Source organism: Photobacterium sp. WH77, assembly GCF_022014395.1.
Taxonomy (GTDB): domain Bacteria; phylum Pseudomonadota; class Gammaproteobacteria; order Enterobacterales; family Vibrionaceae; genus Photobacterium; species Photobacterium arenosum.
Genome location: NZ_JAKLTE010000008.1, coordinates 1 through 57671 on the forward strand (window position 1 = coordinate 1; position 57671 = coordinate 57671).

Annotated in this window: 35 protein-coding genes (1 of these 35 running past the window's edge); 14 read left to right on the forward strand and 21 right to left on the reverse strand. The window is 45.5% G+C overall.

Annotated features, from left to right (window positions below; translation table 11 throughout):
* Positions 1-127 precede the first annotated feature (127 nt).
* Positions 128-1474 carry a PEP-CTERM-box response regulator transcription factor gene (gene prsR, locus L6J37_RS10265; protein WP_192016877.1) on the reverse strand — a complete coding sequence of 449 codons (1347 nt, stop codon included), beginning with the start codon at positions 1472-1474 and terminating at the stop codon, positions 128-130.
* 38 nt (positions 1475-1512) lie between these two features.
* Positions 1513-3552, reverse strand: a complete 2040-nt coding sequence (prsK, locus tag L6J37_RS10270) for an XrtA/PEP-CTERM system histidine kinase PrsK (protein WP_237794975.1) — start codon at positions 3550-3552, stop codon at positions 1513-1515.
* 629 nt (positions 3553-4181) lie between these two features.
* Here prsK and L6J37_RS10275 point away from each other — a divergent pair.
* Positions 4182-5981, forward strand: coding sequence for a lysophospholipid acyltransferase family protein (locus tag L6J37_RS10275; RefSeq protein ID WP_237794976.1), 1800 nt, complete (start codon positions 4182-4184; stop codon positions 5979-5981).
* Here the strand turns inward: L6J37_RS10275 and L6J37_RS10280 are convergent, their stop codons facing one another.
* The 11 genes from L6J37_RS10280 to L6J37_RS10330 form a co-directional block, all read right to left on the reverse strand.
* Positions 5982-6431, reverse strand: a complete 450-nt coding sequence (locus L6J37_RS10280; RefSeq protein WP_027251613.1) for an META domain-containing protein — start codon at positions 6429-6431, stop codon at positions 5982-5984.
* Positions 6432-6487: 56 nt separating this feature from the next.
* Complete coding sequence (locus L6J37_RS10285) at positions 6488-6778, reverse strand: cysteine-rich CWC family protein (protein ID WP_375713901.1); 291 nt, start codon at positions 6776-6778, stop codon at positions 6488-6490.
* Between the two features lie 116 nt (positions 6779-6894).
* The gene (gene ovoA / locus L6J37_RS10290) at positions 6895-9009 is read right to left on the reverse strand and encodes a 5-histidylcysteine sulfoxide synthase (RefSeq protein ID WP_237794977.1); all 2115 of its coding nucleotides are present in this window, start codon (positions 9007-9009) and stop codon (positions 6895-6897) included.
* A 168-nt stretch (positions 9010-9177) separates the two neighbouring features.
* Entirely contained in the window at positions 9178-9489 is a 312-nt protein-coding gene (locus tag L6J37_RS10295) for a hypothetical protein (protein WP_192016882.1), read from the reverse strand.
* 364 nt (positions 9490-9853) lie between these two features.
* Positions 9854-10396 carry a GNAT family N-acetyltransferase gene (locus L6J37_RS10300; RefSeq protein WP_237794978.1) on the reverse strand — a complete coding sequence of 181 codons (543 nt, stop codon included), beginning with the start codon at positions 10394-10396 and terminating at the stop codon, positions 9854-9856.
* 96 nt (positions 10397-10492) lie between these two features.
* Entirely contained in the window at positions 10493-11317 is an 825-nt protein-coding gene (locus L6J37_RS10305) for a sterol desaturase family protein (RefSeq protein ID WP_237794979.1), read from the reverse strand.
* Complete coding sequence (locus L6J37_RS10310; protein WP_192016885.1) at positions 11305-11748, reverse strand: SRPBCC family protein; 444 nt, start codon at positions 11746-11748, stop codon at positions 11305-11307. Before L6J37_RS10310 ends, L6J37_RS10305 begins: the two co-directional genes overlap by 13 nt.
* A gap of 907 nt (positions 11749-12655) precedes the next feature.
* Complete coding sequence (locus L6J37_RS10315; protein WP_237795083.1) at positions 12656-13219, reverse strand: hypothetical protein; 564 nt, start codon at positions 13217-13219, stop codon at positions 12656-12658.
* A gap of 165 nt (positions 13220-13384) precedes the next feature.
* Positions 13385-14257 (reverse strand): NAD(P)-dependent oxidoreductase, encoded by an 873-nt coding sequence (locus L6J37_RS10320; protein ID WP_237794980.1) that lies wholly within the window; start codon positions 14255-14257, stop codon positions 13385-13387.
* A gap of 135 nt (positions 14258-14392) precedes the next feature.
* Positions 14393-14692: a DUF406 family protein gene (locus L6J37_RS10325; protein WP_237794982.1), complete on the reverse strand. Its 300-nt coding sequence runs from the start codon at positions 14690-14692 to the stop codon at positions 14393-14395.
* A gap of 207 nt (positions 14693-14899) precedes the next feature.
* Positions 14900-16441, reverse strand: a complete 1542-nt coding sequence (locus L6J37_RS10330; RefSeq protein ID WP_237795085.1) for a methyl-accepting chemotaxis protein — start codon at positions 16439-16441, stop codon at positions 14900-14902.
* A 400-nt stretch (positions 16442-16841) separates the two neighbouring features.
* On the opposite strand from L6J37_RS10330, the gene L6J37_RS10335 reads away from it, so the two are divergent.
* The 3 genes from L6J37_RS10335 to L6J37_RS10345 all read left to right on the forward strand — a co-directional run bounded on the left by L6J37_RS10335 (position 16842) and on the right by L6J37_RS10345 (position 18681).
* Positions 16842-17060 (forward strand): hypothetical protein, encoded by a 219-nt coding sequence (locus L6J37_RS10335; protein WP_237794984.1) that lies wholly within the window; start codon positions 16842-16844, stop codon positions 17058-17060.
* A 94-nt stretch (positions 17061-17154) separates the two neighbouring features.
* Complete coding sequence (locus tag L6J37_RS10340; RefSeq protein ID WP_237794986.1) at positions 17155-17760, forward strand: TetR/AcrR family transcriptional regulator; 606 nt, start codon at positions 17155-17157, stop codon at positions 17758-17760.
* A 51-nt stretch (positions 17761-17811) separates the two neighbouring features.
* On the forward strand, positions 17812-18681 hold the full coding sequence (locus tag L6J37_RS10345; protein WP_237794988.1) for an alpha/beta fold hydrolase: 870 nt from the start codon (positions 17812-17814) through the stop codon (positions 18679-18681).
* Here L6J37_RS10345 and L6J37_RS10350 read toward each other — a convergent pair.
* The gene (locus L6J37_RS10350) at positions 18678-19433 is read right to left on the reverse strand and encodes a 1-acylglycerol-3-phosphate O-acyltransferase (protein WP_192016891.1); all 756 of its coding nucleotides are present in this window, start codon (positions 19431-19433) and stop codon (positions 18678-18680) included. The two genes, L6J37_RS10345 and L6J37_RS10350, sit on opposite strands and share 4 nt — an antisense overlap.
* A 381-nt stretch (positions 19434-19814) precedes the next feature.
* On the opposite strand from L6J37_RS10350, the gene L6J37_RS10355 reads away from it, so the two are divergent.
* The gene (locus tag L6J37_RS10355; protein WP_237795087.1) at positions 19815-20312 is read left to right on the forward strand and encodes an NlpC/P60 family protein; all 498 of its coding nucleotides are present in this window, start codon (positions 19815-19817) and stop codon (positions 20310-20312) included.
* A gap of 129 nt (positions 20313-20441) precedes the next feature.
* Positions 20442-20960 carry an aminoacyl-tRNA deacylase gene (locus tag L6J37_RS10360; protein ID WP_192016892.1) on the forward strand — a complete coding sequence of 173 codons (519 nt, stop codon included), beginning with the start codon at positions 20442-20444 and terminating at the stop codon, positions 20958-20960.
* 71 nt (positions 20961-21031) lie between these two features.
* Here L6J37_RS10360 and L6J37_RS10365 read toward each other — a convergent pair whose 3' ends face one another.
* From L6J37_RS10365 to maoP, 3 genes are all read right to left on the reverse strand, one after another.
* Positions 21032-23020, reverse strand: a complete 1989-nt coding sequence (locus L6J37_RS10365) for a flavohemoglobin expression-modulating QEGLA motif protein (protein WP_237794990.1) — start codon at positions 23018-23020, stop codon at positions 21032-21034.
* Complete coding sequence (gshB, locus tag L6J37_RS10370) at positions 23004-24032, reverse strand: glutathione synthase (RefSeq protein ID WP_192016894.1); 1029 nt, start codon at positions 24030-24032, stop codon at positions 23004-23006. The genes L6J37_RS10365 and gshB overlap by 17 nt, the downstream gene beginning before the upstream one ends.
* Positions 24033-24143: 111 nt before the next feature.
* Positions 24144-24512, reverse strand: a complete 369-nt coding sequence (maoP, locus tag L6J37_RS10375; RefSeq protein ID WP_375713902.1) for a DUF413 domain-containing protein — start codon at positions 24510-24512, stop codon at positions 24144-24146.
* Between the two features lie 161 nt (positions 24513-24673).
* Between maoP and hdfR the strand changes: the two genes are divergently transcribed.
* Together hdfR and L6J37_RS10385 are read left to right on the forward strand one after the other, a co-directional pair.
* Positions 24674-25534, forward strand: a complete 861-nt coding sequence (gene hdfR, locus L6J37_RS10380; RefSeq protein WP_237794993.1) for an HTH-type transcriptional regulator HdfR — start codon at positions 24674-24676, stop codon at positions 25532-25534.
* A 276-nt stretch (positions 25535-25810) separates the two neighbouring features.
* Positions 25811-25975 (forward strand): hypothetical protein, encoded by a 165-nt coding sequence (locus tag L6J37_RS10385; protein WP_162836569.1) that lies wholly within the window; start codon positions 25811-25813, stop codon positions 25973-25975.
* A gap of 138 nt (positions 25976-26113) precedes the next feature.
* On the opposite strand, the gene yjjG is transcribed toward L6J37_RS10385, so the two are convergent.
* From yjjG to L6J37_RS10400, 3 genes are all read right to left on the reverse strand, one after another.
* Positions 26114-26788, reverse strand: coding sequence for a pyrimidine 5'-nucleotidase (yjjG, locus tag L6J37_RS10390; protein ID WP_237794995.1), 675 nt, complete (start codon positions 26786-26788; stop codon positions 26114-26116).
* A 104-nt stretch (positions 26789-26892) separates the two neighbouring features.
* A complete protein-coding gene (locus L6J37_RS10395) occupies positions 26893-27198 on the reverse strand; it encodes a hypothetical protein (protein ID WP_192016896.1) in 306 nt (101 codons plus the stop codon).
* Positions 27199-27315: 117 nt separating this feature from the next.
* Positions 27316-28221, reverse strand: a complete 906-nt coding sequence (locus L6J37_RS10400) for a chemotaxis protein (protein WP_237794996.1) — start codon at positions 28219-28221, stop codon at positions 27316-27318.
* A 304-nt stretch (positions 28222-28525) separates the two neighbouring features.
* Here L6J37_RS10400 and L6J37_RS10405 point away from each other — a divergent pair, with 304 nt between their 5' ends.
* A complete protein-coding gene (locus L6J37_RS10405) occupies positions 28526-28702 on the forward strand; it encodes a hypothetical protein (RefSeq protein WP_192016898.1) in 177 nt (58 codons plus the stop codon).
* 85 nt (positions 28703-28787) lie between these two features.
* Here L6J37_RS10405 and L6J37_RS10410 read toward each other — a convergent pair whose 3' ends face one another.
* Complete coding sequence (locus L6J37_RS10410) at positions 28788-29774, reverse strand: TauD/TfdA family dioxygenase (protein ID WP_237794997.1); 987 nt, start codon at positions 29772-29774, stop codon at positions 28788-28790.
* A gap of 639 nt (positions 29775-30413) precedes the next feature.
* On the opposite strand from L6J37_RS10410, the gene L6J37_RS10415 reads away from it, so the two are divergent.
* The 5 genes from L6J37_RS10415 to L6J37_RS10435 all read left to right on the forward strand — a co-directional run.
* On the forward strand, positions 30414-31409 hold the full coding sequence (locus L6J37_RS10415; protein ID WP_237794998.1) for a class I SAM-dependent methyltransferase: 996 nt from the start codon (positions 30414-30416) through the stop codon (positions 31407-31409).
* Between the two features lie 3 nt (positions 31410-31412).
* The gene (locus tag L6J37_RS10420; protein ID WP_237794999.1) at positions 31413-32462 is read left to right on the forward strand and encodes a pyridoxal phosphate-dependent aminotransferase; all 1050 of its coding nucleotides are present in this window, start codon (positions 31413-31415) and stop codon (positions 32460-32462) included.
* A 114-nt stretch (positions 32463-32576) separates the two neighbouring features.
* Positions 32577-49427: a non-ribosomal peptide synthetase gene (locus tag L6J37_RS10425; RefSeq protein WP_237795000.1), complete on the forward strand. Its 16851-nt coding sequence runs from the start codon at positions 32577-32579 to the stop codon at positions 49425-49427.
* Positions 49428-49429: 2 nt separating this feature from the next.
* Complete coding sequence (locus L6J37_RS10430) at positions 49430-56059, forward strand: non-ribosomal peptide synthetase (protein ID WP_237795001.1); 6630 nt, start codon at positions 49430-49432, stop codon at positions 56057-56059.
* A 3-nt stretch (positions 56060-56062) separates the two neighbouring features.
* On the forward strand, positions 56063-57671 hold the 5' portion of the coding sequence (locus L6J37_RS10435) for a non-ribosomal peptide synthetase (RefSeq protein WP_237795002.1). Its footprint extends 9446 nt past the window's final position; 1609 of the gene's 11055 nt are visible here — the first part of the coding sequence; it begins with the start codon at positions 56063-56065; its stop codon lies beyond the right edge, outside the window.

Sequence of the window (57671 nt, forward strand, 5' to 3'; positions counted from 1 at the left end):
ATCAGACAGAGCCAAGTGAACCACCGGACTCAAGCGCGACATACTTCCCCAGTCTTAAAAATCGCACTCGTTTTGTGGTTTCTATCAAGCCCAGACATACCTTCACACAGAACAATGATGAAATGACCTACCCATTCTTCACCGTGTACTTATCCATCAGCGAGTACAGTGTTGGCCGCGTAATCCCCAGTATATTGGCGGTGTTAGACATATTACCGTTACTGAGTGACAGCGCTTTCGCTATTGCCTGTTTTTCAGCTGCTTCTCTGACCTGGCGTAAATTTAACGCCATGGGTTCGAGGTCATCTTCTGTAGGCTGAAGTGCCAAATCGAGCGAGCTGATGAATTTGTTGTCCGACATGATCACCGCCGATTTCACCTTGTTTTGCAGCTCGCGGATATTACCGGGCCAGTTGTGCTGCAGCATTGCGCGTATGGCGTCGTCGGTGAAACCGCTGATTTTTCGCGGTGATTGCTGATTGGCCTGCTGCAAAAAATAGCGGGCCAGAATGAGAATGTCCTGATCACGATCGCGCAGTGGCGGGTTCTGAATGGTAATTTCACTGATGCGGTAGAACAGATCTTCCCGAAACGTTTTATCTGTCATCATTTGTTCGAGATTCTGGTGGGTGGCGCAGATGATTTTTACATCCACCGGAATTTCCTGACGGCCACCAACACGCTCAATCACTTTCTCTTGCAGGAAGCGGAGTATTTTGGCTTGCAGCGGATAGGGCATGTCGCCGATTTCATCAAGGAACAGCGTGCCGCCGTCGGCACATTCGATTTTGCCGGCCGTGGTTTTGTGCGCGCCGGTAAATGCACCTTTTTCAAATCCGAACAGTTCACTTTCAAGCAGGTGTTCCGGAATAGAGGCGCAGTTTATGGCAATAAAAGGCTTATCCGCTCTTGGTCCTTTCGTGTGAATGGCGCGGGCGATCACTTCTTTACCTGTGCCGCTTTCACCAAGGATCAGGGTGGTGATCTCAGTAGGCGCGATGCGCTCTATCATTCGGCACACTTGCTGTATTTGCGGGCTGTTTCCGATGAACCCATTGGCTTCAAGTGAAGACTGGCGCAGGTTGATGTTTTCCGATTCCAGTTTAGCCACCACAAATGCCCGGTCGATAATCACGGCCAGGATGTCATCATCTATTGGTTTGTGATAAAAATCGTGCGCGCCCAGTTCAATGGCTTTCAGTGCATTGGCTTTGTCATCATTGCCGGTAATGACGATGATTTTAGTGTCAGGTGCCAGTGCCAGCATTTCCTGCAATATGATAAGCCCTTCTGACGCATTGGCTTCATCTGGCGGGAGTCCGAGGTCTAAGGTAATGACTTTTGGCTCGTAACGTCGCAACGCAGTAATGGCCGATTTTCGGTCAGCGGCCATTACGACCTCGTACTGCGGGAAGCACCATTTTAGCTGCTTTTGAATACCTGGATCATCTTCAATGACAAGTAATGTATCCATATCGCTTTCCTTTCTGGCAAATTCTTTGTCCCGGAGGATTAGGCTGGCACACTGACAGGCAGGTGAATATACAGGGTCGTCCCTTTGTCCGGTTCCGATTCCACGTCTATATATCCGCCTAATTGCTCAATCAGGTTTTTTGCGTCATAGGCACCAATCCCCATGCCTGCGTTGCCTTTGGTGGTATCAAAGGGCTTGAATAATCTGTGCTCGATAAAATCGCTGCTCATGCCGCTGCCGTTGTCAGAGATGGTGATCAGGTAGTAGTGATCTTTGCGTGTCGTCGACACATGCACAAAACCGTTTTCACTGGTGGATTCCTGTGCATTCTGAACCAGATGAGAGAGTATGTTGCTGAAGCGTTCTCTGTCTGTTTTAAGGGTAAACGGCAAGCTGGTTTGTTCAATAAATTGTGGTTCAGGCGCTCGGACGGCACGGGTGTCACAGACTTGTCGTATCAGATCTTCAATGTCTATCTCTTCTTCAGACTGACTTTCAACCCGTTTATTATTGAGCTGGTTCAGCACTTTCGTCAGCCGGTGAGCGGCCGAATCGACAGTATCAAAGGCATCACTGATAAAGTCGGGGTTATCCCGGTGTTTTGTCGCATTTTTACTGAGAAGCTGCAGTTGCGCTAACACGTTTTTCAGATCGTGTACCAGAAAGGCAGACATACGGTTGAAGGTATCGAATTGCTGGCTTTCAGCAAGTTTCTGATTGGTTTCAAAAACAGTGAGATAGACAGAAAGCTGACGGCTGATCGCCTTCATTAAATCACGGTCTTCCCAGTTCACTTTTTCTGTCGACGTGGGTCTGGAAAGCAGGCACACGCCCAGGGTTCCGCTGCTGCTCGACAAGGGCACGATATAAAACAGCTCTGCCACAGTGGAAAGAGCGGTGGCATCTAACCGGAAAGGTGCGGGCTCTTTGTCTTGCTTGGCAGCGTCTATGTCAACAATCCACTGATGTTCAATAGCCGGCAGTGCTGCTGAGCTGAGTAACAGCTGAATATCCCGATGCTGGCTGTCAATATTGTGGCAGGCCCGCACTTTCATGTTCGGGCCGTTTCTGGTCGCCAGTACACCGCTGTGACAGCCAAAAGGGTGAAGCATGGCACGCAGTGCTGTGTCGTATTGTGTGCCTTCCGGGTGTTCCAGCGCCGTGGCAAAACGCATCCATTCTTCACGGTATTCGTATTTGTTGGCAAAGAAATGTTTGGTGATAAAGACCATGATGTTTTTGCGAAACGTATCTGAGAGAAAGAGGCTGGCCAGCACCAGTGCGCTTAACGCAAAAAACAGGACCTGAACCGTATCGCTCCAGCTTTCACCCATGGATTTGATATAAAAACCCGCGAGCGCCATCACCAGCAAATACCCTGCTGCAACGAGTAACAGCGTACTGTGATAAATGATATCCCGCGAGACGTACACCCGGCTTTGCCAGTGCTTGATGCGCCGGGCTGTCAGCAGGATGAAAGGCAGCGACATCAGGGCTATCCAGCCTCTGCCAAGCCAGAAGCCAGAAGCCAGAATATTGGTGAGAAAGGCATCCGCATAAAGCGCAAAGTGGTACGCGAAATAGACTCCTAATCCCAGACAGATAGGCTTGATGGCCCAGCGTTCGTCTTTATGGGTTCGGCGAAAGCGCAGTTCGACAAACCACAGGCCTATGATTGCCTGACATAAGTGCAGAAAAAGGAAAGTACGCTGGCCGAATACTGGCCAGATGAAGCGTGCCAGCTCAAGCACTATGGTCGCGGCGATGAACAGGCAAAGCCAGCGGGGGGCTTTCTCCCGGAGAATGTCTTTCACCTGCCCGGTGTTGGTTAAACTGCTGGATACCAGCAGACACCAGCCCAGCGTCAGTAAACTCTCAGTCAGCAGCACAGGTAAAATAGAGAGCTGGTAGCGATATTGGATAAATGACGTGATGGCCCAGGCTGCGCCAAGGAGGCAGGTGAGCTGTAACAGCCTTTTGGGCATGCTTTTTTCTTTGGTTGTCAGCAACAGCAAAAAAATGAACAGAAAACCGGTTGCGGCTGACAAGTAGCCAATGTTTCCAAGCAAAGTATCCAAATATGCCTTCCTTTATTCAACGAGGAACCCCAGCGCAAGTAACCGCTGAGTAGTGGCTGAGTAATGCCTGTGTCACCGGGAGTGCAGCCTTTCGCTCAGTAGGACATTTTTGCGATTCCTATTGAGAGAATAGTTCAGAATTGTGCAAAGAGGAGGGGGTCAGTACCTGTTAACGTTATTGTTACTGGGTTGCGGTGGATAGCAGAGGGTGTGAAGGGAAACCTGCGGGGCATGATGCAGCCAGTTGATCCAGTCCGTCATGCTGATTGAACAGCGTACTGGCATGAAGGCCAACAGCAGAATGAATAATGGCACAAGGTTAAGTACCAGTATTAGCATGAGTTTTTTCACAACCGCTCATCCTCTTTCCCAGCCACCTCCGTCCTTTGGGGGTTAAATAATCTTTTGAGTTATACAGAGAAAGATAGCGTTATTCCCCTCGCTGCTTTGGCTTAATGTTAAGAACGCCGCTCGTTCAGATTTTTGCCCTGTTGCTTCAGAGCCTGTGAAGCCGGTGCCGGTTCATCAAACTGACGTATTTCTCTCATCATTTTGCCGCAGAACTGACACGTTTGAGTCACACATTCTTTTCATACTCGTATCGAACACCAACTTCGGATGGAGACAGTATGGAAACCGTAAGTCCTTTTCGTTTGCCACGGAAAACCCCGTTTGGGGTCGGTGAGAAACTGACTGAGTGGGCGACAGGGTTGCACAGGCTGAGTCGCTTTTATGCTGACAGACCTGTGGGACAGGATACCGAGTCGTTTCTTCGCTATTCCCTTGACGTGCTGGGAATAGATTTTCATGTTGTAAAAGGGAGTTACCAGAATATCCCCGCGCAGGAGGCTGTCGTGGTGGTGGCTAACCATCCTCTTGGTTGCGCAGAGGGCATTATTCTGGCCCAGATACTGCGAGGGATCCGGCCGGACGTAAAAATTCTGGCTAACCATTACCTCAAGACGGTCCCTGAACTGGACTCACTGTTTATTGGCGTTGATGTATTTGAAGGGGAAAGCGCGCTTCGGGCCAATGTTAAAGCCTTGCGTGAAGCCAACCGCCATTTAAGTGATGGGGGATTGTTGCTGGTATTTCCTGCCGGTGAAGTGTCGGCTTATGACAGGCAATCAAAGCAGCTTCGTGACAAAGAGTGGAGTAAATCGGTCAGCCGTTTAATTCACAAACATAAAGCCACCACAGTGCCTGTGTTTATCGGCGGGCGCAACAGCCGTCATTTCTACATGGCGGGGAAAATTCATCCCATGCTGCGCACCCTGATGCTGGGAAGAGAAATGCTGAATAAGCAGCAATCGCCGGTTCCGATTGCAATCGGCGACAGCATTCGGTTCAGCGAAGTGAAAAATATCAGTGACGACCAGCACTTAGTCAATTATCTGAAATTCAATACCTATTTGCTGGGCAGCCAGGCCGGTTTGATACCATCAAGTACCTCCGCTTCTGTCGTGGATACGTCAAAAATGGCCTTCTCAGGTGAACCCATTGATGCGCCTGTCCCCTTATCCTTACTGAAAAAGGATATCGCTAGCCTCGGCGATGACGAGTGGATGCTGAGCAGCGGCGAGTTTGATGTTTACTGTGCCCGGGCCAGTCAGATCCCGGCGATATTGCAAGAGTTGGGGCGCATCCGCGAAATCAATTTCAGGGCGGTGGGAGAAGGCACAGGAAAAGCGAGCGATCTGGATAGCTTCGATGAGAGCTATCTGCACCTGTTTGTCTGGGATCGTCAGGCTGAAAAAATTGTTGGCGCATACCGGTTGGGACTGACGGATGAACTGATTGCCAAACACGGCCTGGAAGGCCTCTATTCCCGTACGCTGTTCCGTTACGACGAGCGTTTTATCAGCCAGTATGGCGCTTCTATTGAGCTGGGGCGCTCAGTGGTGGCAGAAGAGTATCAGCGCAGTCTGAGTGCGTTATTGTTGTTGTGGAAAGGTATATCGGCATTTGTGTGCCGGCATCCGAAATACACGCATCTGTTCGGCCCGGTCAGCATCAGTGATGAGTACAGCCATGAGGCCAGACAGTTGCTCGCCGCCTGCATGTCTGTGCATCATGCCGATGAAAGCAGCGCACGTTTAGTAGCGCCGACACATCCCTTGTCCAGCAATAACCGGGTGTTCTGGCAGCCAGATATGTTATCGGCACTGGCGGATGTCCAGCTGCTTTCCAGGGTGATTTCACGGATGGATGCAGGAAAAAGCGTACCGGTATTATTGCGGCAGTATCTGGGTTTAAACGGTAAGCTGGTGTGCTTTAATGTCGACCCTGAGTTCAACGATGCGCTGGATGGATTGATCGTCGTGGATTTAACCCAGGTTCCGGAAAAGACCTTAGGTAAGTATATGACGCCCGAGAAAGCCTCTGCGTATCTTGCCCACCATGGCAAGGTTGCGGGCTTAACAGGCTAATCAGGGAGTGGCGGAATCAAGCGGCACGGACAAGTCTTTGGGAACAAAGGTCAGTACGTGCTGCTCTGTCGTCAGTGATAAGGTATCGCTTTCAAGTGCTGTGGTATTCCATTGCTGCAATGCGCTGACGATAACCGCCTCGACCGTGGCAACCTCATTCTGGATACAGGCCATCTTAGTGGATACGAGTGAGGTTATACGGAACTGGTTACCGTTTTTAAGCTCCGCCAGGCCCATGAACTGATTGCAGCCACTGAATCCTGTCGCTTTAAACTGGCTGTCCAGGCTCAGGCTGATGGGGGTGCGCGTTTCTATCTGAGTGATCTCTCTGCCATCAATTTTGGTTAATACCCAGTCTTGCTGCAAATCACTGGCAGTAAATCCTGCTTTTGGCGGAGGGTTGCAACCCAAAAGGCTCAATAAGACCATAAACAGTAGCCACTTTTTCATGTGAGCTTCACTCTCAGGTGTACGGCAATGTCACTCTAATAGTAGCAGTTAACCGTTTACAGCAGTGGCAGACTCGCGAGACAAGCACGGCAAACACACTTACCTTCAGGCAGGCTGCTGGTATCGCGTCTGGCCAGTTCAAAGCACCAGCACTGGCTGTTGCCATCCTCAATCGCGCAATAAGCCGGTTGACCACAACGTTCACAGCTATGTGTGGTTTCAGCCCCCTGGATTTGGGCGATAGTCTGGGTGTGCGCGTCATCGTTCATTAATCGCCACTCGCCGATTTCTTTCATGGTTCGCAGGCAACCACTGCAGATCCCTTCCTGATTTTTACACTTCGCCACGCACGGTGTCTTCACTTGCCAGTACTCACTTCAAAAAGCGGCTAGTTTACCCCAGACCAAGTGAAATGTATTGGTCCGGGGTTGGCAGGTGAACAGCAAGACACTCCCGCTTGTGGTTAGCGTTTACGCCAGATGGTCATCTCAGACACAGTATGCTGGAATTTCCGTTTCGTCTCGCGGATTACAAACGGAATTTCTTTGACTGCAATCAGTTCAAAATGCGGGATCAGCGTTTCAGTGAGACCGTCTAAGGTGGTGAAATTCTCGCCATTCACCTTGATTCCGCCCAGCCACATGTCTTTGGGCGTATAGTCTTCCAGCCAGGTGTAGGGCGAAGTAATGACCAGATATCCCCCCGGTACAATCCGTTTGGCAATACTGTTAAGAAAGGCCTTGGGATCGGCCAGCCGGTCAATGAGATTGGAGGCGTAGACCAGATCATAGTCGGTAAACTGCGGCTTGAGATTACAGGCATCGCCCTGGCTGAAGTGAATACTGCCTTTCAGGTTCTGGTAGCCTAGTTCGTCAAGGGTAATACTTTTGAACTCCACCAGATCGCCTTCGGTCGGAATGGTATAGCGTTTCTCCCCCTGCTCAAGCAGGGCGTACGCTTGCTGAATAAAGCGGGCGGAAAAGTCTATGCCGTCAACGTGGTCAAAGCGTTTTGCCAGTTCAAAGCTGGCTCTGCCGACGGAACAGCCGATATCCAGTGCCCGTTGTGTGCTGTGCAATGAGATTTCTTGCAGGCATTGCTTAACCCCGTTGACACAGAAATTAGGCACAGAGAAATACTCATTACCATAGTGGAATTCCAGATACTGCGCGATTAACTCATTGGTTTCATAAATATTCAGATTGGCCATGCTGGCTGGATCCTGTTCAGAGGCGACATACCGAAATCCCGCATGTTGATAGAAATGGCGACGAAAAGCGTAGCGCGATTCGGGGATAGTCTCATTACCGGTTGAAATCCATGAGCCGCCTTTGATCAGATTGTGCTGGCCGTCAAAGGTAGGGGTCGAAAAGTCATCGTACAACGGGTGAACGTTAAACCCTTGGAAGCCATCAATGGCGGATTCAGTCCATTGCCATACATTACCCACTATGTCGCACAGGCCATTATGTTCAAAGCGGTCAACCGGGCATGACGAGGCATAATAGGCCAGCTCGGTATTTCCCGGCGCTTCTCGCCAGGACGGGGAGGCAGTATCAAGGCATTGTCTCAGAATATACCATTCAGCTTCGGTGGGCAGCCGAATGGATTGCTGATTTTTGTCGGCTTTCCAGTTACAGAATGCTTTGGCTTCAAGTTGATTCACTTCTACCGGCCAGTTCAGTGGCAGCGGGATTTCCTGTGTCAGGTTACGCTGTAATAATTTGCCGTCGCGCTCAAGCCAGAATCTGGGCATGGTGGCTTTTGTGTAGGCCAGCCAGGCCAGACCTTCGTCCGTCCAGTATCTTTGCTGCTGATACCCGCCGTCCTTTACAAACTCCAGATACTCCTGGTTCGATACCAGGTATTTACTGGTTTTGAAGTCATGCACTTTATATTGCTGGACACCGTATTCATTGTCCCAGCCATAGGTATCGGCATCTTCGGATTTACCCAGTGTGATCGAGCGGCCAGTCATTGCAATCAGTTGATTCGAAGGCGCTGGCCCTGCTTCCTGACAGGCCTCCCAGGCAGAAGACGGCGTCAGGTCAGTAACAGGGAGCTGACGCATGATCACAGAAGAGGTTTCAAGGTGGATGCGTTCATGCTCTATGCCCATCAGAATTACCCACGCAGGATCTTTATCAGTAATGGGCAGGGTCAGAGGCATGTCATCAATCATCTGGTTGACTGCGTCTTTTATCTGCTGTCGGTAGGCTTTCACCTCATCAACGCTTGGCCAGTCGTAGTGGGCCTCATTGAGATCGTCCCAGGACATTTCATCAACACCAATAGCAAACATAGACTCAAAGTGAGGGTCTATTCTGTTTTCTATGTATTTGCCGAGCTTTAACTTATTGATATAAAAGACCGCTGTGTGGCCGTAATAAAAAATCAGCGGATGCCGGAGGGGCTCGGCTTTCTTGAAATAGGCAGAGTGGTTGTTAATCAGGGAGAAAAGGGATTCGTAAAGCGCCCAGGTTTCATTAAAGGCTGTTTTTAATTCTTGTCGTTTTTGGTGTTCTGATGTGCCTGTCAGTAATACGCTTCTCGTCGCTGCTGTCGAAAAATCAACCATGACTGTTTACTCTCCTGTAACAGTGATTTCTTATTTATTGTGTTTGATTTTATATTCAAAGTGTCTCTCTTATGTTGCAGTGAGATAAGATCAAGTTCAAGTCTCTGTTTTTTGCACGACAAAAACCAGAAGGCTCCCGTTCGGGAGCCTTCTTCTTAGCGACTGTACTTAGTTTTTACGGGAACCAGTAAATGCATAACGAGATGATTTCTGGCCGTTTTCAGTAGTGGCCTGGAATTTCACTGAGCGAGAAGAGTTCAGCTGCAGTGGGATGAATACGCGACCACGTTCATCGGTGGTGTACGTTTTACGTTGTTGAGGTACGTTAGCAACAGATACAGATGCGTTGGCAGCAGGTTGACCGTTCTCGGTCACAGTGACCCAAGCACCGTTATTCGCATCCGTCACACGAATATCAGCAAGAGCTGATGTCGACATTAGCAGTACAGCGGTTGCAGTGAGTACTTTAAAGCTAGTCATAATATTCACCTCATCTATCAGTGGCAAAGCCATCGATTAGGTTGTGCCTAAGTATCTTAGGGGTATCAATAGTTACAGGGCTCTCATTTTTAGACCTACTTGTTTCCAAAAAATTTCACTCTTGTGATAAGTAAACCCCATTTAGGTTACAACTTCCTGTTTTTTGATTGGATAGTATGCCTGCCCCACTTATTACCCTTATGAATATAGTGATTCATAACTTAATCGTTACTTAACCGTCACCATTATTATAGTAACCAATGTATTTTACGGGTGATAATTTCATTACAGCTTGTTGGTGTGGTTAATTATTCTGTGGAAGTTTTTTGCTTTATGGTAGGAATTTGCTATTGAAGGTGAGGGCCTAAATCTCAATGAGGTTGGGGTGAGTGGCTTCGTAGTAGGACAGATCTTCGGTGATTCTGTTGACTCGCGTGGCATCAGGCTTGACGCGGACAAAGGAAAGCCCGGCGCGCTCAAGGACTTTTCCCGGTTTGGGATCGAGGCGCCTGTGCTGACCAGATATTCTGCTGAGCTTCAGATCAAAAAAACCAAAATCGACTAAACGGGAGGCTGCTTCTGTGCAATAACCGTGACCCCAGAATGGAACGCCTAACCAGAATCCTAATTGCGCATTGTGTTGCTTGATATTGTGCAATCCAATGCAGCCGATTAATTGCTCTGTGTCTTTTAACGTTATCGCGAAGATGGCCAGTGTACCATTGCCCCAACCGGCTAATGAGCGACCGATCCACTGACCGGCCATACCGGAATCATACGGGTAGGGCACATTCGTGGTACCCAGAGCAATTTCAGGTTCACCTGCCAGCTTTTGAATCAGGGTTGCATCGGCAAGCTGTAATGGACGCAGCAACAAACGTTCTGTCGATAAAGTTGGTTGTCTCATTTGAACCTCCCTGCCTGATCATTAAAAGAGAGGTCATATTAGTTCTGTTTCATTACGATTTATTTTATCTGGATCAAACAAAGGTCAGTTATCTGATCATCGGGTGTTAGCCGGAGGGCCGAACAGGCAGTATAAACGCGATTTCAATGACTGGTTGGGAGCCAGTGCGCGACTGAAAATATGCTGCCAGTGATCAAAGGTCGCCTGAAGCGGCCGCCAGCCGGTGACGTCTTCACGAACCCCATAGCGTATGATGGTACTGTCGTTTTCTGGTACGAAAGTGCCAAAGAGTTTATCCCAGAGAATAAGCACCCCAGCAAAGTTCTTATCTATGTATTCAGGGTTACGGGCATGATGCACACGATGGTGAGACGGGGTATTGAAGATGTGCTCCAGCCACCCGAGTCGTTTGATCACTCTGGTATGGACAAAAAACTGGAAGCCAAGATTCACAGAAACAACCAGAACGACGGTGGCTGGTGGATATCCAATTAAAATTAACGGCAGCCAAAAGATCCACATCCCTGAAACAGGATAAGTCAGGCTTTGTCGGAAGGCTGTGGTGAAGTTCATGTGCTGAGATGAATGATGGACTATGTGTGACGCCCACAACCAGTTGATATGGTGTGATGCCCGGTGAAACCAGTAATAGCAGAAATCTTGCAGCAGAAATGCCAGCGCAACGGTGGCCAGAGACATCTGGATATCGAACAGGCGATACTGATAAAGCCAGAGGAAGAAAGGCATAAGCAATAATGTTGCGATGAGATCGGCACTCTGGTGGAGACCTGCGAGGGTGAGGTTGCACGCCAGTTCTTTCCAGTTGTAGTCTTGGCTGCCTTCCTGCCGTAAACGTCTGTACTCCCATAGCATTGAGATAAAGAACAGCGGACTGATGGCCAGTAATATCAGCACTTCCATTTGCTTTCACCATGCTGGGCAAGATTGGCCAGTGCTTTTCGGATGCTTTTCTCCAGTATGAGTTTGATCAGCCAGCCGGTGCCTTTAATTTTGGGTGAAAAGCTGATGCGATACTGAATGTTACTTGTATCAGCATTCAGGCTGTGCACCTGAATCCATCCGCCATGCTCAACAACGGGGCCGCCGTTGATAATACGATAGTGGAGGTGTTCATTTTCTTTGTAATCTATGATTTTTTCATCAAAGGTAAAGGGGCCGGCGGAGACTCTGCGAATGGCGCCAATGCCGTTAGGTTTAGGTTTACCGCTTCTGATCAGATGGTAAGAACCATCAAAAAAGCGCCCCAGGTTTTGATGATCTGTTAATAACTCAAACAAGACTTTTTTCGGTGCCTGGGCAGATTGTTCTATTGTGATTGTGTGCGCTGGCATGATACGCCCCTGTTAATTTAGTAACATTATGTTAACAGCGAATGAGTATCTGTCAAATGGGAAAATATTGATAGAAAGCTTATTTTTCAATGTGTTCTGAGTGATTCGAGTCTGAATCGAAAGCCACACTGCTCAAGTATGGTGCAGAATTACACGATCTGATGTTGTGAATTTGTATTTAATTGTTAAGGGCTTGATTCACAACACTTTGTAACTCTGATGTGTAATGTATGAGAAAAATGTGAGCATAAACTCACAAAAAAGGTCAAAAATGGTGTTGAAAAATGTGTCAGAGACTCTTATATTGATTTTTGTTGATGTGGACTAGATGGTGATAACTCTGAAAAAGCGTTGGAAAACCGAACCTCGAGTGAGGTAACTGAATCTAAGGTTAACGTTCCCCAAACGTCAAAAAGTTCAGTGTCGGATCAGAACATTCAGTAACAATCCATCTCGCTTCATGTTTATTATTCTCCAGAATCTGAGCATAAAGGACACAACAGTTTGGTTGATTATGCCGATCAGTATTCGTCATTGGAGATAGTAACGTTAACGATACTTAAATGTCATTCATCTGTAATGAATCTTTGAGTAAAGTTATACGAATTAGGTAGCAAAGGTTTTTAGTAATACTTGGCTTGTTATCTATGTTTTATCGAGAGGTGAATTATGACAAATAAAAGCCGTAGACAATGGTTCTATTATCAGTCACAGTCTTCTAAGTCGAAACTGAAAAGTAAATGAACGCACCTGGTGCGAAAACGACAAAAAAGATAAAAATCAGATTGATAATATAAAAATTAAGTAAGTGAAGTTAGCCAGAGACACTCATACTGTGTTTCTGGCTTAAATATTTTTATCAGGTGGAAAAATTATTTCAGTGCGGAAGGGATAATTATTAATAATGCTATTGATAGATTTTTCCGCCAACGCGTAGCTTTTCCGGAATGGATTTCAATTGAATGCCCCCTAAATAAATATCACCTTTTACTGTGATATTGGGAGGAAGCTCAGTAATTTGGGTATGAGCCAGATAGAGATCGCCTCCAACAGACAGATAAGGAGGCAACCGTGTGATTGGCATGCCAATCAAGCTTAAATCCCCTGGTATCTTAAGGTACGGGTTCAGCCTGGTAATTTGGGTGTGGGCCAGATTGAGATACCCCGCAACTTCCAGTTTTTTGGGCAATGAGACTATATTGCTATAAGCCAGATTGAGATTCCCATCAACACGAACAACGCCAGGTAAATAATTAATATCACTATTTTCGAGGTTCAGGTGACCTTTCACATGAAGAGGGTTGGGCAGGGTAATGCTCCGTGAATGTCGCAGCGACACATTACCGTAGCTGTCGGTGTAATTAAGCAACTTTATTTCTGAAATGAATTGATTAGCGGCAACACCCTGGCTGGATATCAGGAAAAAGCTCAGAACCGCTAACAGGAAAAATGGTTGGAGTTGCTTCATCATACTTTTCACGACACATGCATGTAATCATTCTATTCCTGAGGAATTGTAATCAGTACCAGAAGAAAAGACAGCATTAGCTGATGAAATGGGAGTAGTATCACCAAACGGTCAGAATAAAACTATGCGCTGATATTACTATCAACGCATAGTTGAATCCGGGTATTGTTATTTATCAAATTGCTTGATTAATACTGATGTGTCTGCGCGGTTAAAGCCTCTGTCCTGAAGTTTCGCATATTCAGCATCGACCTGACGTGCGAGAGGAAGCGGGACGGACAGTTTATCGGCGGCATCAAAGCAGATAGAAAGATCTTTTCGCATCCAGTCGATAGCAAAACCGAAATCAAATTTATCCTCCGCCATAGTGACAGCGCGGTTTTCCATTTGCCATGAACCCGCCGCGCCATGCTTAAGCACATTGGTCATTTTTTCAATATCTAATCCTGCTGCTTTAGCAAGCGTAATGGCTTCTGATAACCCCTGCAGAATACCGGTAATACAGATTTGGTTCGCCATTTTGGTGATTTGACCGAATCCGACATCACCCATCAGGGTAGAGGCTTTCGCATAAGTGTTGAAAATGGGCTGGGCTGACTGAAACGCTTCTTCGCTGCCACCGACCATTATGGTCAGGCAGCCATTTACAGCGCCGGCTTCACCACCAGAGACGGGCGCATCGATGAATGTGGCAGATGCACTGTTTGCCGCTTCAGCCATCTCACGGGCAACGTCGGCAGAGGCTGTGGTGTGATCAACCAGTAATGTGCCCGGACGGATGGTCGACAGGATCCCCTGCTCTCCACAGTAGACTTCACGGATGTCGTTATCATTACCGACGCAGGTCAGAACAACATCGGCCTCTTGTGCGGCCTCAGCCGGCGTCAACGCAAGCTTACCCGGGTAAGTGTTCAGCCATCTCTCTGCGGTGGTTGTCGTGCGGTTGTACACCACGACATTAAACCCTGCAGTGGCTAAGTGCCCGGCCATAGGGAAACCCATAGTGCCTAATCCGATGAAAGCGATAGTTTTTTTGGTCATTACTGCGCATCCTATTGCATTTTTATCTTGGCATAGTTATCTGGCGGGAATCATATCACAGAGGATCGAGGTGAATGGCAGCAAATAGCCATATCAAGCCGGAATTTTTACTCGATATGGCCTTCAATTGAAGAATTATCGCGGAGCCAGTGAGCGGGACTTGAGGTCGAAAATCAGTTTTTCAGCACTGCATTCAAACTGCAGGCTGGCTGTCATTGCAGTTTCGTCGTCACTGTAAATGGTCTGATATTGCACATTGTTATTCACGCTTTTCGCTAATGTCAGGAAAGGCGCAAACTCTGTCTCTATCATGTCTTTGCCCGGACCATTAAATGAAAGCGTTGAAACATCGTCTCCTTCGCGGATGAGAAAGCCAATTTCAGCCGCGACACCACAAGCTTCACAAGGCTCTTCAGTCTGTTGTAAATCAGCCATAGTGTTTCCTTTACTAAAAAAGATACCGTGAATGAGTGTATCTCCGGACCGCCGATTGCGCCATCGGAGTCGGTGGCGATAGCTTGTTACAGATCAAGGTAAGCGCAAGAAACACTTAAAATACCAGGTAGCGATGAAAGATGGGGGCAATGTCGGCGGGGCTGGGTTTCTGACTGGCCTGACAGCCAGACCAGTCAGATAAAGTGGTTATCTTTCCTCGAAGCGTTCGGCCAGTGCTTCAAAGTCGTCGACTTTCGCCCTGAGTCCGGCGCTCGACTCTTCGACCAGCAGCAACTCTTTAAAGTTTTGCTCTGATGCTGCAGCGATCGAGTGGATGTGTTGGCGGGTATGGTCAGTCAGTTGAACCTGGCCCTCTGCAGCCTGGGCCATTTTACGGATTAACAGACTCATTTCAGCCATATTGGCTTCCATGGTTTTCAGGCTCTCAGAGCCTTCAGCGGCTGTTGAAACACACTGGTTGGTCTGATCACGGTTGCACTCAATCACAGAGCGCCATTCGTTGATTGTATTCAACATGTGCTCGATACTGTTTTGGATCTGTTCTGTTGCCGTCTGAGTTCGTGATGACAAAGCCCGTACTTCATCGGCAACTACAGCAAAACCACGACCATGCTCGCCGGCACGAGCAGCTTCAATAGCAGCATTTAAGGCCAGCAGGTTAGTTTGATCGGCAATGCCGCGAATTTCATCCATCACAGAGCTGACTTTCGCCGCTTCGTTACTTAATTGCAGTGTTGTGGCCGTTGCCTGCTCTGCTTGCGCAGACAGTGTTTGCAGATTTTGCTGAGTGGTATCCAGTTGTACCCGGGTCTGATCACTGTAATTCTGAGTGCTCAGTAACAACTGCTCCGATTGATCGGCATGCTGGTTGACTGTTTGTGCTGAGTCAGTCATGTCATCCAGAGCATTGGCAACATTGCGGATATTGTCGTTCTGATGCCGGATCGCCTGATTGACACGGGTGGCTGTTTCACTCAGCTCTTCAGCAAGTTCCTGAAGAGGGTGGGCTGCATCTTTCATTCGGCCTAAAACGGTACGAATTCTTGCTGAGGCCATTTTGAGATGATAATCCGCCACAGAAAAAGCACTGTCGCCGGAAAAAATCAGCCGGCTGATGCTGTCATAGCTCTGTTTGAGGTCACTTAACTGTTGCGGGGTCTGAAACAGTTCCTGACGGAAGAGAAGCAGCAGCACAATAAGCGGAAGCAGCGGCAGAAGTGCGGCGACCGAAAATCCGCCCTGTATCAGGCTATAAATAACCGGCAGCAGGATAGCGCCAGCCAATAAGCCGTAACGCAATGAAACCGGTAGCGAAAGCGACACGCTGGTTTTGCCTTCACTCTGGCGTAATGACTTGTAAGCCTGGCTGGCGGTTTTGACCATGTCGGGGGTGGGTTTTACCCGTACCGATTGGTAACCCACGATTTTACTGTGTTCGTAGATAGGCGTGACGTAAGCGTCGACCCAGTAATAGCCGCCATTCTTGGTCTTGTTCTTGACGATACCCCGCCAGGCGTTACCTTTTTTCAAGTGCATCCACATGTCGCCGAATGCAGCCTTGGGCATATCGGCATGGCGAATAACATTATGCGGTTTACCCAGTAACTCGTCCTCGGTATAACCAGCAACCTGACAGAAACAGGGGTTGCAATAGATGATGTTTCCTTTGAGATCAGTGGCTGAAACGAGTTGCTCGCCTGCCGGGAAGGTGACTTCACCGTCCTTCATGGTGTGAATGGATATAGCGGACACGTATAACCCTTGTTTTATTAAGATTTTTTATCTGCGAATAAGAGCATAGATGCATTGGGTTTATCAATACTTGGATAGTGAAATACGCTATAACCGCACAAAAATTAATGGATAACAATATTAACAATAAGCAGCTGAATGCAGTCTTTAACCATCATCTTGTTCTGTACAGCCAGAAACAGGTGTAATGGCATCGTTGCCGGTTCGGGGTTTACCCTGATCAGCCTGAGGTTACCTTTACGCAGAATTAACTATATTTATAGTGATAAGAATCTTAAATGGTGGTGAGAGGATAATTACTTGTTCAATAGAGCTGTTCTCTTAAAGATGTTGAGAGGGTTTAATTATGGTTCTGTCTGAATGCCGGGAAATGTTGATGAATCACACATTGGTGGAGGCGCGATTAGTCCACGATTTTCTCAGTACGGGTTGGAGTGTGAATTTCAAAGATGAAGCTGGGAATGATCATCCTCTGACTGATGTGTACGGTATACCCTGCAGTTATGATTCGCTGAAGCAGGCGCAGGATGCTGTTCATGAAGCTGGTGACTGTCCTATTAAAGTTGACAGCCTGTTCCATTTTTCAGAGCGTTAACGGCGGTTAAAAGCTGTCTGGTTGGACCTGACTTTTCTTGCATGAAAAAGAACGATCGTGCTTTAATCGCGATAATGTAGCGAAAGGAAGTGAAATGAGCAAAGGGCGGGTCACCCGGGAACACATACTGAGAACGGCATTTGATCTGGCCAGCCGTGATGGCTTGGACAGTCTGACTGTCGGGCAGCTGGCTAAGGCATCAGGTATGTCGAAAAGCGGGCTGTTTGCGCATTTCAATTCGAAAGAAAATTTACAGGTCGCTGTTTTGCAGTTTGCAGGTGAATACTTTGCTCAGCATGTTATTCAGCCGGCACGGCTTGCAGACTGGGATTCAGTCGAAGAAAAAATCAGGTTATTACTGCAGAACTGGTTAGCCTGGAACCATTCCTTTCAGGGCAGCTGCATGTTTATCGATGCCTGGAAAGAAGGTCGCTGCAGTGATCACCCTGTTCAGCAGGAGCTGGACATTATTACCCGTCGGTGGATGGACTATTTGTGTCGTCAGGTTGAGCAGGGGAAGACCAGCGGAGAGTTCCGTACGGATTTAGATACCTGGCAATCCGTATTCCGGCTCTATGGTGCTTACCTCAGTAGTCAGCTCTTTCATTCCTTAGGTCTGGAAGCTGATGGTAGCCCACGATTCTGGATGGATGTGGATCTTATTCTTGCCAGTTGCCGGTCAGACAGCAAGCAAGACTAATTTTTAAATTTCAAAAAAAGCACGAGCGTACTTTTTTATACAGGCCATATCATGAGCAGCAAAATATATTTCAATACTAAGGGAGGCGTGAATGTCAGACGCCGTGCAATCAATGTGGCAACCCGTGCCTATCACCGCATTGCCCCATCTCATGCCCGCAAAACCGCGCGGAACTTATTGTTAACTCCTGAAAGGCTTTCTGCCAAAGTTCAGGCACCTGAGGGCTTACAAAAAAAAGCGATTGAGACGTCCGAAGGTAAAATAATGACCTATTCCCTTGGAAGTGGCCCTACATGGCTGTTGGGGCATGGATGGTCCGGGTCGGCCAGTCAGTTTTATACCCTGATGGAACGTATTGCGGCCTCAGGCTTTACCGCTCTGGCATTCGATAATCCTGCTCATGGTGCGAGCGATGGTCAGCACGGACATTTGCCCGGGTTTGTCAAAGGGCTGGAAGCCGTATTGGAGCAAGAAGTTGATGAGCTTGCCGGTGTTGTTGCGCACAGCATGGGCTGTACCATGGTGCTTGAGAGCAAGCACGCGAAACTGGCGGGTGTGCCCATGCTGCTGGTCGCTCCGATTCTGAATTACAAAGATAACTTGTACCGTGTTGTTGAGGGATCGGGTTTCTCGCTGCGTTTGTTTCAGGATGTGATCCGCGAAGTTGAGCACCAGTATCAGTATCCGATTGATAGTGTGGATAGTCACCAACGGTTGGCTGGCCATCAGGGACACATAGTGATTGTTCACGATAATAGTGATCGTTTTGCGTTATTTGAACAGTCGCGGAAAGCGAATGCCCTGCCACGGGTCAGTTTGATTGAGACCAGTGGTCTGGGGCATAACCGCATTCTCAAAAGTGAGCCATTACTAAGGGCATTTGAGGATTTGAGCAAGAATCAGACGACAGAAACCCATTAACCTGTTTTTGCCACCACTGTCGCAGACTGGGTGTTGAGCGTTGCCACTTCAGCATCCAGTTTCGCTATGTGATTCAGCATCATTTCACGACAGCGCTCAGCTAATTCCCTGGCATCCTGCATAGTCATTTCAGACGTATCAATCGGGTCGAGGTACTCAGCAATCACAGTGCCGTTATCCCGCAGGTTCAGGTCAATTTTGTTATGGGTACTACTGACAACCATAGGCACGATTGGTACACCGGCCTCAATGGCCATTCTGAATGCACCGGTTTTAAAAGGCAGCAACCCACGCCCTTTGCTTCTGGTGCCTTCAGGATACATCCATACCGACAGGTTGCGTTCGTGAATGGTATCGGCGACTTGTTTGATGGTATCGCGGGCTTTGGCTTTGTTCTCTCTGTCTATCAGTATATTGCCGGTGATCCAGTACAAAGGGCCAAAGAAGGGAATCCACAGCAGGCTTTTTTTACCGATTGAGACGGTTCTCGGCCGGACCATGCCGGGCGAGGTAACAAAGTCGAAAACGTTCTGGTGATTAGAGATATAGACGGCACGACCAACTCCTTTGATCCGCTCCTGCCCCCTTTCAATGATATGCACATTGACTATTTTTCTCAGTATCTTGAACCAGCGGCTGAAAAAATAGACATGCTTTGGATCTCTGGGGCTGAAAAGACAGTACACCAGAGCAAACAAACAGGTGAAAACGATAAAAAGGGCAGCCAGTAACAGGCGAATGAAAGCGAGCACAACAACTCCTTAAAAAACACTAACTACTTTCTTAGATTAATTCAGCAGAGAAATTTAGCAAAAGTGACAGAGCCTTTGATATGCAACAAGTCACAAAATTGAAAAGTTAACCAATTGAAAAGTAATATATAAAAAGTTAACGCGCAGGTGCTGAGAGTCAGGCAGTTTGCGCATCTTGATATCCTTGTGAAGAAGTGAATGATGAACAGACGCATTGGGCGTCGCTGAAGGGTGCTTTAAGATTAACCAGGCAGCGCGCCAGACAGTGCATCAGGCTGTGGCTTCATGCATAATCACTTCCTTGTGGTATTTTTTTGCGCAGAGGTTGATATGGCAGGAACAAGAAGGAGTGTGGGTTATCGCCAGCAACGCTTGGTTTTGATGATCGCAACTATGGCTGTTCTTAGCGTGCTTGCAGGCTGCAGTACCACAACACAAGCACCTGCGGAAACCCGGGAAATCCATGCCGCGGTTAACCAGCCTCCCCAGCCCCCACTTTCCATTGCTATCAAACCACCGACCCCCACGTTTCTTGATGTATACCAAAGCTGGAAAGGTACGCCTTACCGTTTAGGGGGAAGCTCCAGACGGGGAATTGACTGCTCTGCATTTGTTCAGCTGACCTATTCTGAGGTTTATCGTCAGATGCTGCCTCGCACTACCGCAGAGCAGTCGCAGTTGGGTAAGGCTGTTCCTCGTTCTATGGCAAAAAAAGGGGATCTGGTGTTTTTCAGGACAGGGCGGAGCATGCGCCATGTCGGCATCTATATGGGGAATAATGAGTTTCTCCACGCTTCAACATCGCAGGGAGTCGTGGTATCCAGCCTTGACACCCCGTACTGGCAACGGGCATTTTGGCAGATTCGTCGAATCCAGTAAGCTTTGTTCGCCTTCCTTTACAATTACCCATGAAATTTATGGGTGTGAAGTTCGCAAAATTGCCGCACCCCTTTCATACTTTGGCTGTAGGGCGTTAAGCCCGAGCGCTGGATTTCCAGGAGGTGATTTATGGCAATGGCTATGACAGTTGGGCAATTCCTCAACAGCCATAATGTGGATTTCAGTCTGACGCACCACAGGCATACCGATACATCATTCAGTTCGGCGGTCTCTGCACATGTTCCTACTTCCCAAGTGGCGAAAGCCGTTTTGCTTAAGGATCAGCAGGGCGATTATCTGATGGCCGTTGTGCCGTCTAACCGCCGGGTAATGATTGATAAAATTAATCGCATAATGGGCAAGCAGTTCTTTTTGGTGGGTGAGCATGAATTAACCCAGATCTTTCAGGACTGCGAACCCGGTGCGATCCCTTCATTAGGACAGGCATATAAAGTCAATATGCTGGTGGATGATTTGCTGCTTGAACAGGATGAGCTGTATATCGAATCCGGTGATCATGAAAACCTGATCCACCTTGATAACAAGCAGTTCCATAAAGTGATGCGAGATGTGCCACACAGAAACATATCAGGCTATCGGATGTTATTTACTCAGGAGCATGACGGTCGTCATTGGGAGTGGGAATAAATACCGGAATGAAAAGCCTGTAAATAAAGATGCGCTTACCTGTGACGGAAGCGCATCTTTTTATGAGCCGGTTAGTTGATGCAGCTAAGCATGAAGTTAATGATGGGATCGGTGTCCGTCTTCATGTTGAGTGCTTTTGGCAGGTACTGAGGTGGCTGCAAAATATCCCGCTCAATTAGCTCATCAAGCAATGGTTTAAACTCAAAGCCTGTTTTACCAATGAACAGCGAGGTCAGATCAGTTTCCTTGTGTAACCTGAGGGCATCTTTCAAACCGCGGAGGTACAGATAGTCTTTGGTAAAACCACCGCCACGGTACGCGCGGGTCGTAATGGTAAACGCAGTGTCATTGGACAGGCCGTAATCAAACTTCAGCGTATTGAAGGTTTCATTAAAGCTGCGTTTATTTACCATCATGTCAACTGCAACCACGCGTAACGCCAGCGTCTTCAGCCTGTGCAACGGGAAATTACCCGACAGGTGCTCACACAAAATCGCCAGGCCTTCCTGAGTATGGGTATTGCCCGGTAAACCGAGCTGCAATACTTTGAGTGGCTGGGCTTCAGCGTTGACGCTGGTGACCATATGTACGCCCATTTCGTGATGAATCAGCGCAAACAGATCAGAGGGAGTGAACCGGCTGTTCAGGTTGATTTTTACGGTACGGCCACTCACCATGGCGCGAGCGATCAGCTTGGTCGTGCCCTGAATTTTGCAACTGAAGCCGTAATCGTCGGCGGCTTCATTGAACGCAATGACAGCTTCTTCTGCACTGATGGTTGCGTTTTCTGGCTCTGCATATTCTCTGGCATGCAAAATGAAGTTGGCGTTAGCGATATCGCTTTCATCTGGCCGGCCATAATAGCGCAGAGAGTTGTACAAAAACTCCTCGTGGCCCAGGCTGGTCAGCAGGTCAATACGAACGGCCAGTTGATCGATGACTTTGCGGTACATCGACTGAATACCCGCATCACGAATATCTTCTACCGGCAGCCGGTATAATTGTTCGCGAAACTTATAGGGATCCAGATCTAACTGACGGTAGGTAAACTGCGGATGATACACATCGCGGTTATGTAAAAACCGGCGCTTTTCCTGTTTCAGGTTGATCGGGTTAATGTAACTGAGTGTATTCAGGCCACGGGCAAATTTGTACAGCTGGCGGTCCAGCAGAACAACTTCCTTTGGCAGTTTTGAGTCCAGTACATGGGCATTCTGACGTCGACGGGCAGGTTGCTGTGTACGGTTTTGCATGACAAAAGCAGCATGGCCGGTCAGGGTATCTTTTAATTCTGTTTTCAACTGCTCAATGACTAACGGATAACTTTCACCACCTGTTTCATTCATATACACCTTCTTGATCTCAATGGGTAAGATGAGGGTGTGGGAGAAATTATCTCGAACAAATGTCGCCTGATATCCCATACCCTGAAAAACAAGATTTTCACCCGCTGTAACTGCCTGGTTCGGCAGTTGGATTTGTCCTAGCCTGGTCAGGAGATTACTAATTTCGGCCTGCCATGCTTTGCGATCAATCTGCGCTGTCCCCAAATTAAATGTCGGACATGGCTGGGATATGCGCTCGTGATTATATGAGTGCAAGTCATATATTACACAGTAGCCGAACTTGCGCTCAAGAGACGTGATCAGTGCACGAAAAATGCGGTAATAACAGGCATGCTTTGCCAAAGAGACCTGCTTTTCTGACTCGGTCAGTTTGGCATGCCAGACATCTTTCCCCCAGGCCTGCTGATAAATACAGGCCTCCGGACTGCGGTTAAGATCGTACTCGTACCGCGAGTCTTCACCTTGCAGCACAATCGGCAGGGAAGTGATGAAATCGCCCGTATAGGGATCTTCCTCATAGTACCTTTCCGTTTCTGAAAGGTGGCACTTAGCCACCAGTTCAGGGCGTAACCGGCTGCCGTTGTGAATGGCAGTGGCGACAATCGGCTGGTACTCGGTGATGCGAATGGTGACACTCCCGTCAGCCAGCTGTCCTTCAAAAGGAATGTGTTGCTGGATGAAGGACAATACATCACGCTCAGTTAGTTGACGCATCTTCGATAACCTGACGGAATTTATTTTTGCGAGCAATGCTGATGTCTTTGGCTTTGACAACACTCTCGACGAAATCAATCACCTCACGCTGAAGCTTGGCGCGGTTCAGACGGTTGATACGCGTAATACCACCAGGGCTCAGTACATTGACTTCAACCAATTTGCCATTGATGACATCCAGACCCACAAAGTAAAGGCCGTCACGTACCAGTTTCGGGCCGATATGGCGGCACAGACGCAACTCCTGTTTCGTCAGGGCGTGTTTGACTTCCTGACCACCGGCGTGAATGTTTGAGCGAACGTCATCTTTGGCCGGCACACGCTTCATCGCGCCAATAGGCTCACCGTTCAGCATCATGATACGTACATCGCCTTTCTCTGCGCCTTCGATGTAGTCTTGCAAAATCACATAGTTGTGATCGTCGCCGATATAAAAGTCCAGCAATGAGCGCACGCTGGATTTGGCACTTTTCTCAACCAGAATAACGCCTTTGCCACCGTAACCGTTCAGCGGCTTCATGATCATGCGGTCATTGGGGTTCTCTTCCAGTACGCGCTCAAGATATTCACGGTTCTTCGACACGTGTGTCACAGGGATGAACTCGCGGTTTGGATCCGGCAAAGACGCGGTATAGAGTTTGTTGTTGGCAACACGCAGGCCGTCGATGTCATTGAAAATGAAAGTATCGTCACGTACTGAATCCAGGAAATTGAGCGCCATGGTATCCAGCGGCGGGTTTGCTCGCATGATGATGGCGTCGAATCCAGCCAGCGGCAGTTCTGCTTTGCGGAACTCTGCTTTGCGGTAAAAGCTCGGCACATTGTTAGACACTGTCGACTTTTTAAGTACCCGACAAAAAGCGATTGCCATGCTGTCACGCATAGTCAGGTTACTAGGGGTAGTCAGAGCGACAGTATGGCCGCGACTGGCAACTTCATGGATCAAACGCAGGGTAGAGTCTGTTTCAGGCTCTACTCTGCTCCATGGGTACATTACGAAGCAAATTTTCATTTCAATTAACCAATTTATTGCCCGGTTTATCAGGCAAAAAAGAAAAGAGCCATGCGCGGTTTGCGAATGGCTCGGTAAAGCATGTTGCTATGGCGATAAATGACGGATTAATTAAAAATCCATGTCGTCATCGCTACCGCCGTCATCGCTATCATCGTCAAAGCTGCTTGCTGATGATTTGCGAGGTGAGTTACACAAGGTGTAGCTACGTATTTTTGTAGAAGTTTGTTTCAGGTACTTAACCCAGCACTTAGCAAAGTCTGAAGAGATTTCCTGTTGTCCTGTTATTTCAGCAAAAAACTGCTCTTCTTCCGGTGTTTCAGGCCTGAGCAAACCTTCGTGGATGCCACGCATGGTTCTGCCATAACTTTCCAAAATGCTGGCTTCACCCACAGTGAAGACACCGGAGCGGTTAAATCCGCGCGGGAAATTTTTATCGTCGTAAAATTTACCTACATTTCTCATCTGATCACCTGCCATGTGAGATTTTCGCAGATATTCTTTCAGGTTTGTCGAGTTGTAAATCAAAGCTTTTTCGTCGTAACGATAAAACTTTTTGATGATAATGGGGGGAGGGGCAGTGTACTATCGCTAAGGGCATATATGCCCAGAGTCCCACTCTTCATTATGTAGGTTTACTTGTGGACACCGAACTACTCAGAACATTTCTAGAAGTGACGAAAACACGTCACTTTGGCCGTGCTGCCGATAATTTATATCTGACTCAGTCTGCGGTCAGTTTCCGGATACGCCAACTGGAATCCCAGTTAGGTAACGCTTTATTTTCACGTCAACGCGGCAATGTTCATCTGACTGCGGCAGGTGAACGTCTCCAGCCGTATGCAGAAGCCATCTTGCAGACATGGAGCAGGGCGCGTCAGGATGTGGCATTGTCAGACTCACGTAATAACCAGATCACGCTGGGCGCTTCCGCTCTGGTGTGGGAGTTTGATGGTCTGTCAGACTGGATCAGCCGCATTTATGGTGCGATTCCAGAATTGGCGTTGCGTCTGGAAACCGTTCCTCGTCAGGCTCAGGCCAAGCAAATACTGAATAAGAGCGTGGATGTGGTTATCACCAGTGAACCGCCAAAGATTGACGATTTGATGGTGAATAAAGTCAGGGATTATCAGCTGCAACTGGTTTGTCATCAGCCCGACTGTGGCATGTCAGACATCAAAGATTTTCCTTTGATCTATTTGGACTGGGGGACGCGGTTTGCCGTTGATCACAGCCGGATTAATGAACTGCAGAAGACACCTATCTTACACACACATTCCAGTAAGATGGCATTGGAACACTTATTGAACAATGGCGGAGTAGGCTATTTGCCTTCACCTGTTATTGCACACAGTGTTGAGTCCGGTGAGCTGCATTTGGTTAATAACGCCCCCGTCATGGAGCAGTCTTTGTACCTAGTCTGGCGTGATGATAATGAAAAAGTGGAACTGCTTAACGGTTTGCTGGATGTCGCGTTCAGTGAAATAAGTGAGCGTGTCTAGGCGCATTTCATCGAGCAGAATATTTTATTCTCTTGATGAAAATATCTTGTTGTACAGGGATTCAGGCTTTGCATTAGTCTCGCTGCTGAAGGGGTCAGTTCCGTACACTTAATCACTGTTTCGGCTATGTACAGCGATAGAACTGACCACCTGACTGTAACACTAAGCATTAGCGTATGTCTGAATCGTTACCCTATGCTTAGTGGTGATGGTTTGCCACTAATGGCAACCTAATATACTCAATGTTTTTATCTGGTTGTGTGTCAGGAAACAAGCATGGCAAAGTTAGATGAGAAGTTCCGCAAAGGGTCTAAGTCCAAGTTTAAGAGTGACTTTAACGATGACTTTTTAGATTACAATCAGCAGGCGCGGAAGAAGAAACGCCGATCAACGCGTCAGCGTCAGGACAGCGGTGAGTACATCGATTTCGACTACGAATAATTACTGCTTTTTTGACTACATAGCCCCCCAGTTTGGGTAGCCAGACATGAAAAGCGCACTTATCGGTGCGCTTTGTTATATCAGACAGGCTACAACCTTATCGCCGCTTATTTCCCGCCGTTATCTAAAGTCGCAACATTAATTGAATAACAGACTAGTTAGTTCATCCAGATGGCGCACTGTGTAGCTGGGTCTGATTCCCTCTGGTGCTTGTGCATCGTGGTGATTGAGCCAGCAAGTATCCATTCCGGCCTTCATGCCGCCCAGAATATCTGAATGCGGGTTGTCTCCAACCATCAACACTGTACTGGGTGCAGGATTGCCAATCGCATTGATGGCATAGTCAAAGATGATAGGAGACGGTTTGGCGGCGCCCACTTTTTCCGAAATAATCAGAGAAGAAAAATAGTGATCCACGCCGGTTCTCTGCAGGCGAATGTCCTGCAGCTCAGTAAAACCGTTGGTGATGATGCCCATTTTCACGTGAGGATTGAGGCGTTCAAGCAGAGTGGCTGCACCCGGTAACAAAGAGCAGGTGTCTGCCATTGCTTCGAGAAATGCGCTGTTCAGGGTAACGGTTGTCACGCCAAGCTGCTGAGCCCAGGATTCAAACCGCTGATGCTTCAGCTGCTCTGCGTCTATATCACCGTTTTGGTAGTCAACCCAAAGAGGCTGATTGACACGCTGGTACTCGGAGAAATGCTCTGGCGTGAAATCGACCTCAAAGCGTGAAAACATCAGCTTAAGGCCACGATAAGCGTCAAAGTGAAAAAGAGTCTCGTCGGCGTCAAACAGAATCCACTGGTATTTCATACATTAAGCCTTTGAAGTTGCAGAGGCACACATACTACTCTTTTACCGCTCCACCAACAAAAGGAATTGGGTAAACCAGTGGAAACACATTGTTGGCCGGAAGTTTACGCTGCCAGTTGGTCTTTCATCATGCCTGCAGGCTCATTGTAGAGCTTGATGACCAGCGTCAGTGTTTCTTGTTTGATGTCTTCTTTGATGGTGTCGATGGCATAGAATTGCCCATTTTTATTCTCAAGTGATTTGTCGATAAGCTGGGCTATGCTGTCGTCGATATCGCCTTTTATCTCGATTGTTTCAATGAGTTGAAAATGCCCGAGGTCTGCTTCATCGGGAGAGAGCAGTTCTGGATTGGCGAAAGCGGTGGTGGAGGCGGTTAGGATAATGGCACTGAATACAATGCGCTTGAACATGGTGTTGATCCGTTACTGATAGCTGGAGAAAACTGATTGCGGCAACTGTGCCATAGCTGCCGCAGTTAATGTCAGTTTTTTGTTAGTTCGGACTAAACGATGTAATTTTTTTGAACTTCAGCCAACATTGCTTTCCTGGTGCTGGTGAGCACCGCGAAGCATGGCATGGATTAACTCATTGGCTTCAAATTTAGTCAGCGCTTCATGGGCACCGACCTGATGCGCCTGGGAGACACTAATCTCACTGGACAGTGAGGTATGAAGAATGATGTAAGTCCCAGTAAGCTTTGAATTATTTTGCACTTCAAAAGCTAATTCATAGCCATCTAAGCCAGGCATTTCAATGTCGCTGACCAGAATGTCAAATGGCTGGCATGCATCGGCAGCCTGATTCAGCATTCTCAGTGCATCTGTCCCAGTGGTGGCTATGTGGTAGGGGATGCTGACGCTGTCCATTGCCTGACAGAGCTGACGTCGTGCAACAGCCGAATCATCCACCAGAAGGATTTTCAGTGGTCTTAGCGTTTCTCGCTGAACATCCGTCAATACCGGGTGCAGGCTTTCAGGTGAGTCAGGAAAGACTTTAGAAAGTAACAATTCAATATCAAGCAGCTGAACGAGCTGATTCTCTATATTGGTGACGCCGGTGACAAAGATGTTTCTGCCAAGGGATGGCGGAGGTGCATCGATATTGTGCCAGTTACATTCAGTGATTTTATCTATGCCACGTACCAGAAAACCCACCAGCTTGCGTCGGCAATCAGTAATAATAATGTAGCATTTCTTCAGTTCTTCCTGAGTCAGCGCCGGGTAGCCGATAGCTTTAGCCATGTCGATGACAGGCAGCGTATCGCCGCGCAGGCTGGCTGCGCCTAACACTGTAGGGTGGGACTGCGGAATGGCTGTCAATGGCGTAAAGGGCACGATTTCTTTTACTTTCAATGTGCCTATTGCAAAAAGTTGCCGGGAATTCAGCCTGAACAGCAGCATCCCCTGAGATTGATTCGTTGCGGTTTTGAGCATTGCAGCTTCCCTTAATCCACTCGCCGGATTGCCTCATGTCTGTACAGAGGAAGACAAGAAATGTATTCCGATTATAGTAGCCTGAGCGTCAGGCAAAAGGAATTCATCATATTGATTTTATTCTTAGTACTGGAAGTTAGAGGCCGATCCAGCTTTTACCTGCTGGCTGTGCAGCTGAGTACGTCTGGCTTGAACGCCACGTAATGCTTCTATTGAAGCTATAGTTAAAGTCACAAAGAGGGTTTCAGGGAAAGATACACATCAGGGACGGGTTATCAAGTAGGTTACAGAGATAGGTACGGTTATGGAATTACGTAATAGATCTGGTGATATCGCTCATCTGGCGGATAACCTGACATTGAAAGAAATTGTCGATATGGGGTTCTCTATCGACCTTTGTGATGAAAACTATGATCCTAACGAGCACTGGACAATTAAGCGTTCTCGCCAGAGAAAAGAAAGTGAGTATCCTTCCAGCTAATGGACTGTCAGCCAGAGCGGTGGGCTCTGGCTGACATGTTATCTGATTTTACTAAAGATAGGTGAAGAGGTTTTGAGCTAGCTGTTTAGGAAAGAAAATCGTTTTTTTTGACCATGTTGGCCATGATGACGGATATTTTTCTGTCACCTTCGAATGGATCTCTTCCATGCGCCGTGAGCATATTGTCAAGCATCAAAATATCATTCCTACGCCACTTGAATCTCACTGCGTATTTGTCAAAAGCTTGCTTAACTAAGTTCATATCGGAATCACAGATAACAGAACCATCACCGTAAAAAACATTTCTTGGCATCATGTCTGATCCAAACATTTCTTCCATACTGTCGCGTGTTTTGGTATCTAGGAAGGATACATGATGTAACTGCACTTGGTTGAAAAAGACATTTTCCTGTGTGATGGGGTGAGTGATAGTACCAGGGGAAATTGTACTGATTTGTAACTCTCCGTTATCCAGCCACTTAAAATTGTATCCCTGCTCTATGCATCTTTTTGAGGCTTCGTCTTTATCTGATGTCATGAAAAAGCTTTGCCAGCTTACATCGAGGTAGTCTTTAAAAGTACGAACATATGCTAATTTTTTTATCGTGAACTTATCAACGAGTTTTGCTGGTAGTTCGTTGAGAACTTTTCGGCAGTCTACGATAGGTGTGGCTCCACCTTTTTCTGCGACTTTTAAGCAATGGAAAAATTGATACTGAGGCCAAGACGGCATATGAGCACTTTCATTGTGAAACAGTATGGGTTTGTGGTTTGGATAAGGTGTGGACTTATAGACGCCGGATGAATTTGACTCTTTAGGTAAGTCAGTATAATCGCTATACGGTTTGAAATTCAGAAGCCTAACAAAATCTTCAAATAAATCAGGTGAGGAAATAGGAAAGTTTCTGAAAATAAGAGCTGGGAAGTGATGCAAATCGGATAACACCTCTTCTCTATTGGCTTCAATCCAAAGCTTTATAATAGTGTTGGCCTGATCATTATCTTTGTTGTGACTATTATAACTATAGCCTTTTATACCACTTTCATTATCTATAAAGGAATTGATGCTCATGTACTAAGCCTCTGTGAAATGAAACGAATGCCGTGATTTATAAGTTAATATATCTCACATTAAATTTTTCTTAAAGAATTAAGTTGATTAAGTTTGCTTTGTTTCCGCTTTCTTTATCTGTTGATTGTCAAAGTTATTTGTTGAAAATTAGGCTTTAGTAACAAAAATGGTAAATAAACTTTTATTTCAAAATCCATTTATTTGTTGGTTGTTTTATCTGAGTTTTTATCTTTTGTGTTATTTTCTATTTATTTTTCAAATAATTTGAAGTTTTATTTTGAACTCCATGATTGATTTCGTTGTGGGTTGATAGTCTTTTTTGTACTTGTATTATGATCTTTTATTTTGTCTTTTAGGCTTAAGTGTTTATTTTAGTCTTAAATTCCACTATTTAATGGTGTATTTATCTTTATTTGTTGTCTTTGTTTTTCCTGATGTTAGTAACAGATTTCATTATTTATACTCCACTGCATTATCGATTCTGGTTATGATGATTTTGTAAGCTTTGTTTACGCTACTAAGAATCTTTTATCGTTGATATGTATAACTTCAACCTTGTGTCTGGGTGATTTTGTTAAATAAACAACATTTTATACTGAAAATACTAAAGTTTTGGTGAGTGATACTTCGGAGGCGCGGATGGATGCAGCAGACAGTTTCAATGGTTACTTAACAACAAACCTAGCATTTTTATTAACAGAGGTTGATTTCTGGCAGGTCTTTGATGACGAGCTTCGATTTGCCAGTAGTCAAGTAGTACTGGACCATTTAGAACGTTATCAACATTTGCTTCCATTCACAGTTAATGAACTGCTGTCATTTACGGTGAAACTTGGCATCGTCGAAAAGTCGCAGAATACTAAGTTTATGCTCACCGACCTTGGACGTAGCTGGGCAACCTATTCTGCTTTTAGTACATGGTTGGTTGGCGGCTATGGAGACTACATCCGAAGAAGTATTTTGGATGGTACTCAATCGGCTGCACGAGAAGCGATTAATGGACATTATGTTGCGGTAGGCTCGCAAATGGCAAATTCGGCTTTTATGTTGGATGCGTATATCAATGTGCTTAGGGAGTATCAGCCCCGTTATATTGTTGATTTAGGTTGTGGTGTTGGGAAACGCTTGATTCATGCAGTTGAAGAAGTTAGTACTTGTCATGCAATTGGTGTAGATATTAATGCTGAAGCAATAAAGGCTGCTGCGGAACTGGTTGCACAGCATGGTGTTAGTGCGCAGATAAAACTCATACAGGGAGATGCATTAGCGGTCGCTGATGAAGTGAGAGGTGCTATTGGCAATGATCTTGATGTTGTAATGTCTTTCATGTCTATGCACGATCTTTTTAATATCTATGGTCCTGAGGAAGCTGCCAGAAAAGTGGTCAAAGAGTTTGGCCAGCCAAAATACATCTGGGTTGCAGATACGGTTAAAGCAAAAAATGATGATATACAAGTAAAAGAAATCTTCTCAAATGGATTTGAGATGGTGCATGCAATGCAACAGATAAACATTTTTCCGGAAGAAACATATATTCATGCTTTTAATTTTGCTGGTGCTGAATTAATAGATAAACAGTATCTCAATGTCCCTAATACATATCTAATGATATTTAAGGTACTAGAGAGCAACTAATTTATGACTATTATACGAAATTACAATGAGAATAGTGATGATGTTTTGCATCGTTTGCACATGAGCGAAGTTGGAAGCTACCCAACAAAAGACATTGAAAACACGCTATTAAATGTTATTGAAAAGACAGGGTTATACCCTGATCCTACTTCCCGGGAGCTTGTAGAGGTTATTGCGAATTACCATGGATTGCAGTCTGATAATATATTTGTAGGTAATGGTCTTGATGAAGTGATTTTTTTGCTTTGCTGCGCTTATTTAAAACATGGTAAAAAGGCTATGTTCAGCGATGCAACGTACCCAGGCTATGCTATGTCTACCAATATTCATGGTGGGGTGGGAATATCTGTTCCTTTGAGAGATTTTCATATCTGTGTCACAGAATATAGATCCACTCTACAATTGAACCCAGACGTAACACTTGCGTTTATTTGCAACCCTCATAATCCATGTGGAACTGTTCTTGATAGAAGTGCTATTCTCGAGCTTGTTCGTTATTTTAATAAATTTGGTGTAATCGTTGTTGTTGATGAGGCTTATATTGATTTTATTGGTAGTGAAATTTATAGCGTTATAAATGACATCAATGAACATCCTAATTTAATCGTTCTCCGAAGCTTATCAAAAACACATGCTTTATCTGGGTTAAGGTTAGGTTATGCAGTATCAAAAAAAGAAAACCTTTCGGCAATTTTTAATGTCGCAAAAGCGTTACCCTTTAGGGTTAATGCAATAGCACAAAAAGTAGGTGTTATTGCATTGAAAGACAAAGTGAGGCATCAAACTATTATTGATAATTCGAAGGGATATACATCAGAGGTAATGAGTGTTTTTCGAAGTCTTGATATAGATTTTATTCCTTCTGAGACAAATTTTGTACTTTTTAACCACCGATCTGTATGCGATGAATTTATAGATAAGTTACAGGCTATGGGTGTTCATGTAAGAGATTGTGATTTGTTTGGTTTGCCTGGGTGGGCGAGAGTATCTTTTATATCACAAAGTGATGTTGATGTATTTTGTCAGGCTTTGAGGAAATATCACGGTTACTGATTTTCTGTGAACCATTGAATGCGATTATAGTCAGGCGTGTATAGCATAGCCTAATAGGTTGTTAGTTGGCTTGATGCTGCATCGCCTCAAGAATGATGTTTTGAGGAAATTAAGATGTATAATAATTTAAGCAATGAGTACGTATTAAGTGATGATAATACTGATTCATACGTATTGCCAACTGATATAACACCATTTTTTTCTGAGGGGAAGGATGATGAAATATACTCTGGAAAAAGCGAACTGTCCATAGAGTTATCTGGAGATAAACTCAGTGATATTTTATCAATTTGTGGCGGGGACATAAAAAAAGTTAATACTTTTCTAAAAGTGATCTGGCATAAAATATTGCATGTATACTCGCAGGATAACTGCACCGTTACCCTGAATTATGAAAAAAATGATGACTCTAAAGATAATTTTACATGGTGTAGTTATGACTGGGGTGAAAATGAATCATTGCTCACTGTTTCATTGACTGAGAACGTAACTCACTCTAGAGTTATGAGCCAGAATGATATTTTTGGTGATGAATACTGTAAAAATAAAGCCAAACCCTTTTTTGTTATTAGAAATATTTTCGGTAAGTCAGAAAAACCTGATTTTACTGTGTGTCAACCTATTATGGTAGATATAAAAATAGATAATAATAATAATATTGAGATAACAATGTGTTTTGATAAACGGTATATCTCGATAATCACAGCAACAAAATTGATTGAACTTTACGAAAGTATTTTAAATCAGATTATTCAATCCCCAGAGAAAAAGCATGCAGAACTTGTATGTTTATCGGAAAAAGATTGTAGCCAACAGTTATTAGACTGGGGCACAGTGAGTCAGGATTTTCCTTTGAATGTCACTGCCCATAAAATTTTCGAAATGAAAGTGGAAGAAAATCCTGAAAAAATAGCTCTCGTTTTTCAAGAAACATCTGTTACTTATAGAGAGCTAAATGAACGAGCTAATATTCTTGCTCATAGAATACAGAACAACTATTTGGCGCGATTTGGTAAAAGTGTATCGGAAGATACATTAATTGGTTTGTACTTTGACCGCAGTATCGAAATGGTTATTTCAATATTGGCAGTATTGAAGGCTGGAGGTGCTTATTTACCTCTTTCAACTGATCACCCTAAAGCTTATTTAGAGCAAATAATTTCTGATGTAAATCTTGATTTAATTATTGCACATGAATTTTTTTCGGAAGACCTTAATTCTATTTTAAATAATTTTGATAATCATGTTGAAGTTATTAATCCGATTTTGTATGGTTGTGAAAATTCAGATTTAATTAATAACCCTGTTTCTTCATCGCATTGTAATAGTCTCGCTTATGTTATTTTTACATCAGGTACCACGGGTAAACCTAAAGGGGTAATGGTTGAGCATGAAAATTTAGTTAATCTTATTTGTGGCCAGATAAATACTTATAATCTGACAGATAATGAAACTGTAATGTGGTGGCCTCCATATCACTTTGATGGTTCTGTTGATGTTCTCTTTATGACACTTCTTCATGGGGCTAGACTGATAATTCCCAGTACTGAGAGTATCCATTCTATTGAGCAGATGAGAACGCTTGTTAAACGTTATCAGGTGACTCATTTTGCTGCCACTCCTACGTATTTATCTGCATTAGGACGGGGCGATTTTGATGCTAGTCTGAAATGGGTTATAAGCGCGGGTGAGCAATGTTCGCAGGCAATAAAAGATAGCTGGAAGGAAAGGTTAGTTAATGTTTATGGGCCTACAGAAACAACTGCTGTTTCTGTAAGGAGTACAGATATTGGCTCATCTGCTGAGGTTAACCGGATTGGTAGACCAGTGGCGAATGCAAAACTGTATGTACTTAATGATAATTTGCAGTTACTGCCGCAAGGTGCAATTGGAGAGTTGTATATAGGTGGCGCTGGTGTATCACGAGGGTATTGGAATCAACCTACGTTAACTGCAGATCGTTTTTTAAACGATCCATTTGCTACGGATGAAGAAATTGCGAAGGGATATAACCGAATGTACCGTACAGGAGATATGGTACGTTGGTTATTTGATGGTAATCTAGAATATGTTTCCCGTAAAGATTTACAGGTAAAGATACGAGGTTATCGTATCGAGTTGAGTGAAATTGAAAGTGCACTTTTGACTTATGAAGGCGTAAAGCAAGCTGCAGTGATTACTCAGGGTCAGGGTGAGATGAAATACCTTTCAGCCTATTTAATAGGTGACGATAACACTAAGTTAAATATAAGTGAAATACGCAATAGCTTATCGGAAATACTACCTGAATATATGTTACCATCTGCTTTTTTACAGCTAGATAGTTTGCCTGTGACTTTGAACGGCAAGTTGGACTGGAGAGCATTGCCTGTTCCTGTTTCAAATGAAAACCATGACATCACCCCGCCAAGAAATGAAAAAGAAAAAATATTATGTGAGTCACTGCAACACTTTCTGGGATATAACAAGGTTGGTATTCATGCAAACTTTTTTGAAATGGGTGGAAACTCAATTATCGCGATTCGTGCTGCAGCAGATTGGCAAGAAAAATTGGGTATAAAAGTTGATGTGGCAACTATAATATCTCAACAGTCTGTTGCCGTTATTGCTGAAAATTTGGGCAGTGAACTATCAGCCAGTATTGTTGCTCAAAATCTATCTTCGTGCCCTCTGTCATCATCGCAAAAAGGGCTGTATTTTTTTGAGCAACTTGAAAATGGGGCGAAGGCGTATCATGTTCCGCAGTTAATAAAATTGGATAAAAGCGTTGATCTCCTGTTACTTCAGGATTGTATTTCAATACTAGTAGAACGGCATGCTATTTTGAGGACATGTTTTGGCACAGTTGACAATGAGGAGGTACAGTATTTAACGGATCAGTGGCCAAGCTTGAATTATACGAATACTCTCACGCAGAAATCGTTCTGGGAACAGGTTAAGAAGGATATTGATGCCCCTTTTAAATTAGCAAGTGAGCCAGGGTTCAGGCTATGTGGGTATGATGTAGAAGGTCAACGTTACTTACTCTTCACCTGGCATCATATTGCCTGTGATGGCTGGTCTACAGAGGTTTTCTTTAATGAACTGAGTCACATCTATAAGTCTTTGATGGATGGGGAGTGCTATCAGTTACCCTCGTTGCCGATTAGCTATTTCGATTATGTTGTCTGGCAGGAAAATCAGCTGACAACGGATGAAAGTAAAATACATAGTGACTATTGGACAGATGCATTAAGTGGTGCACAAGATCTAATCATGCCGTTGACGTATCCTCGCCCTGCTGTATTTGACTACAAAGGGGGTGAAGAGGTCTTTCGGTTGAGTGAGCTTTTGTCTTCCCAGCTAAAAGCGCTAGCGAGAAAGTATAAAGTTTCATTAAACACGGTAATGCTCTCAGGATTTTATATTTTACTCAGCCGTTTATCGGGTCAGTATGATATTACAATTGGTATTCCTTCTGATAACAGGGAACATAGACAAACCCATGGTGTGATGGGGTTGTTTGTAAATCCGTTACCTATTCGCCTTCAGGCTTCAGCACAGGTTGCAATTTCTGAACTGATTCATTCAGTCCATCAATCGCTTACCCTGGGTAAAGCTCATCAAGATTTACCTTTCGATAAAATTTTAAATGTGGCCCATACAGAGCGAGAAGCATCGAAACATCCTTTGTTTCAGGTTATGTTTAACGGCCATGATTTTTTTAATGGCATTAGTAATAGTGAACCACTTTTCCAGCATATTCCTATGAGTGAGCAAGCCGTACAGCATTATGCACAGTTTGATTTGAATGTCACTGTAGGGTGGGCCGAGAAAGAGATACAAGGTACTTTCAATTTTGCATCCAGCCTTTTTTCTCGTGCTGATATTAAGCGTTACGTCGAAATGTATCGAAAAGTGTTGCAGAAAATCGTAGCGCCGGAATCAGAATACCTGTCTGATGTCGATATGTTGGAGGTAGGAGAAAGGCAACATTTATTAGGAATAACAAAAGCGCAATACACTGAGGTGTTTGTCGACTCTCAGTTAACGGTTCAGCAACGTTTTCAAGAGCAGGTACGACGTGCTCCTTTAGCAGAAGCGATTGAATTTGATGGGCATATTCTGACATATCAGGAACTGTACCTTAAAGCTTGCCAGGTCGCGAATTTGTTGCACTCAAAATGTCCATCTCCCCATGTCGGCATTTATATGACCCGTTCCTTAGAGATGGTAATCGCGATATGGGGTACTTTATTCGCGGGTAAAGCCTATGTGCCAATGGAACCGGATCAACCTCACAGTCGGACTGAACTGTTAGCTAATCAAGCCCAGGTCGGATTGTTGTTATGTAATAGTGATACCTATCACCAGGCCATGACGATATCGGTCGAGTCTTTGCTAATTGATGTCAATACCAATCCGTTATCTGATTCAACACACCTTTCTGACAGGCAATACCAATCTGATAGCCTCGCTTACATCATCTTCACATCTGGATCAACAGGTCAGCCGAAAGGGGTAATGGTTGCTCATCAGGCTTTAACGAACCGGATTGACTGGATGCAGCGGCAATATTCTTTATTGGCCAGTGATACCGTTTTGCAAAAGACGCCATTTAGTTTTGATGTCTCAGTCTGGGAGTTCATCTGGCCATTAGTGGCTGGAGCAAAGTTGGTGATAGCAAAGCCTGGAGGTCATCGTGATGCGCATTATCTGGCAGAGCTTATACAGGTAAAAAAAATAACAACACTGCATTTCGTGCCATCTATGTTACGTGCCATGTTGGATAGTGGCTGCTGGCAGGGATGTGATTCTGTACAGCGGGTATTCTGCAGTGGCGAGGCTTTATCGCCTGAACTTTGTGACCGATTTTTTCATTCGGGTACTCGAAGTGAATTGCATAACTTGTATGGGCCGACTGAAGCCGCTATTGATGTGTCATTTTGGCAATGCGAACCGTCAAAGACATATAAAACAGTTCCTATTGGCCGTCCTATTCAGAATATTCGGTTGCTGGTGCTTGATCCTGATTTGAATCTTGTTCCAACCGGCTGCCAGGGTGAATTATATATCTCAGGAATTGGTCTGGCGGAAGGCTATTGCGGACAACCGGAACTGACTGCGGCCTCATTTATTGCATCACCATTCGATGAACTACAAGGTGAGCGGCTCTATAAAACAGGCGATTTAGCCAGATGGGTTGCACATTCTGAGTTAGAAACGAATGGGACAGTACGGCCGGCATATCTGGAGTATCTGGGGCGAAAAGATCATCAGGTGAAGCTTCGTGGGCATCGAATAGAACTGGGTGAAATAGAACATCAGATCAACAGACTGGATGGTGTTCAAGCATGTGCAGTTGTACTCAAGCAGGTTGGTGATAATGAGCAATTGGTTGTTTATCATATCGGAAACGCTGAAAACACATTTATTCAGACCAGATTAGCTGAGATATTGCCTGACTATATGGTTCCTAAGATTTATCAGGCGGTAGATCATTTTCCTTTATCTGCGAATGGCAAGCTGAACAGAAAGGCATTACTTGATGTTGAGATAAATATTGAGACTAGTGCCGTTAGTCCAGAAACACCGGAGCAGGCCATTTTATGCGATATTTGGAAAACGGTGTTAGGGGTTGAATCTGTCAGTATTACGGATAATTTTTTTGCGTTAGGTGGTGATTCCATTCTTTCTATTCAGGTTGTTTCTTTAGCGAAACGACGTCACTTAGAATTTAGTGTGCAGGATTTATTTATTGCACCAACGATTGAAAAACTATCAGAGAAAATAATATCTAAACAAACGAAAGTTATTGAAAGTGAAGTGGATGGTGAGCAAGTATTATTGCCAGCGCAAGCGCACTTTTTCTCATCGGCGCACACTGATCTGACTCATTATAACCAGTCAATGTTACTTGAATTATCTGTACATCTGACGAGTGAGCAGTTGGCATGTATTGTTTCTTATCTCGTATCCAGGCACGATGTTCTTAGGCTTCATTTCCATAAAAAGAATGAACAATGGACCGGAACATATCAAACCTATACAAAAGTCCAGCTTGAGCAAACATGGTCTGTTGTTTCTGTTCAGCCGGATCAGATTTCTTCTTATTGTGAAAACCTTCAAGGCAGCCTCTCATTTTCTGGGCCGCTTTTTCATTTTTCTCTGTTAGAGCATGAAGGTAAACAACTTTTATTTGTGACTTTTCACCATTTGCTCGTAGATGGTGTGTCTTGGCGTGTGTTGTTGGCAGATATAGACGATTTGATCAACCAATTGCCGAATTCGGATCTGCCATTTTCATTGCCGAACAAAACGGATTCACTGCAATCTTGGGGTAAGCAGTTGCAAACCTTTGCCACTGAGCAATTCTTCGCAAAGGAATCAGAATACTGGCAACGACAGTCGTTGGAAAAATTGCCGAAACTACCAACAGACGGTGATGAGCCGTTTGAGGATACGTGGCGTAGTATTAATACTTTCGCTTTCACACTGACCGATGAACAGAGCCGTTCTTTACGAGAGAGGGGAGCAGCACTATACGGGCTAAAAGAAAATGAACTGTTACTGATTGCTGCTTATCTGGGAATAAATCGCTGGCGAGGCGTAAAAGCATTCAGGGTACTGATGGAGGCGCATGGGCGCGAAACAGCGGAAACCAGTTTGTCTCTGACTGAAACTTTGGGTTGGTTTACCTCTTTGTATCCTGTTGTTCTTCGTACATCTTCTTCGCAGTGTGTTGAATCGGTCATGAAAACACTTAAGGAACAGCTACGAGCTGTGCCGGGCAACGGTTTAGGCTATGGAGTACTAAGGTATATCAACAACGCTGCGTCCGCTTTGACTGATATGCCTGCCGATCAACACTATTCGTCCCTGATGTTTAATTACCTTGGACAAGTGGATGGGATTACGGATCAGTTAAACAACATTCGTGCAGTGAGTGGCACTGTTCTGATGTCGTCGCATTCAGAACAAGGGCATCCAACCCGAGGTGATATCGCGCTTTCCAATCGGCGCGAAAGTCAGTTGATGTTAAATGTTCTGCGTCGTGGTCAGCAATATGTGCTTGAACTGGGATACAGCCGTAGTGAATATCGTGACGCCTCTATTAAGCAGTTGGCCGACGACATCCTAGCCAGCGTGGCGCGAATTATTGAACACTGCAATACGAGTAGCAACAGGGTATTAACCCAGAGTGACTTCTCCCTTGCCCATATCATGCAAGATGAAGTCGAGCAATTATCCGCACGTTATCCGGATCTTGCTGATATATACGATGCCACACCAATGCAGAAAGGTTTGTTCTATCACCACCTCAAAGGAGACGCAGGTGGTGAATATGTAAGTCAGATTTGGATGACGCTGAACGGCAAATGGGATGAATCAGTTTATCGTTCTGCCTGGAGCGATTTAGTGAAGCGTCATGAAGGTTTCAGAACGGCTTTCAGTGATGATGGGCGTTACCAACTGGTGCTTACTCATGCTGATATTCATTGTTACATTGAAGATGTGAAGGATCTGGAACCATCCAGACAGCAGGAAAGACTAAAGGCATATCTGGAAAAAGATAAATTACAGCCGTTTGACTTTGCATGCCCGCCCCTTGTTCGTCTTGCTGTATTCAATTTATCTGATGAAACGCAAGTTTTACAGGTGACTTATCATCACAGTATTTTGGATGGCTGGTCAGTGTCTCTGATGCTGACGGAGCTGCTTACGCTATATAAAGCTAAGTTGGAAGAGCGTTGTATATTGTTGCCAGAACCTGCTTATCCTTCCTATTTACAGTGGCTTGAACGGCAGGATTCACAAAAAGCAATGGCGTACTGGAAGGATGTAATTGGGGATATCAGCTCGGCTACCCCATTAGCCATTGATAAAATTCCTGTTGTCTCGACAACGCAAGGTGCGCGAGAAAGCAGATGGCAACTTGATGAACGGGATACGGAGCAGCTAAAGGTTTTTGCCCGCACCCACAACACGACGCTGAGTGTGGTTGTTCAGGCTGCATGGGCCTACCTTTTACACCGCTACAGCGGCGAGCAGCGGGTTATGTTTGGCAGTGCAAATGCTGGCCGTCCTGCAGAGGTTGAAGGTATTGAAAATACCATTGGCTTGATGGTGAATACCTTACCGGTCGTTGTAGACTGTGACAATGATCTGAGGATATCTGAGTGGTTAAAGCAGATCCACGATCTGGGTGTAGAACGGGATCGGCATGGCTTCTTGTCATTGGCTGAAATTCAGTCTTGCTGTGAATTGCCAGAGGGGGAGCCATTATTTGAAACGCTTGTAGGTATACAGAATTACCCGGTTGATAAAGCACTCTTTAGATCCAGAAAAGAAGAGCAAAGCCAGTTATCATCTCAAATATGGATCGATGGCATTCAGTCGAATGAACAAACCAATTATACCGTCACCTTAATGGTGGAGCCGTACGATAATCTTGAGTTTGTCATTGGTTATCGTGCTGAGCAGCTTAACGACAATACAGTGGCTGCTATGGTTGAGCATTTACAGCATATTCTTCGGGTGTTCATGGAACAGCAGCCTGCGACTATAGCTGATCTCACTATGCAATCCGAGCAGGATCTTGAGCAATTATTAGCAATCAGTCGCGGTCATTCTCAGCCTTATCCTGAGCAGTTACGGATAAACACATTATTTGAGGAATACGTTGAACTGAGCCCGCAGCATAATGCGGTGAAGTTTGGTGATCTCTGTCTGACCTATTCTGAACTGAACAGAAAGGCTAATCAATTAGCGCATTATTTATGCCAGCGCGGGGTGGCACAGGGTGATTGGGTAGGTATTTGTATCACCCCACAAATTGACACTATTATTGCAATTTTAGCGGTTATTAAAGCAGGCGCTGTCTATGTACCCCTCGATCCTGCTTATCCGTCTGGCCGTATTCAGTTTATGCTGGAGGATGCAGGGATCAAACTGTTGATCACTGACAGTGAGTGTGTTTCTTTGCTGACAGCAGCGGCCTCAAAAGGCAGCACCATTATTTTACTTGATGGCGATGATCGGCATGACATCGACCAATGTAATACGTCGAACTTGCCTGCGCCTGAGAAACAGTCTGCTGCATATGTGAATTACACGTCAGGTTCTACGGGAACCCCGAAGGGAACGGTGGTAGAGCACCACAATGTTATCAGGCTGGTGAAAAACACAAATTACATAGATTTGAAACCGCAAACAATGATGGCCTTTGCCTCAAATACGTCATTCGATGCGGTGACGTTTGAGATATGGGGCGCATTGCTCAATGGCGGCACGCTCATCCATATACCGAAAGATTGCCTGGTTGATCCTCTGGCTTTGGCCGATAAATTAAGACAAGAAAGTGTCACTACTTTGTTTGTGACAACAGCGCTGTTTAATTTGGTCTCTAAAGAGAAACCGGATTGTTTTGCATGCCTGGAGACACTGCTTTTTGGTGGCGAGGCTGTCAGTACGGATGCGGTACAAGCCATCCTTCATCACGGGAAACCCCAGCAATTACTGCATGTTTACGGGCCAACAGAAGGCACCACATTCAGTACATGGTATCCGGTAACAGAGCAGACATTGCGGAGTTACACCACAGTGCCAATTGGGTATGCCCTGTCGAATACATCACTGTATGTGTTAGATGAAAAACAGAGATTAGTACCTGTAGGTGTTCCCGGAGAGTTATACATTGGCGGGGAAGGTATTGTTCAGGGATACCATAATCGCCCTGGCATGAATGAGAAAGCGTTTATCCATACGCAGCACGATCCTTCAGACAGGCTGTACCGCACTGGTGATCTGGTACGACGGTTGGAAGATGGCAGCCTCGTCTTTGTCGGGCGAGCAGACGAACAACTTAAAATACGGGGCTACCGTATTGAGTTGGGAGAAGTCCAGTCTTGTTTGACTGAACTAAAAGGTGTCAGTGATGCGGTTGTTCTGGCGCAAACGAAAGACGGTCCCGATGCGCAGGAAAAAGAACTTGTTGCGTATATGGTTCTTAATGAAATGCTAGAGACTAATCCGTTACCCAAAGCGGAAAAGACTGAGCAATTGCTGGATTCATGGCAGGCATTGTATGACAACTTATATCGTCACTCTGATGCCGAAAATATGTTTGATACAACAGGGTGGAACAGCAGCTATACCGGACAACCACTGTCTGCTGATGAAATGAAAGAATGGCAGCGCCACACTGTGAGCCGCATTCTGTCATTATCACCGCAGCGTATTTATGAGATAGGTGTTGGAACCGGGTTGTTACTGCTTCAGTTACATTCTCATTGTCAGCACTATAGCGGCATAGACTTATCGGGTCAGGCGGTCGAGCGTCTGCGCCATCTCATGTCGAAAAATGGGATATCACATGTCGACCTACGTCAGGCGGAGGCTTGTAATGATTCCCAACGGCCCATAATGGCTGTCGACACCGTGATTATTAACTCTGTCTGTCAGTACTTCCCTAGTATTCATTACTTCTATGATGTTATTCAAAGTGCGATCAAAGCCATGGATAGCACAGGGTGTATCTTCATTGGTGACGTGCTGAATTATCGTTTAATGGATGTGTTTCATGTTGAGTTAGCACATCACCGCTTGGGGAGTGATGCGACGTTAGAGGAACTATACAGCAAAGCCTCTTCATCAATGGCGGCGGATAACGAGCTTTATGTCAGCCCGGAATTTTTTACCGCACTTATTGATCACTGCCCTGAGGTTGTTGACATTAAAGTCCAACTGAAAACGGGGTTTGCAAATAACGAAATGAACCAGTTTCGTTATGATGTGTGTATTTATATCGATAAAGCCTATTCCGGTGATAACTCAGAGTCAGTTATCGCTGAACATGACTGGCAACAGGAACCACTGCCACTGAATGCCCTGCAAAGCATGATTCAATCGCCGAACGACAGTGATTGTCTGGTTATACGGGGTATCCGTAATTCCCGTTTAATGGCTATGCCTTATTTAGCGGACATCGAACGTGAACTGGTATCGACGGGTGACATCAATTTAGCGGAGCAATCTGCTGCAGAAAACGCAGTTTCTGCCATTCATCCGGGGGAACTTGCACAGATGTGTGAGGCCATAGTCAGTAACGCTTCACATTGGGCAGATTATCAAATCACATGGTCTGTCACGCATGGGATGAAATCTGTCGATCTCTGGTTGTATAAACATCCGGAGAAAGGCTATTTCCATGACCGCAATTTGCATAACCGACATGTTACGTTTTCTGTGCTGGCGAGCAATCCGGGACAGAGTAATAACAGCAGCGAGCAGGCTAAACATATCCAGCAACAGCTAGCGGTTTTGCTGCCATCTTACATGCAACCCGTTCGCTTTAATGTGGTAGACAAATTACCACTGACACCGAACGGTAAAGTGAATAAACAGGCTTTGCTGAGTCATGATCTTCATCGTGTTCCATCAGGACTGTATGTTGCCCCGCAAACCAACACGGAACAAAAACTGGCCGAGATCTGGCAAGATTTGTTGCAGCTTAACAGAGTGGGTTGCCAGGATAACTTTTTTGAGCTTGGCGGACATTCGCTGCTGGCGACGCGGCTTATTTCTGCAATCAGAAAGTTATGGCAGGTGGATATCGCGATTAAAGCAATATTCGAAGCGCCAACCGTGGGGGAGTTAGCTGCACTGATTCAGCAGTCCGGAACGTCAGAATTGCCCGCAATAACAGCGATGCCACGAGAAGGGCTGTTAGAACTGTCATTCTCTCAGCAGCGATTATGTTTTATTGATCAGCTAGGAAATGCCCGTGAGCAGTATAACGTTCCTTTGGCCTTCCGTATTGAGGGTAACCTTAACATTCAGGCGATGAAATACAGTTTAGAACGTATTGTTGAACGCCATGAAGTATTGAGAACCAATATTGAAATTGTTGATGGGAAACCGTATCAACGGATCCGGCCTGCTGGTTGTTTTGAATTGGATGTTATTGACTTATCGGAGCTAGCCGCGCAACAGCAGCAGATATCGCTGGAGGCTATCCAGAAAGAAAATAACGTTCGTCGCTTTGTACTGGCGAGTGAACTGAAACTTCGAGCAAAAATCATTAAGCTGAGCGACACCTCGCATCTGATGTTGATTACTTTGCATCATATTGCTGCTGATGGCTGGTCTATCGGGATTGTGATTGATGAAATTAATGCTTGGTATCGCAATTACACAACCCCTCAAGCGAGTGCGTTACCACCGCTGCCAGTTCAGTATGCGGATTTCAGCCAGTGGCAACGAAAATGGCTACAAGGAGAAGTGCTGGATGAGCAACTGAGTTACTGGCGTCATCAGTTACGTGGTCTTCCCGATGTTCATCAATTACCTACCGATTTCTCACGCCAGAAGACACAGAGCTACCATGGTGATTCGATCAATCAGACACTGGGCCGGCAGCAATTGCAAGGGCTGAAGCAGCTTGCCGCAGATCAGGGTGTTAGTTTGTTTATGGTACTGCATGCCGCTTATGTATTGCTGATGCACAGATACAGTGGTGAGCAGGATATCGTGATCGGAACACCAGTGGCAGGACGCGAGCAGCACGAATTATCCCCATTAATTGGCTTTTTTGTGAATAACCTGGTTTTGCGCTCACGTCTGGAAAGCGTGTCAGATTTCACTACATTGATTCAGCAAAGTAAGCAGGTGCTGCTGGAAGCGTATGAGCATCAGCAAACACCATTTGAAATGTTGGTAGAGCAACTCAAACCAAATCGAAGCCTGAGCCATAATCCATTGTTCCAGGTGGTGCTGTCACTGCAAAACATGCAGAAGTCAGAATTAATGCTGCAAGACTGTCAGGTCACCCCTGTTGAGACATCCTTGTCCAGAGTCAGCTATGACTTAGTGTTACATGTGTCAGAAGAAGAGGACAATTTACACCTGCGCTGGGAGTTTTCAACTGATCTGTTTAAAGCCAGTCGCATCCGCAAAATGGCGGGACACTTCGATGAGATAGTCAATGAAGTAACCAAACAAGCGGTGGTGCCTGTCAGTTCCGTCGCCACCTCGCGTTGGCAACAGGATCATTTACATCAGCAAAATATCCAGAAAAGCATGCAGTTCTGGCAAAGCCAACTGACAGATGCTGCTCACGGGCGATTATATCAAGACAAATTGATTACCCCGACAACGATGACTCAGGCTGTGAAAGTAAGTATTGATTCTGATATGACAACAGAGTTACAGATGCATGCAGAGCAGCTTAATCTGTCATCGGCTGTTATTTTGCAGGCGTGTCTTGGTATTGCACTGTCTTGTGTAACTCAACAAAGTAACGTGTTGTTTGGCGTTTACAGAGGGGACAATTCTTCGCACGGAGATAAACTGGCCTTCTTGCCTGCTAAGTTATCCGTGAAAGCCCATTCCCCATTCAATGAATTACTCGACGAATACAGCCAGTGGCTCCATCTTGCGCAGCAACATCAGGGCCTCAGTTTTTCGGCGCTGAAAGAAGGCCTGAATGAAGGGGATGAGCTATATCAGGTCGGTATGAGTGCATTGCAGAATGTAACCATTGAGTCGTTGCCTGAAGAAGGACGGCCAGACATTATTTTGCAATTAGAACCTGAAGGGCAGGCAATACAAGGGCAATTGGTGTTCTCAGGTAGCCAACTGGCTGTAACCAGTGCGCAAAGGCTGGCCACTTTGTTTGAACGTGTGGTGAAGGCGGTATCGGAAAACGTGAATGTCATGCCTTCTGATATCCCTCTGATGAATGGCCAGGAAAGGGATCTATGCCTGAATGTCTGGAATGCTACCGATACCGTCTGGCCAGACTCCCTGACTTTGGCTGAAGTGTTTGAACGTCATGTGAGGACTAACCCGGATGCCCTGGCTGTGACCTGGGATGGCGGGTCGTTGACTTACGCGCAACTGAACAACCGTGCTAATCAGTTGGCATCTGTATTAATGGCACAACATTTAGCACAGACAAAAACAGGGCTTGCACCAGATACTTGTATTGCTTTGGTTGTCGAACGTAGCCCAGAGATGATCATAAGCATGCTTGGCGTATTAAAAGCTGGAGCCGCTTATGTGCCGATTGACCCGACGATACCGGCAGACCGACTTCGTTTCATTCTGGACGACACTCAGGCACCGTTGATGATTACTCAGTCAGCATTCCTCAATGCGGTGACAGAATGCTTGAACGGTACAGATTGTTCGTTAGTCAATGTGGATGACGTCATTGCAGAAGATATATTGACAGGTAATCCTGAATCGATGGCATCTTCCAGAAATTTGGCATACGTCATTTATACCTCAGGGACTACAGGACAGCCTAAGGGCGTTATGGTTGAGCAGTTCAGTGTTGTCAATCATGCTTACGGGCTTGCTGCCAAGCTCGGTGATGCTTTTAGTCGTGTTGATTTTTCAACCAATTACAGCTTCGATTTGTCGGTTGCCACCAACCTTTGTCCGCTGTTGACGGGGGCTACTGTTGCCATCTATCAAGGTGATCAACGTAATATTCATGATTATCACCAGCATTTATTGCAGCAGAAAGTGACGCTAGTTAAGTCAACCCCAAGTCTTGCGGAAGCGGCATTTACTTCGATTCCTATGCCGGAATGTACATTGTTACTGGGCGGTGAAGCGTTACATCCGAGCTTACTTAATGTGTTAACAGCCAATTTCAGGCAGGTCTTCAATGAATATGGTCCGACGGAGGCAACCGTCGCAGCAACCATTACAACTATGTCAGATAAAGAGGCTGTTACTATTGGCCAGGCTTTTCCAAATGTCCGTCTGTATTGCCTGAATGAAGAGTTAGAGCCTGCCCCGATTGGTGTTCCGGGTGAGTTATACATTGGTGGAGCGGGTGTTGCCAGAGGGTATTTAAATCGTCCGGCATTAACAGCGCAACGCTTTATTGATAATCCGTTTGTCAGTCTGTCGGATATTCAGAAGGGTTATACGCGTTTATACCGAACCGGTGATTTTGTGCGTTGGACGGATACCGGACACTTGGATTTCATCGGGCGAAATGATGAACAAGTGAAAGTACGTGGATTCAGGGTTGAATTAGGAGAAATTGAAAGCGCACTCCGATCATTACCGGCGATAAATCAGGCTACAGTGGTCGTGCGAGACACAGGCAAGTCGTCGCAGCTGGTGGCTTATGTTGTCGTAAACAGCGGTGAAGAGGCCAGTGAGGCGTATTTACTGGGTTTACTGACATCAATCTTACCCGGACACATGTTGCCTTCAGTAATCATTCGTCTGGAACACATGCCTCTTACTGCTAATGGCAAGATCGACAAAAGGGCGCTACCTGCGCCTGATGCGGAGTTTAGTGAAAACTTTATTGCACCGACACAGCATCTGGAACAGGTGTTATGTCATATCTGGCAAGAGGTGCTGGGTGTGGAGAAAGTCGGTGTGCACGATAATTTCTTCCGTATCGGTGGGGAATCTATTCTGTGCATTCAACTTGTTGCCAGGCTGCGGCGAGAGGGGTTCCAACTTCAGGTAAAAGATGTCTTTGAATCCCCGACTGTAGCTGGGCTGGCTGCCTTGCTCAATCAGGACGCAGAAGAGGCTGAGATTTTGAGCGAACAGGGTGTGCTAGCCGGTGAGTTTGATCTATTGCCAGTCCAGGCTTGGTTCTTTGACCGACAGTTGGCCAATCCACATCATTTTAATCAGTCTTTTACTGTCAATCTTCCCGCCGGTGTCACACAGAAGTCCCTTGAAGAAGCACTTTATGCGTTAACTGAGCATCATGACATGCTCCGGAGCCGCTTCGTGCAGCAAAATGATGGTTCTTACCGGCAGTTTTATAGTTCTGATGTTTCCGCGTCTGTCCCCACACTGCAACACTGGAGTCTCTCCGGTTTATCGACCGAGGAGCAAGAAGAGCGGGCAACTGCGTTTCAGTCCGGCCTGAATATCGAAATTGGCCCGCTGTGGCAAGCGGCGATAGTTTCGGATTATGACGATGGCACGACCCGTTTGTTGTTCACTTTCCACCACCTGGTCATAGATGCAGTGTCCTGCCGGACTGTGGGTGAGCATATGAAGTTGTTACTCACAGGGCAGTCTTTACCTTCTAAAGGTTCAAGTTACCGGCAATGGGTTGAAGCGGTTAAGCAATATGCACGCGATAATGAAAATGAGATTTCATACTGGCAAGACGTGCTTGCCGATCAGGCTGCTTATCAACTTCCGGAAGCACGTAAACATCGTAAATTATCTTTAACTCAGCAGGAAACAAGTCAGCTTTTACACATCGCCAACAAAGGTTTTAACACTGAAATTAATGACTTGCTGCTCTCTGCCCTGGCGCTTTCGCTTTCTCATGCGTTTAAGCGGGAAGTTAACCTTATTACGCTTGAAGGTCATGGGCGGGAAAGTATCCATGACCAGATTGATGTTACTCAGGCCGTTGGCTGGTTTACGACACATTTCCCAGTCAGATTGACAGCATACGACACAATTGCCGAGACGATTATCAGAACGAAAGAGTCCTTACGGACAATCCCTAAAAAAGGATTGGGGTTCAGCTCGCTCAATTATCAGGGAAGCGTGGCGAATGCCAGCCTGCCAGCGGTTGGTTTTAATTATCTGGGTCAATTAGATACAGGAACCACAGCAGAGCCATCGCAAGACTGGCAAATGAAAGCTGAAGGCCTGGGGATGATTATCGATAAGGCTAATCAGGAAGCCTTACAACTGACTATCTATGGTGGTGTCCAGCAAGGTGTGCTGACATTTGAATGTATTTCCCTGATGAGTAATGAAACGACCGACAGTGTAATTCAGTATTTCGAACAATATCTGCAACAGGTTATCAGTGAGGCATCAGCAAAAGCCTATGAGGGAGGTCAGCTGACACCCAGCGATGTTTCAGCTGATATTTCCTTGGCTCATCTGCGTCATCTGCAAGGAAAGTTTAATGTGGATGAAGATACGACAATAGAACCTGACGCTGCTCCGAGCAAAACGATAAGGATATAACCATGATTGAACTATTGAAAGAACTCACAGCGCAGGGCATTGCAATATGGGCTGATGGCGCAGATCTTGAGCTCAGTTTTGAGGAGCAGATTTCGCCTCAGTGGGTTGAAACGCTGACCGACAATAAGAGTGATCTGGTTAGCTGGCTGAACAGTCAAGGGATCACGAATAAAAAAGCGTATCAAGATTTGATGGTACGCGTTGAGTTTCAAAGTGACCCTGAAGAAGATAGTCAGCATGTGCAGAAAAACAAAATTGAGGCGATATTTCCGGCAACCGGATTGCAACAAGGATTCATTTATCATTCGCTTCGGCAGCCAGATGATGATGCTTACCAGACGCAGATCCTGATTGATTACCATCTCGCTCTGGATATTAAGTGTTATAAACAGGCGTGGCGTTATGCTTCTTTGACGTATCCCGCTTTACGCATAGCTTTTGATTGGCAAGAATCTCCGGTGCAAATAATCACATCGGCGGCGAGTATCACTGACCGTCATTTCACCGTGCTTGACTTGTCTCATCTTACAGAGGCAGAGAGAGGGAAAAGCATTCAAGGGCTGCAAAGTGAGGATCAACGTAAACGCTTCGACTTGTCGCAACCAGGTTTGCTGCGTTTTACTGTGATCAAACAGAGCGAGCAACATTTTACTGTAATGAGGACTCAGCATCATGCGATTGCTGATGGCTGGAGTGGCCCTGTTTTATTACAGGAAGTTCATCGTATTTATCAACAATTACGTCTTGCTAACTTCACTGAAGTTAAGGCTGAAACCGCTTATATAGATACGCAGGCTTACTGGCGTAAAATGTTGCCCAAAGCTGAGTCTTACTGGAAGGTGGAGAAAGAACGCTGGAAACATACAAATGATATCAACGTGTTGCTGGATAAACCGATTGATTTAACTGCTCCTTGTCAGATTGAACAGCCCGCCTTAGTGACTTTTCGCATTAGCGGTGAAGCTTATCAATCCTTGAAAGCTATGTGTCGTCAGCAAGGGGTGACACTCAATGCCGCCGTACAATTTGGCTGGCATAAAGTATTACAAGTCTATACTCGTGACGAGCAAACCATTGTCGGAACCACGGTATCGGGGCGGGATATTCCAGTAAGTGGTATTGAAAATAGTGTTGGATTATTTATTAACACTTTACCCTTGTCTGTCGATTGGGAGAGCGCAGAAACAGCAGGAAATGTGCTTCAACGCCTTCAGAAAAACATTGCCAGCCTCAATACATACAGTGCGGTGCCGTTAGCATCATTGCAGGGAAGTGAAGGTAAACTTTTTCATAGTTTATTTGTTTTTGAAAATTACCCTGTACCAGCATTGAGTCATGAACTGTGCGCAGACTCAATTGAAACCAGTTTTCGGTTTCGTGATGCAAGAATAAAAAATGATGTGCCATTAACTCTGATCGCGCAAGAAATTGAACAGAAATTATTATTGACACTGTATTTCAACCACAGTTGGATTTCATCTGAAAAAGCGGAACGGCTTCTTGCTCAGGTTGCTGTGGTTTTAGCGCAGATCTCAGAAAATCCGGCAGTTGAACATCAGTCGATCAGCCTGTTAACCAAGTCTGATCGAGAGAACAAAATAACAAAAATCAATAATGCTCTTGATGATGACGCTGGATATTATTCAGGAACATTACATGGTCTGGTAGATGAGGTAATACAGCATGCACCAGAGAAAATCGCCGTTGTTTGTGGTGATCGCCAGTTAAGCTATTGTGCGCTTGATACACAGTCGACCAAATTAGCGCGGCACATCAGAGTATCGTATTTTAAACGTTATGGGCTATCTATGCCGCCAGAAACCTTGGTGTCGTTGTTGCTTGAGCGAAATGAAGACATGATTGTTGCGATACTGGCCGTATTGAAAGCTGGTGGAGCTTATGTGCCCATTTCTCCGCAAGCCCCCGAAAAACGAATTGCTCAATTACTAACGCATACTCAAGCTCCCTTACTTTTATTCAGTGATGAAAGTTGTCTCTCTGTTAAAAATGAATTTTGGAAAAATATTGAGCAGGATATTCAGTGTATTAACCTCAGTCAGCCAATCGTTATTGATGATAAATATGAAACTGAAGGGTATTTGCCGATAGTCAGCCCAAGTAACTTAAGTTACGTCATTTATACATCAGGTACTACCGGTAAACCAAAGGGAGTGATGCTTGAGCATCGTCAGGCTCTAAATACTATTCAGGCCCTTCATGATGTATACGATATTAATTCTTCGCACAATCGGGTAACGTTTTTCAGTGATTATACCTTTGATGTATCTGTATCAGAAATATTCAACACATTGGGCTGGGGAGGAGAGTTGCATATTCTGCAAGACAGAGAAAGGAAAGATATCGAAGCTCTGTCCTGTTATCTTGATGAGCAGGATATCCATTACGCATTCTTACCTCCTGCAATATTGGGCCTCATGCCAAAGCGTCGTTATTCATCACTTCGCAGGATTATTTTTGCTGGTGAACCTTGTGATCCTGTCGCTTGTCGGTACTGGGCTGAAAACTACAGTCTATATAATTATTATGGCCCTACAGAAGCTGCTATCTATGCCACAGGTGGACAAGTCACCCCGGAGACACTGAATGTTATTGGCCAGGCGATCAAGGGGGGACAGTGTTATATTCTTGACCCGGCTGGTAACCTGTTACCTGATGGCGTACCCGGCGAGTTGTATCTGGCAGGGAAAGGCATTGCCAGAGGATACTATGACGATCCAGCACTCACGGCAGAAGCTTTCACTTCCCCTATTATAGAACACCCATATATTGCCAAAAGCGAGCTATGGTATCGGACAGGCGATCTTGTCAAGCGTTTAGACAATGGAGCTATCCAGTACCTTGGTCGTGTTGACCGTCAGATTAAGCTGAGAGGATTTCGGATCGAATTAAATGAGATCGAATCTGTATTGACCTCTCATGAATCTATTGATCAGGCCGTTGTTGTTTTGGCAGAACAAAGCGGTAATAAATACCTGATTGCTTATGTTGTCAGTGCTCAAACTCATAATGTTAAAGAGTCTGTGTTGGAGCATTTTCTCTCTGAGCGCTTACCTTACTACATGCTTCCCGCACGCTATATTACACTGACGTCTATCCCATTGAGCCTGAGCGGGAAAGTGGATCGTAACGCTTTGCCAACCCCTGATATAAAGTTTGAAAATAAACGGGGTCCGCGTACCGAGCTGGAAGCCAGTCTGTGCCGGCTCTGGCAAAATGCACTTGGAGCAGAGTGTGTCGGAGTTGACGATGACTATTTCACGCTGGGGGGCAATTCAATTACTGCGATAAAACTGCAGGCCCTAGTGTCACGAGAGCTAGGTTATCACTTTAGTCTGGATACGTTATTCAGGGAAAGAACGGTGTCGAAGCTGGTGAAAGTGCTTTCAAGTGAATCTTTCCAGCCCATTATTTCAGCCGGTAAAAGTCAAGTACCTGTCCTGTCTTATGCGCAAGAAAGGTTGTATTTCATTCATGAACTAGAGCAGGGAAACACCAGTTTCCACATTCCTCATCTTTTCCATTTGTCGCCGCAAACCGATAGGAAAAAATTGATTCGCGCATTTCAGACTGTAGCCCTTAAACATACAGTTTTATTGCAGGGATTTGAAATGACGGATCTGGGCGCGAAATCCTTTCTTGCATCTGGCGAATTGCCTGTGACTGAAGAGCAGGTTGATCAAGCGGGGCTGCGTGCTTGCGTGGAGCATGCAATCCAACAGCCTTTCCGGCTGGAGTCAGAGCCACCGGCTCGGCTGCATAGTATTAATGTTTGCGGACAGTATTATCTGTTAGTCGTTTTTCATCACATTTGCTTCGACGGCTGGTCGTACGACGTGCTGAAGCAGGATGTTGAGAATGTGTATCATCAACACGATACTGATAACAGCCAACTGCAGCCCGCAATAGTAGACTATTCTGATTATGCCAGATGGCAACGAGGGTCACTTGTTGGTGAGACGGGGCAACAGTTGGAACGTTTCTGGCGAACGTATCTGGAAGGGGCAGAAACATTAAATCTGCCACATGATTATAAAAGGCCACAGAAAGCGAATTATTGCGGTCAGAATATACCGTTTACATTGTCATCAACTCTGGTGGAAAGTGTCCGAGAAAGAGCCCAACAGTTGGGTGTAACACTGCATACGTTCTTATTGTCTGCTTTTCAATTATCACTGGCAAAACTTACTGGCCAGAGTGATGTTGTGATTGGTGTTCCCTCTGACAATCGTGATCACCCTCAAACACAGGACATGATTGGCTGTTTTATCAATGTGTTGCCGATTCGTGTGTCTATATCAGCAAAGCAAAGTATTGTTTCAATGGTAGCGTCAGTTCAGAAAGCACTGCTGTTAGCTAAAAAACATCAAGCTTTGCCATTTGAGCGCATTGTGGAGGTACTTAATGTGCCAAGGGAAGCAGCGCGACATCCTGTCTTTCAAGTTATGTTCAGCTTGCAGCATGCATCGGAAGATCAGCAAGAAAACGGTGTATTACGGTCCGTTAAACCAGAAATGCTGCAAGCGTTGTATTCTCCGGCTAAATACGATGTGAATTTACAGCTAATCGACAATGGACAATCTGTACAAGGTACATTGAACTACGCATCGTATTTGTTTGAGCAAGAGACTGTTTGCCGCATTGCCCGTATTTACCAACGGGTGCTCCAAGAGATGTGTGACAACCCCAGTCGACGTACCGGAGATATTAACACCCTCACGACAGAAGAACGTCAGATGTTACTTTCGACCTGGAGTAGCACACCCGCAACTGCTTGTTCACACATACCGCTGCATCAGCAGTTTGAAGCCCAGGTAAGCGATACGCCTGATGCAGATGCTGTTACTTACCAGGGCAAAACAATTACATACAGCCAGCTCAATAGCCTGGCAAATCGTCTGGCAAGAAAAATACGTAATTGTTATGAAGCACAGCATAAAGCACCCATGCAGGCAGATACACCTGTAGGACTTTATATTGAGCGCGGTACAGACATGGTGGTGGCTATACTGGCCACGTTGAAAGCAGGAGGTGCATTTGTTCCGCTTTCTACGACTATGCCCCCTGCTAGAATCCGACATATGGTGCAGGATTGTACTTGCTCCATTGTTCTGACAGAACCACATTTAGCTCATCAGTTTTCTGACCTTCTTACGGGTCTGGTATCTCCTCCAGTGACGCTTGTGGTTTCGGGTGATAATAGTCTTGAAGCCTTGCCTGATCATAATCTCAATTATGCAGTGAAAGCACAGGATCTGGCTTATATCATGTATACATCGGGAACAACGGGTGAACCCAAAGGTGTCATGCTTGAACATCAGGCATGGTGGCATTTACTTGCAGCTGTGCGTGAAAAATTGGGATGGGAAATTAAGCACGTACTGAGTCTGACAAATTACACCTTTGATATCTTTGGTCTTGAGCTGGGGCTCGCTCTGGTCTCTGGCGGCCATTTGGTATTGTCTGATATTGAGCATGCACATGATGAATTGAGGAGCAGACATCAGGAAATTAACTTTATTCAGAATACGCCGTCGTTATGGCAGCGTTTTCTTTCTGAAGTATCGATTGATTATCCAACCAGCCATATACAAGTGCTTTGTGGAGGAGAGAGTAGTTCAGGTCAGTTATTCAGTTCGCTGAAAAGGCTTTTTGGCCAGGTATTCCAAGTTTACGGTCCGACTGAAACCTGTATTTGGAGCACGTTAAGTGAGGCTGACCCTTTGCATCAGGCAGTCATAGGTAAGCCGCTCTCCGGTGAGCGTTGTTATGTGCTGGATGTGTTGGGTAATCCTGTTCCAGTAGGCTCGCAAGGTGAACTGTATATTGGTGGTTGTGGTTTGGCGAGAGGCTACTTTAATCAAACGACGCTGACTAACGAGCGTTTTATCCGGAATCCTTTTCTTCCTGGTGATATGCCGGAAGAACGTATTTATAAAACGGGTGATCTGGCTCGCTGGTTACCATCTGGTCATCTTGAGTTTCTTGGTCGAAATGATGATCAAATTAAAATCCGAGGTTTACGGATTGAGTTGGGCGAAATTCAAAGTGCTTTGATTGGTATTGATCAAATAGAACAGGCGGCGGTTATTTTAGGAAGTTATCAATCACGACCTATGTTGCTGGCCTATGTTGTAATGAAAATGCATTGCCAATTTGAACGAGACAGCATTGAAGCAATGCTTAGCACCAAGCTGCCAGAATATATGTTACCGGCTAGCTATAGTTGTGTTGCGTCATTACCGGTTAATAGTAATGGCAAGCTGGATATAAAGTGTTTACCGGAACCCAGGTTCGATGACGAAATTACCCATGTTTCTCCACGAACACCTATCGAAACCCAGTTATGCGAACTTTGGCAGCAAGTCTTAAACAGACCTAAAGTTGGTATCTTCGATAACTACTTCCGTATTGGTGGAGATTCTCTCCAGGCTGCACGTCTTGTTGCTTTATGTAATCAGTCTTTTAATTCCACCCTGACGATTGCTGAGTTCTTTGAGTGTAAATCTGTTGCTTTACTCGCTGAGCGTATTAGCCACTGCCAACCGCGGGGTATAGAACAACGCCATGAAGCAGACACTCATTCCACGCCAACAGAGATTATTGGACTATAAGCTATGTATTTACTTATTCAGCAGATCATTAATCACAACATGGCTATCTGGCTTGATCGTGATGAAATTAAACTGGCAATGCGAGGTCAACAGCCGGATCAGACGCTGGTGACACAACTGCGATCATTAAAGCCTCAAATTACAGCTTATCTTGCAGAGCAAGGTATTTTCTCTCAGGCAGACTTTGAGCAATGGTCAGATTTACAGCCTACTCCCGTTTCGTATGGGCAGGAGCAGTTACTGTTTATTGAGCATTTAGATGCGGGTGCTGCAGCATATCATATGCCATTGTTTGTTAGCGTGAAGCGTGGGGCGAGTGTTAGCAGAATTAAAGCAGCTTTGGATCATGTGGTGGAAAGGCACAAATTACTCAATGCTGTTTACCAGGTGGGTGAGCATTCAACAATGCGGTTACTGCAGGAACCTATCTCTATGTCTTCGCAGTCTGTTGAAAGCGCAGATCTGCTGAAAGAAAGAGTACAGCAAGCCGTTTTGCGTCCTTTTGCTCTGAATGAGGAGCCGCCATTTCGCTGTCATCACTTTCATTGTGAAAGTGATGAATATTTACTTTTTATCTGGCACCACATTGCTTTTGATGGCTGGTCTCAGAATATTTTTCTTCATGAACTGAAAGCTTTCTATACGGCGCTGTCTGAGGGCAGAGAGGCTGCTTTACCAGAATTGACTTCAGGTTATGCTGACTTTGCCCGTCAGCAACGATCAGGAAGTATCGCAGATAAAAATGCTGAAAGTTTAGCGTACTGGAAATCAGTATTAGCCGATGCTGAAACTCTGTGTTTACCCTTGGATTATACGCGTCCAGTGCAATTCAAGTCAGAAGGTGATCATGTTGACTTTAGCCTGAGCGAAATGCTGACAGAGCAGTTAAAGCAGCTTGCCAGAGAACAGGAAACCACTTTGTATACCATTTTGTTGTCTGCATTGTACGTTTCATTGGAGTGTTTATCTGGCCAGCGTGATGTGGTGGTGGGAACACCTGCAGAAAACCGTCCTACAACTGACACTCAGGCATTGATCGGGTACTTTGTAAATGCGTTACCCCTGAGATTAGAGCTTGATAAAGCCTGGACGACCGCTGAGCTGATTCATCACGTTCATCAACTTGTCCTTAATGCAAGAAAACATCAGGAAGTGCCATTTGAATGTATAGTCGATGAATTGGCTGTGGAACGGGATTTGTCGCAGCACCCGTTGTTTCAGGTAATGTTTGCCTTTCATTCATTCGACGGTACTTTTGTAGATGATCTTCCTTTTGATTTTGTGCCCAGTGAAGATGATCCTACGAAAGCCTATCATCCCGCAAAATTTGATCTGCATGTTTCCGTGCAAAATACGGATAATCAGCTTACAGGCAGCATAGTTTTTGCAAAAGCTTTGTTTAACAAGGAAACGGTGACCCGTCTGGTGGCTCTGTATCAACAAGTTCTTAAGAACATGCTACAAAGCCAATATCGCTCGCTCGCTGAATACAATTTACTATCGGCTGCTGATCAGCACTCAATTGACTTTTGGAATCGGCAATCATCAGTGACGCTGTCACATTCCACTCTTTGCCAGGCTTTTGAGCACCAAGCAGAATGTTTTCCTCATC

Excerpts from the sequence above, each read along its gene's own strand:
- prsR (WP_192016877.1), bottom strand. The coding sequence starts at position 1,474 with ATGGATACATTACTTGTCATTGAAGATGATCCAGGTATTCAAAAGCAG.
- L6J37_RS10275 (WP_237794976.1), top strand. The coding sequence starts at position 4,182 with ATGGAAACCGTAAGTCCTTTTCGTTTGCCACGGAAAACCCCGTTTGGG.
- L6J37_RS10280 (WP_027251613.1), bottom strand. The coding sequence starts at position 6,431 with ATGAAAAAGTGGCTACTGTTTATGGTCTTATTGAGCCTTTTGGGTTGC.
- ovoA (WP_237794977.1), bottom strand. The coding sequence starts at position 9,009 with ATGGTTGATTTTTCGACAGCAGCGACGAGAAGCGTATTACTGACAGGC.
- L6J37_RS10295 (WP_192016882.1), bottom strand. The coding sequence starts at position 9,489 with ATGACTAGCTTTAAAGTACTCACTGCAACCGCTGTACTGCTAATGTCG.
- L6J37_RS10300 (WP_237794978.1), bottom strand. The coding sequence starts at position 10,396 with ATGAGACAACCAACTTTATCGACAGAACGTTTGTTGCTGCGTCCATTA.
- L6J37_RS10305 (WP_237794979.1), bottom strand. The coding sequence starts at position 11,317 with ATGGAAGTGCTGATATTACTGGCCATCAGTCCGCTGTTCTTTATCTCA.
- L6J37_RS10310 (WP_192016885.1), bottom strand. The coding sequence starts at position 11,748 with ATGCCAGCGCACACAATCACAATAGAACAATCTGCCCAGGCACCGAAA.
- L6J37_RS10315 (WP_237795083.1), bottom strand. The coding sequence starts at position 13,219 with ATGATGAAGCAACTCCAACCATTTTTCCTGTTAGCGGTTCTGAGCTTT.
- L6J37_RS10320 (WP_237794980.1), bottom strand. The coding sequence starts at position 14,257 with ATGACCAAAAAAACTATCGCTTTCATCGGATTAGGCACTATGGGTTTC.
- L6J37_RS10325 (WP_237794982.1), bottom strand. The coding sequence starts at position 14,692 with ATGGCTGATTTACAACAGACTGAAGAGCCTTGTGAAGCTTGTGGTGTC.
- L6J37_RS10330 (WP_237795085.1), bottom strand. The coding sequence starts at position 16,441 with ATGAAGGACGGTGAAGTCACCTTCCCGGCAGGCGAGCAACTCGTTTCA.
- L6J37_RS10335 (WP_237794984.1), top strand. The coding sequence starts at position 16,842 with ATGAATCACACATTGGTGGAGGCGCGATTAGTCCACGATTTTCTCAGT.
- L6J37_RS10340 (WP_237794986.1), top strand. The coding sequence starts at position 17,155 with ATGAGCAAAGGGCGGGTCACCCGGGAACACATACTGAGAACGGCATTT.
- L6J37_RS10345 (WP_237794988.1), top strand. The coding sequence starts at position 17,812 with ATGAGCAGCAAAATATATTTCAATACTAAGGGAGGCGTGAATGTCAGA.
- L6J37_RS10355 (WP_237795087.1), top strand. The coding sequence starts at position 19,815 with ATGATCGCAACTATGGCTGTTCTTAGCGTGCTTGCAGGCTGCAGTACC.
- L6J37_RS10360 (WP_192016892.1), top strand. The coding sequence starts at position 20,442 with ATGGCAATGGCTATGACAGTTGGGCAATTCCTCAACAGCCATAATGTG.
- L6J37_RS10365 (WP_237794990.1), bottom strand. The coding sequence starts at position 23,020 with ATGCGTCAACTAACTGAGCGTGATGTATTGTCCTTCATCCAGCAACAC.
- gshB (WP_192016894.1), bottom strand. The coding sequence starts at position 24,032 with ATGAAAATTTGCTTCGTAATGTACCCATGGAGCAGAGTAGAGCCTGAA.
- maoP (WP_375713902.1), bottom strand. The coding sequence starts at position 24,512 with ATGGCAGGTGATCAGATGAGAAATGTAGGTAAATTTTACGACGATAAA.
- L6J37_RS10385 (WP_162836569.1), top strand. The coding sequence starts at position 25,811 with ATGGCAAAGTTAGATGAGAAGTTCCGCAAAGGGTCTAAGTCCAAGTTT.
- yjjG (WP_237794995.1), bottom strand. The coding sequence starts at position 26,788 with ATGAAATACCAGTGGATTCTGTTTGACGCCGACGAGACTCTTTTTCAC.
- L6J37_RS10395 (WP_192016896.1), bottom strand. The coding sequence starts at position 27,198 with ATGTTCAAGCGCATTGTATTCAGTGCCATTATCCTAACCGCCTCCACC.
- L6J37_RS10400 (WP_237794996.1), bottom strand. The coding sequence starts at position 28,221 with ATGCTCAAAACCGCAACGAATCAATCTCAGGGGATGCTGCTGTTCAGG.
- L6J37_RS10405 (WP_192016898.1), top strand. The coding sequence starts at position 28,526 with ATGGAATTACGTAATAGATCTGGTGATATCGCTCATCTGGCGGATAAC.
- L6J37_RS10410 (WP_237794997.1), bottom strand. The coding sequence starts at position 29,774 with ATGAGCATCAATTCCTTTATAGATAATGAAAGTGGTATAAAAGGCTAT.
- L6J37_RS10415 (WP_237794998.1), top strand. The coding sequence starts at position 30,414 with ATGGATGCAGCAGACAGTTTCAATGGTTACTTAACAACAAACCTAGCA.
- L6J37_RS10420 (WP_237794999.1), top strand. The coding sequence starts at position 31,413 with ATGACTATTATACGAAATTACAATGAGAATAGTGATGATGTTTTGCAT.
- L6J37_RS10425 (WP_237795000.1), top strand. The coding sequence starts at position 32,577 with ATGTATAATAATTTAAGCAATGAGTACGTATTAAGTGATGATAATACT.
- L6J37_RS10430 (WP_237795001.1), top strand. The coding sequence starts at position 49,430 with ATGATTGAACTATTGAAAGAACTCACAGCGCAGGGCATTGCAATATGG.